This window comes from Rhodobacter capsulatus (assembly GCF_003254295.1).
GTDB classification, from domain to species: domain Bacteria; phylum Pseudomonadota; class Alphaproteobacteria; order Rhodobacterales; family Rhodobacteraceae; genus Rhodobacter; species Rhodobacter capsulatus.
Genome location: NZ_QKZO01000009.1, coordinates 48,383 through 103,702, shown reverse-complemented (window position 1 = coordinate 103,702; position 55,320 = coordinate 48,383). Strand labels below are relative to the sequence as shown.

General features: G+C 66.2%; 54 protein-coding genes and 2 pseudogenes (1 of these 56 running past the window's edge). 25 read left to right on the top strand and 31 right to left on the bottom strand.

All coding sequences use genetic code 11. The annotated features are described in order from the left end of the window. Together rlmN and LY44_RS13695 are read right to left on the bottom strand one after the other, a co-directional pair. Positions 1-772, bottom strand: partial view of a 23S rRNA (adenine(2503)-C(2))-methyltransferase RlmN gene (gene rlmN / locus LY44_RS13700; protein ID WP_055209092.1) — the 5' portion only. 410 nt of this gene lie to the left of the window's left edge; 772 of the gene's 1,182 nt are visible here — the first part of the coding sequence; its start codon is at positions 770-772; the stop codon falls past the left edge of the window. A 111-nt stretch (positions 773-883) separates the two neighbouring features. Further along, a complete protein-coding gene (locus LY44_RS13695) occupies positions 884-1,408 on the bottom strand; it encodes an invasion associated locus B family protein (protein WP_055209091.1) in 525 nt (174 codons plus the stop codon). Between the two features lie 162 nt (positions 1,409-1,570). On the opposite strand from LY44_RS13695, the gene LY44_RS13690 reads away from it, so the two are divergent. After that, entirely contained in the window at positions 1,571-2,560 is a 990-nt protein-coding gene (locus LY44_RS13690; RefSeq protein WP_055256500.1) for an asparaginase, read from the top strand. 238 nt (positions 2,561-2,798) lie between these two features. Here the strand turns inward: LY44_RS13690 and LY44_RS13685 are convergent, their stop codons facing one another. After that, positions 2,799-3,557 carry a TSUP family transporter gene (locus tag LY44_RS13685; protein ID WP_055209089.1) on the bottom strand — a complete coding sequence of 253 codons (759 nt, stop codon included), beginning with the start codon at positions 3,555-3,557 and terminating at the stop codon, positions 2,799-2,801. A gap of 144 nt (positions 3,558-3,701) precedes the next feature. Between LY44_RS13685 and LY44_RS13680 the strand changes: the two genes are divergently transcribed. The 4 genes from LY44_RS13680 (at position 3,702) to LY44_RS13665 (ending at position 8,051) form a co-directional block, all read left to right on the top strand. Then, on the top strand, positions 3,702-4,580 hold the full coding sequence (locus LY44_RS13680; protein ID WP_055209088.1) for a CPBP family intramembrane glutamic endopeptidase: 879 nt from the start codon (positions 3,702-3,704) through the stop codon (positions 4,578-4,580). A gap of 75 nt (positions 4,581-4,655) precedes the next feature. Then, positions 4,656-5,588 (top strand): acetyl-CoA carboxylase, carboxyltransferase subunit beta, encoded by a 933-nt coding sequence (gene accD / locus LY44_RS13675; protein ID WP_055209087.1) that lies wholly within the window; start codon positions 4,656-4,658, stop codon positions 5,586-5,588. 72 nt (positions 5,589-5,660) lie between these two features. Then, positions 5,661-6,935, top strand: a complete 1,275-nt coding sequence (locus tag LY44_RS13670; RefSeq protein WP_055209086.1) for a bifunctional folylpolyglutamate synthase/dihydrofolate synthase — start codon at positions 5,661-5,663, stop codon at positions 6,933-6,935. 96 nt (positions 6,936-7,031) lie between these two features. Then, positions 7,032-8,051, top strand: coding sequence for an LLM class flavin-dependent oxidoreductase (locus tag LY44_RS13665; protein WP_055209085.1), 1,020 nt, complete (start codon positions 7,032-7,034; stop codon positions 8,049-8,051). A 235-nt stretch (positions 8,052-8,286) separates the two neighbouring features. On the opposite strand, the gene zapE is transcribed toward LY44_RS13665, so the two are convergent. Then, entirely contained in the window at positions 8,287-9,369 is a 1,083-nt protein-coding gene (zapE, locus tag LY44_RS13660) for a cell division protein ZapE (RefSeq protein ID WP_055209084.1), read from the bottom strand. A gap of 153 nt (positions 9,370-9,522) precedes the next feature. Between zapE and LY44_RS13655 the strand changes: the two genes are divergently transcribed. The 3 genes from LY44_RS13655 to lpxK are packed head-to-tail and all read left to right on the top strand — an operon-like array spanning position 9,523 to position 11,991. Beyond that, the gene (locus LY44_RS13655; RefSeq protein ID WP_013065978.1) at positions 9,523-9,780 is read left to right on the top strand and encodes a DUF4170 domain-containing protein; all 258 of its coding nucleotides are present in this window, start codon (positions 9,523-9,525) and stop codon (positions 9,778-9,780) included. Positions 9,781-9,793: 13 nt separating this feature from the next. Continuing rightward, positions 9,794-11,002 carry a 3-deoxy-D-manno-octulosonic acid transferase gene (locus LY44_RS13650; RefSeq protein ID WP_055209083.1) on the top strand — a complete coding sequence of 403 codons (1,209 nt, stop codon included), beginning with the start codon at positions 9,794-9,796 and terminating at the stop codon, positions 11,000-11,002. Then, positions 11,002-11,991: a tetraacyldisaccharide 4'-kinase gene (lpxK, locus tag LY44_RS13645; protein WP_055209082.1), complete on the top strand. Its 990-nt coding sequence runs from the start codon at positions 11,002-11,004 to the stop codon at positions 11,989-11,991. The genes LY44_RS13650 and lpxK overlap by 1 nt, the downstream gene beginning before the upstream one ends. Here the strand turns inward: lpxK and LY44_RS13640 are convergent. Further along, the gene (locus LY44_RS13640; RefSeq protein WP_055209081.1) at positions 11,988-12,650 is read right to left on the bottom strand and encodes a DsbA family protein; all 663 of its coding nucleotides are present in this window, start codon (positions 12,648-12,650) and stop codon (positions 11,988-11,990) included. The two genes, lpxK and LY44_RS13640, sit on opposite strands and share 4 nt — an antisense overlap. Next, entirely contained in the window at positions 12,647-13,162 is a 516-nt protein-coding gene (locus LY44_RS13635; RefSeq protein WP_055209139.1) for a DUF721 domain-containing protein, read from the bottom strand. The genes LY44_RS13640 and LY44_RS13635 overlap by 4 nt, the downstream gene beginning before the upstream one ends. 147 nt (positions 13,163-13,309) lie before the next feature. Here LY44_RS13635 and mutY point away from each other — a divergent pair, with 147 nt between their 5' ends. Next, complete coding sequence (mutY, locus tag LY44_RS13630; RefSeq protein ID WP_055209080.1) at positions 13,310-14,374, top strand: A/G-specific adenine glycosylase; 1,065 nt, start codon at positions 13,310-13,312, stop codon at positions 14,372-14,374. 52 nt (positions 14,375-14,426) lie between these two features. On the opposite strand, the gene LY44_RS13625 is transcribed toward mutY, so the two are convergent. After that, positions 14,427-15,062, bottom strand: a complete 636-nt coding sequence (locus tag LY44_RS13625) for an alpha-ketoglutarate-dependent dioxygenase AlkB family protein (RefSeq protein WP_055209079.1) — start codon at positions 15,060-15,062, stop codon at positions 14,427-14,429. A gap of 169 nt (positions 15,063-15,231) precedes the next feature. On the opposite strand from LY44_RS13625, the gene dnaK reads away from it, so the two are divergent. The 3 genes from dnaK to radC all read left to right on the top strand — a co-directional run bounded on the left by dnaK (position 15,232) and on the right by radC (position 19,240). Further along, the gene (dnaK, locus tag LY44_RS13620; RefSeq protein ID WP_055209078.1) at positions 15,232-17,148 is read left to right on the top strand and encodes a molecular chaperone DnaK; all 1,917 of its coding nucleotides are present in this window, start codon (positions 15,232-15,234) and stop codon (positions 17,146-17,148) included. A 68-nt stretch (positions 17,149-17,216) separates the two neighbouring features. Continuing rightward, the gene (gene dnaJ / locus LY44_RS13615; protein ID WP_055209077.1) at positions 17,217-18,371 is read left to right on the top strand and encodes a molecular chaperone DnaJ; all 1,155 of its coding nucleotides are present in this window, start codon (positions 17,217-17,219) and stop codon (positions 18,369-18,371) included. A 104-nt stretch (positions 18,372-18,475) separates the two neighbouring features. Beyond that, positions 18,476-19,240, top strand: coding sequence for a RadC family protein (gene radC / locus LY44_RS13610; RefSeq protein ID WP_055209076.1), 765 nt, complete (start codon positions 18,476-18,478; stop codon positions 19,238-19,240). On the opposite strand, the gene LY44_RS13605 is transcribed toward radC, so the two are convergent. Both LY44_RS13605 and secA read right to left on the bottom strand, forming a co-directional pair. Beyond that, positions 19,237-20,163, bottom strand: coding sequence for a hypothetical protein (locus LY44_RS13605; protein ID WP_055209075.1), 927 nt, complete (start codon positions 20,161-20,163; stop codon positions 19,237-19,239). The two genes, radC and LY44_RS13605, sit on opposite strands and share 4 nt — an antisense overlap. Positions 20,164-20,359: 196 nt before the next feature. Next, complete coding sequence (secA, locus tag LY44_RS13600; RefSeq protein WP_055209074.1) at positions 20,360-23,074, bottom strand: preprotein translocase subunit SecA; 2,715 nt, start codon at positions 23,072-23,074, stop codon at positions 20,360-20,362. A gap of 183 nt (positions 23,075-23,257) precedes the next feature. On the opposite strand from secA, the gene LY44_RS13595 reads away from it, so the two are divergent. From LY44_RS13595 to LY44_RS18030, 4 genes are all read left to right on the top strand, one after another. Further along, complete coding sequence (locus LY44_RS13595; protein ID WP_055209073.1) at positions 23,258-24,127, top strand: peptidylprolyl isomerase; 870 nt, start codon at positions 23,258-23,260, stop codon at positions 24,125-24,127. Positions 24,128-24,154: 27 nt separating this feature from the next. After that, a complete protein-coding gene (gene argJ / locus LY44_RS13590) occupies positions 24,155-25,621 on the top strand; it encodes a bifunctional glutamate N-acetyltransferase/amino-acid acetyltransferase ArgJ (protein WP_223230720.1) in 1,467 nt (488 codons plus the stop codon). After that, positions 25,618-26,055, top strand: a complete 438-nt coding sequence (locus LY44_RS13585) for a (deoxy)nucleoside triphosphate pyrophosphohydrolase (RefSeq protein WP_055211124.1) — start codon at positions 25,618-25,620, stop codon at positions 26,053-26,055. Before argJ ends, LY44_RS13585 begins: the two co-directional genes overlap by 4 nt. A 172-nt stretch (positions 26,056-26,227) precedes the next feature. Next, on the top strand, positions 26,228-26,365 hold the full coding sequence (locus tag LY44_RS18030) for a hypothetical protein (RefSeq protein ID WP_013065963.1): 138 nt from the start codon (positions 26,228-26,230) through the stop codon (positions 26,363-26,365). An 81-nt stretch (positions 26,366-26,446) separates the two neighbouring features. Here the strand turns inward: LY44_RS18030 and infB are convergent, their stop codons facing one another. The 5 genes and pseudogenes from infB to pip form a co-directional block, all read right to left on the bottom strand. Then, positions 26,447-28,972, bottom strand: a complete 2,526-nt coding sequence (infB, locus tag LY44_RS13580; protein WP_055211126.1) for a translation initiation factor IF-2 — start codon at positions 28,970-28,972, stop codon at positions 26,447-26,449. Next, positions 28,969-29,598, bottom strand: coding sequence for an RNA-binding protein (locus LY44_RS13575; protein WP_055211128.1), 630 nt, complete (start codon positions 29,596-29,598; stop codon positions 28,969-28,971). The genes infB and LY44_RS13575 overlap by 4 nt, the downstream gene beginning before the upstream one ends. A gap of 1 nt (position 29,599) precedes the next feature. Next, positions 29,600-31,210, bottom strand: a pseudogene (gene nusA, locus LY44_RS13570) (transcription termination factor NusA). A gap of 3 nt (positions 31,211-31,213) precedes the next feature. Next, positions 31,214-31,813: a ribosome maturation factor RimP gene (rimP, locus tag LY44_RS13565; RefSeq protein ID WP_055211130.1), complete on the bottom strand. Its 600-nt coding sequence runs from the start codon at positions 31,811-31,813 to the stop codon at positions 31,214-31,216. Between the two features lie 136 nt (positions 31,814-31,949). Next, positions 31,950-32,921, bottom strand: coding sequence for a prolyl aminopeptidase (gene pip, locus LY44_RS13560; RefSeq protein WP_055211132.1), 972 nt, complete (start codon positions 32,919-32,921; stop codon positions 31,950-31,952). A gap of 69 nt (positions 32,922-32,990) precedes the next feature. Here pip and ubiG point away from each other — a divergent pair, with 69 nt between their 5' ends. Beyond that, the gene (gene ubiG / locus LY44_RS13555; protein WP_055211134.1) at positions 32,991-33,734 is read left to right on the top strand and encodes a bifunctional 2-polyprenyl-6-hydroxyphenol methylase/3-demethylubiquinol 3-O-methyltransferase UbiG; all 744 of its coding nucleotides are present in this window, start codon (positions 32,991-32,993) and stop codon (positions 33,732-33,734) included. 121 nt (positions 33,735-33,855) lie between these two features. Here the strand turns inward: ubiG and mog are convergent, their stop codons facing one another. The 6 genes from mog to LY44_RS13525 all read right to left on the bottom strand — a co-directional run bounded on the left by mog (position 33,856) and on the right by LY44_RS13525 (position 39,158). Then, on the bottom strand, positions 33,856-34,383 hold the full coding sequence (gene mog / locus LY44_RS13550) for a molybdopterin adenylyltransferase (RefSeq protein ID WP_055211135.1): 528 nt from the start codon (positions 34,381-34,383) through the stop codon (positions 33,856-33,858). Then, positions 34,380-35,609 carry an argininosuccinate synthase gene (locus LY44_RS13545; protein WP_055211137.1) on the bottom strand — a complete coding sequence of 410 codons (1,230 nt, stop codon included), beginning with the start codon at positions 35,607-35,609 and terminating at the stop codon, positions 34,380-34,382. The genes mog and LY44_RS13545 overlap by 4 nt, the downstream gene beginning before the upstream one ends. Before the next feature lie 128 nt (positions 35,610-35,737). Then, a complete protein-coding gene (locus LY44_RS13540; RefSeq protein ID WP_055211139.1) occupies positions 35,738-36,973 on the bottom strand; it encodes a saccharopine dehydrogenase family protein in 1,236 nt (411 codons plus the stop codon). 46 nt (positions 36,974-37,019) lie between these two features. Next, positions 37,020-38,114, bottom strand: coding sequence for a carboxynorspermidine decarboxylase (locus LY44_RS13535; protein ID WP_055211142.1), 1,095 nt, complete (start codon positions 38,112-38,114; stop codon positions 37,020-37,022). A gap of 86 nt (positions 38,115-38,200) precedes the next feature. Next, positions 38,201-38,899, bottom strand: a complete 699-nt coding sequence (locus LY44_RS13530) for a hypothetical protein (RefSeq protein WP_055211144.1) — start codon at positions 38,897-38,899, stop codon at positions 38,201-38,203. Then, positions 38,877-39,158: a hypothetical protein gene (locus tag LY44_RS13525; protein ID WP_111396033.1), complete on the bottom strand. Its 282-nt coding sequence runs from the start codon at positions 39,156-39,158 to the stop codon at positions 38,877-38,879. Before LY44_RS13525 ends, LY44_RS13530 begins: the two co-directional genes overlap by 23 nt. A gap of 172 nt (positions 39,159-39,330) precedes the next feature. Between LY44_RS13525 and LY44_RS13520 the strand changes: the two genes are divergently transcribed. The 3 genes from LY44_RS13520 to LY44_RS13510 all read left to right on the top strand — a co-directional run bounded on the left by LY44_RS13520 (position 39,331) and on the right by LY44_RS13510 (position 41,646). After that, positions 39,331-39,720, top strand: coding sequence for a hypothetical protein (locus LY44_RS13520; protein ID WP_055211146.1), 390 nt, complete (start codon positions 39,331-39,333; stop codon positions 39,718-39,720). Positions 39,721-39,797: 77 nt separating this feature from the next. Continuing rightward, positions 39,798-40,433 carry a ribonuclease HII gene (locus tag LY44_RS13515; RefSeq protein WP_055211148.1) on the top strand — a complete coding sequence of 212 codons (636 nt, stop codon included), beginning with the start codon at positions 39,798-39,800 and terminating at the stop codon, positions 40,431-40,433. A 109-nt stretch (positions 40,434-40,542) separates the two neighbouring features. Next, positions 40,543-41,646: a site-specific DNA-methyltransferase gene (locus tag LY44_RS13510; protein ID WP_055211150.1), complete on the top strand. Its 1,104-nt coding sequence runs from the start codon at positions 40,543-40,545 to the stop codon at positions 41,644-41,646. A 196-nt stretch (positions 41,647-41,842) separates the two neighbouring features. Here LY44_RS13510 and LY44_RS13505 read toward each other — a convergent pair whose 3' ends face one another. Genes LY44_RS13505 through LY44_RS13490 form a run of 4 tightly spaced genes read right to left on the bottom strand, consistent with a single transcriptional unit; the run spans position 41,843 to position 44,136 of the window. Beyond that, complete coding sequence (locus tag LY44_RS13505; RefSeq protein ID WP_013065947.1) at positions 41,843-42,283, bottom strand: MarR family winged helix-turn-helix transcriptional regulator; 441 nt, start codon at positions 42,281-42,283, stop codon at positions 41,843-41,845. Then, the gene (locus LY44_RS13500; protein WP_055211152.1) at positions 42,280-43,110 is read right to left on the bottom strand and encodes a carbon-nitrogen hydrolase family protein; all 831 of its coding nucleotides are present in this window, start codon (positions 43,108-43,110) and stop codon (positions 42,280-42,282) included. Before LY44_RS13500 ends, LY44_RS13505 begins: the two co-directional genes overlap by 4 nt. Further along, on the bottom strand, positions 43,110-43,367 hold the full coding sequence (gene grxC / locus LY44_RS13495) for a glutaredoxin 3 (protein WP_055211154.1): 258 nt from the start codon (positions 43,365-43,367) through the stop codon (positions 43,110-43,112). The genes LY44_RS13500 and grxC overlap by 1 nt, the downstream gene beginning before the upstream one ends. 31 nt (positions 43,368-43,398) lie before the next feature. Next, the gene (locus LY44_RS13490) at positions 43,399-44,136 is read right to left on the bottom strand and encodes a ComF family protein (protein WP_055211156.1); all 738 of its coding nucleotides are present in this window, start codon (positions 44,134-44,136) and stop codon (positions 43,399-43,401) included. Between the two features lie 34 nt (positions 44,137-44,170). On the opposite strand from LY44_RS13490, the gene LY44_RS13485 reads away from it, so the two are divergent. Together LY44_RS13485 and hemH are read left to right on the top strand one after the other, a co-directional pair. Continuing rightward, positions 44,171-44,986, top strand: a complete 816-nt coding sequence (locus LY44_RS13485) for a methyltransferase domain-containing protein (RefSeq protein ID WP_055211158.1) — start codon at positions 44,171-44,173, stop codon at positions 44,984-44,986. 97 nt (positions 44,987-45,083) lie between these two features. Then, positions 45,084-46,139: a ferrochelatase gene (gene hemH / locus LY44_RS13480; protein ID WP_055211159.1), complete on the top strand. Its 1,056-nt coding sequence runs from the start codon at positions 45,084-45,086 to the stop codon at positions 46,137-46,139. 70 nt (positions 46,140-46,209) lie between these two features. Here hemH and LY44_RS13475 read toward each other — a convergent pair whose 3' ends face one another. Continuing rightward, positions 46,210-46,821: a L,D-transpeptidase gene (locus tag LY44_RS13475; RefSeq protein WP_055211161.1), complete on the bottom strand. Its 612-nt coding sequence runs from the start codon at positions 46,819-46,821 to the stop codon at positions 46,210-46,212. Between the two features lie 160 nt (positions 46,822-46,981). Between LY44_RS13475 and LY44_RS13470 the strand changes: the two genes are divergently transcribed. Then, positions 46,982-47,491, top strand: a complete 510-nt coding sequence (locus LY44_RS13470) for a CAP domain-containing protein (RefSeq protein ID WP_055211163.1) — start codon at positions 46,982-46,984, stop codon at positions 47,489-47,491. Between the two features lie 63 nt (positions 47,492-47,554). On the opposite strand, the gene LY44_RS13465 is transcribed toward LY44_RS13470, so the two are convergent. From LY44_RS13465 to hslO, 6 genes are all read right to left on the bottom strand, one after another. Continuing rightward, on the bottom strand, positions 47,555-48,058 hold the full coding sequence (locus tag LY44_RS13465; RefSeq protein WP_055211165.1) for a L,D-transpeptidase family protein: 504 nt from the start codon (positions 48,056-48,058) through the stop codon (positions 47,555-47,557). A gap of 79 nt (positions 48,059-48,137) precedes the next feature. Then, entirely contained in the window at positions 48,138-49,361 is a 1,224-nt protein-coding gene (locus LY44_RS13460; protein ID WP_055211167.1) for a class I SAM-dependent RNA methyltransferase, read from the bottom strand. Between the two features lie 50 nt (positions 49,362-49,411). Continuing rightward, positions 49,412-51,262, bottom strand: coding sequence for an ABC transporter ATP-binding protein (locus LY44_RS13455; protein ID WP_055211169.1), 1,851 nt, complete (start codon positions 51,260-51,262; stop codon positions 49,412-49,414). Between the two features lie 50 nt (positions 51,263-51,312). Continuing rightward, positions 51,313-52,467, bottom strand: a complete 1,155-nt coding sequence (locus LY44_RS13450) for a CCA tRNA nucleotidyltransferase (protein ID WP_055211171.1) — start codon at positions 52,465-52,467, stop codon at positions 51,313-51,315. Further along, entirely contained in the window at positions 52,464-53,057 is a 594-nt protein-coding gene (locus tag LY44_RS13445; RefSeq protein WP_055211173.1) for an NUDIX hydrolase, read from the bottom strand. Before LY44_RS13445 ends, LY44_RS13450 begins: the two co-directional genes overlap by 4 nt. Continuing rightward, complete coding sequence (gene hslO, locus LY44_RS13440) at positions 53,050-54,063, bottom strand: Hsp33 family molecular chaperone HslO (protein WP_055211175.1); 1,014 nt, start codon at positions 54,061-54,063, stop codon at positions 53,050-53,052. The genes LY44_RS13445 and hslO overlap by 8 nt, the downstream gene beginning before the upstream one ends. A 93-nt stretch (positions 54,064-54,156) precedes the next feature. Between hslO and LY44_RS13435 the strand changes: the two genes are divergently transcribed. After that, on the top strand, positions 54,157-54,600 hold the full coding sequence (locus LY44_RS13435) for an NUDIX domain-containing protein (RefSeq protein WP_013065933.1): 444 nt from the start codon (positions 54,157-54,159) through the stop codon (positions 54,598-54,600). 157 nt (positions 54,601-54,757) lie between these two features. Beyond that, positions 54,758-55,320 (top strand): annotated as a pseudogene (locus tag LY44_RS18025) (hypothetical protein); the annotation flags it as partial.

Below are 55,320 nucleotides of genomic sequence, written 5' to 3'. Positions count from 1 at the left end.
CGGCATCGGTGGTGGCGTGGAAGGAAATGGCGAGAAGGCAGCCGATCTCCTCGGCGGTGCGGGCAATCTCCGGCACGACGCCCGAGGTGGAGAGCGTGATCCGGCGGCGGCTCAGCGTCAGCCCCTCGTTGTCCATCACCACGGCCATCGCGTCGCGGACGTTTTCGAAATTGTAAAGCGGCTCGCCCATGCCCATCAGCACGACGTTGGAAATCAGCCGGGTTTCATCCTTCGGTTCGCCCGGTTTCGGCCATTCGCCCAGATCGTCGCGCGCCACCATCACCTGGCCGACGATCTCCCCGGCCGTCAGGTTGCGCACCAGTTTCTGCGTGCCAGTATGGCAGAAGGAACAGGTCAGCGTGCAACCGACCTGGCTTGAAATGCACAGGGTGCCGCGGTTTTCCTCGGGGATGTAAACGGCCTCGACCTCGTGCCCGCCGGCGATGCGCAACAGATATTTCCGCGTGCCGTCCATCGAGACCTGACAGGTCACCACCTCGGGCAGGGCGATTTCGAAATGGCGGTCGAGCAGCGCGCGGTAGTCTTTCGCCAGATTGGTCATCGCCGCGAAATCGCGCACGCCCCAGTGATAGATCCACTGCCAGACCTGACCGACCCGCATCTTCGCCTGTTTCTCGGGCGTGCCCGCGGCGATCAGCGCATCGCGCAGCTGGTCGCGGGTCAGGCCGACCAGATTGACCTTGCCCGCCTCGGGCAGCTTGCGCGGCAGGGTCAGCACGTCTTGGGTGATCGGAGAAGTCGGCTCGGTCATGGCAGGTCCAGCGTTGGGCAAGCCGTGCATATAAGGGATTCGGCCCGCCAACGGTAGCCCGAAACGCAAAAGCCCCGGACAATGCCGGGGCCGTCGCCTGTGTCGATGCGCTTACTTGCAGCGCTTGGCCGCTTCTTCCATCGCCGCGGTGAAGCCCATCAGCGAGAAGGTGTCCTCGGTCTTGGTGCCACGCCCCGACCGGCCCGAGATCGTCACCTCGGCGCCCGATTTCAGCGCCGCGATCAGCTTGGCGTCTTCCTCGGGCGAGCCCGCCCAGGCGCCTTCGCCATTGGTGAACAGGGTGAAGCTGGCGCCGGTGTTCACCTTCAGATCGGCGGTGGAGCCGTCGGCAAAGGGATAGCCCGCCATGAACATCACCTCTCCGGCCTTGCCCGGGCGGAAGGTGACGAAGAGCAGGATTTCCGACCGGCGCGCCTGCACCGGCTTGCCGTCCTTGCTGGCGGCCGATTTTTTCGGCGGCGACACGCCCCAGCATTCTTTCGGGCTGTCTTCGACGAAGACACTCCAGTCGGTCTTCGCGGCAACGCGGTTGGAGCTTTCCTGCGCCTGAACGACAGGAGAAAATGCCAGCGACGCGGCAACTACCGCTGCGACGCTCGTAAAGATCGTCTTCATGGAACAGCCTCCAGCTGTCTGTGCCTCTGGTCCGCCCGTGGGCTGACGGCCCTTCTTGACTGTGGCAGACCTGATTTCAACTCGATATTCCAGTGATAACGCAAAAGTGGCGTTTTGGGAAAGCCCCCCCGGCGGGTTTTCGCGCATGAAAGGACGGATTGGATGGCAGCGGCGGCACTGATCGAGATCTGGCGCGGCGATTTGCCGGAGAGCCTGCACAGCGGCCATGCGGTCGTTTACGGGCCGCAAGGCGTGGAAAGGGTGTGGGGGGATGCGGGCGCGGTGGTGTTTCCGCGCTCGTCTTGCAAGATGGTGCAGGCGCTGCCACTGATCGAAAGCGGCGCCGCGGCGGCCGCCGGGCTGGGGCTGCGGCAGCTGGCGCTGTCTTGTGCCAGCCATTCCGGGGCGGCGCTGCATGTGGGGGCGGTGGGTGACTGGCTGACGGGTCTGGGCATGGGCGAGGCCGATCTGCGCTGCGGGTCGCACCTGCCCTTTGACAAGCCCGAGGCGACGCGGCTGAACGGTTCGGGGGAAAGCCCCTGTCAGCTGCACAACAATTGTTCGGGCAAGCATGCCGGGTTCCTGACGCTGAACCGGCATCTGAAGGGCGGGCCGGACTATGTCGAAATCGACCATCCGGTGCAGCTTGCGGTCCGTGCGGCCTTCGAGGAGGTGACGGGAGAGACCGCGGCGGGCTGGGGCATCGACGGCTGTTCGGCGCCGAATTTCGCCTGCACGCTGGAGGCTCTGGCAAGGGCGATGCAGTTTTTCGCCGCCGCCCGGCCCGGGGGCGGCCTGCGCGCGGGCGCGGCGGCGCGGCTGGTGGAGGCGATGACGGCGTTTCCGGAACTGGTGGCGGGGGAAAACCGCGCCTGCACGAAGCTGATGCGGGCGACGGGCGGCAAGGTCGCGGTGAAGACCGGCGCCGAGGGGGTTTTCGTCGCGATCCTGCCCGAGCAGAGCCGCGGCGTGGCGCTGAAGATCACCGACGGCGCCACCCGCGCCTCGGAGGCGGCGATCACCGCGCTTCTGGTGCATCTGGGCGCGCTGGCACCGGATCATCCGGTGGTGGCCGAGCTGGTGCCGCCGGTCAGCCGGAACTGGCGCGGGTTTGCCACGGGTGGCATGCGGCTTGCCCCGGGGTTTTGCTGAGCGGTTCCCCGCCCGGGATGACCGAGGCCATCGCTGAGGTCACGCGGGCCATTGGCCCCCTGCCCGCCGAGGGCCCAAAGGCCCTCGGCCAGCGCCCGCCCCGCCCATGGCTGGCGCTTCTCGCCCGCCGGGGCAGGCGCCGGCCTCTGTCAGGCTTGGGGAGACGGTCTTGTCAACTCCGTGGGCTTCACGGGCGGGGAAACGCGCTGCGTTTCCCTCTCCGCCCGAAACGGCCCGCTCAGATCATCTGCCAGATCAGTCGCACCGCCAGCGCGGTCGAGGTCACGACCAGAAGCGGCTTGATCAGCCGCGCCCCCTTCTTCATCGCCAGCCTTGCGCCAAGGCTGGCCCCCGCCACCTGCGCCAGACCCATCGCGATCCCGATCCCCCACCAGGGCGCCCCGATCACCGCAAAGGCCGCAAGCCCGCCCAGATTCGAGGCGAAATTCAAAAGCTTCGTATGCGCCGTGGCCCGCAGCACGCCATAGCCCGCCAGCATCACGAAGCCGATCATGTAGAACGCCCCCGCGCCCGGCCCGATCAGCCCGTCGTAAAAGCCGATCAGCGGCACGACAAAGGCCGTGAAGGCCGCGGGCGTGATCCGCTCGGCGCGGTCGGTGTCATCGAGCCCCTTGCGCAAGGCGAAAAAGGCGGCGATCGCGATCAGCACGAAGGGCAGCACCCGGCGCAACGCCTCGGTCGGCAGAGCCGAGACCAGAAACGCCCCCGCCAGCCCGGACAGGAACGCCAAAGACGCCGCGCCCAGCTGCGCGCGCAGATTGACCTGCCCCTTGGCCGCATAGGTCAGCGCCGCCGTGGCCGCGCCGAAAGCCCCCTGCACCTTGTTCGTCGAAAACGCCTGCAACGGCGTCGCCCCGGCCAGCAGCAGCACCGGCAGGGTGATCAGCCCGCCGCCCCCCGCGATGGCATCGACAAACCCGGCCACAAAGGCCGCGCCGATCAGCGACAGGGCCAGATCAAGGGAAACTTCGAACATGCATCCTCCGCGCCAGACCCCCTGTCTCGGCCAGCGCCGATGCAAAGTAAAGCGCGCAAACAAAGCCGCTTGTCCCGCCCGGATGGCGCCGCTAGGGTCACCCGCCAGACCGACGGGCGCCGCTGCCCGCAGCCGGAGACCGCCATGCCCTACGCCCGCCTTGCCGCCTATCTGGCCCCTGCCCGCGCCCGTGCCGAATGGCTGCGCAGCCTGATCGGCCTTGTGCTGATCGCGGCCTTTTACTGGGCGGCGGTGATCGGGGGGCTGGCGCTGGTGCAGGCGCTGGCGGGCAATGTCGTGCTGGGCGCGGTGATGCTGGAACTGGAGCGCGGCGGCACCGCGCTCGGGCTGGTGCTGGTGCTGACGACCTTCCTGCCGCTGGTGGTGGGCGTGCTGCTGGTGACGCGGCTTTTGCATCGGCGCGGCCTTGCCAGCCTGCTCGGCCCCGGTGCGGGACGCGATTTCCTGCGGGTGTTCCCGCCGCTGCTGGCGCTGGTGGCGCTGGTCGCCGCGACCTCGGCCTTCGATCCGAACCTTGGGCAATCGACGCCGCTGTCGGTCCTGCTGCGCTGGCTGCCGATCGCGCTGCCGCTGCTTTTCGTGCAGATCGCGGCCGAGGAACTGCTGTTTCGCGGCTATCTGCTGCAGCAGATCGGCGCGCGGATCCGCCATCCGCTGGCCTGGATGGTGCTGCCCGCGGCGCTGTTCGGCGCGCTGCATTACGCCCCCGGCCAGAACGGCACGACGGCGATCTTCTTCGCGCTCTGGGCGATGCTGTTTGGCTGTCTCGCCGCCGATCTGACCGCAAGGGCGGGCAACCTCGGCCCGGCGCTGGCGCTGCATTTCGCCAACAACATCTCGGCGGTGCTGCTGATCGGGCTTTACGGCCAGCTGGACGGGCTGGCGCTTTACACGCTGGTGCTGAACACCCGCGACCTTGCCACGATGGCGCCCTATCTGGCGCTGGATGCGCTGGCGATCGTGGCGTTCTGGCTCGCGGCGCGCCTGCGGCTGCGGCGCTGATTGCATTTGCCCGCGCGCGGGCTTATCTGAGCGCAAGCTTGCAAAGCGACGTCGCGGAAACCAAGGGGCCCCCCGATGAACTGGATCTCGAACTACGTCCGACCGAAGATCAACTCGCTGTTCTCGCGCCGCGAGATGCCCGAGAACCTGTGGACGAAATGCCCCGAATGCGGAACCATGCTGTTCCACCGCGAGGTGACGGACAATCTGAACGTCTGCACCAACTGCGATCACCACATGGCGATCACGCCGCGCGACCGCTTCGAGGCGCTTTTCGACCTTGGCGCCTTCACCGAGGTGAAAGTCCCCGAGCCGATCGCCGATCCGCTGCATTTCCGCGACCAGAAGAAATATCCCGACCGGATGCGCGCGGCGCAAAAGACCACCGGCGAGAAAGAGGCGATGCTGGTCGTCGAGGGCGAGCTGGGCAAGACCCGGATCGTCGCCGTCGGGCAGGATTTCTCCTTCATGGGCGGCTCGATGGGGATGTATGTCGGCAATGCGATCCTCGCCGCCGCCCAGCGCGCGATCGAGCTGCATTGCCCGATGGTGCTGTTCTCGGCCGCAGGCGGCGCGCGGATGCAGGAGGGCATCCTGAGCCTGATGCAGATGCCGCGCTCGACCGTGGCGGTGCAGATGCTGAAAGATGCGGGGCTTCCTTACGTGGTGGTGCTGACCCATCCGACGACGGGCGGCGTGACCGCGTCTTATGCGATGCTGGGCGATGTGCAGATCGCTGAGCCGAATTCGCTGATCTGCTTTGCGGGCCCGCGCGTGATCGAACAGACGATCCGCGAGACCCTGCCCGAGGGCTTCCAGCGCGCCGAATATCTGCTCGACCACGGCATGCTTGACCGCGTCACGCATCGCAAGAAGCTGCGCGAGGAGTTGATCGTGATCTTGCGCATGATGATGCGCCTGCCGCCGCCGATCTGGGGCGAGCTGCCGCCCCCCGGCCCGGCGCCGACCGAGGCGGCCCCGCCCACGGACCAGCCAGCGGCCGAATAACCTTTCATCTTGCCTGAAATACCTCGGGGGTCCGGGGGCAGCGCCCCCGGCCTTCCCCGGAAGGAGCCCACCATGCCGCAACCCTCTGATGAAATCCTGGCGCGGCTGATGCGGCTGCATCCGAAGATCATCGATCTGACGCTCGACCGGGTGCATCGGCTGCTGGCGGCGCTCGATCATCCGGAAACCCGCTTGCCGCCGGTGATCCATGTCGCGGGCACGAATGGCAAGGGCTCGACCCAGGCGATGATCCGCGCCGGGCTCGAGGCCTCGGGCAAGACGGTCCATGCCTATACATCCCCGCATCTGGCGCGGTTTCATGAACGCATACGGCTGGCGGGCGCGCTGATCTCCGAACCTGCGCTGTCGGCGCTGCTTGATGATTGCGACGCGGCGAATGGCGGCCAGCCGATCACCTTCTTCGAAATCACCACCGTTGCGGCCTTCCTTGCCTTTGCCCGCACGGCCGCGGATTTCACCCTTCTGGAAGTCGGCCTTGGCGGGCGGCTTGACGCGACGAATGTGATCGCGCAACCGGCGCTGACGATCATCACCCCCGTCTCGATCGACCATCAGCAATATCTGGGCGAGACCCTGCCCGAGATCGCGGGCGAAAAGGCCGGGATTCTCAAGCGGGCCGTGCCCTGCGTGGTCGGGCCGCAGCACCCCGACGGGCTGGCGGTGATCGAGGAACGGGCCGCGCGGCTGGGCGTGCCGCTTTTTGCGCATGGCCAGCACTGGCACGCTTTCGAAGAACGCGGGCGGCTGATCTATCAGGACGAGACCGGGCTTCTCGATCTGCCTTTGCCGACCCTGCCCGGGCCGCATCAGATCGAAAACGCGGGCGCGGCAATTGCCGCGCTGCGGGTTTTGGGTTTCGGCGATCTCGCCTGCGAGGCTGCGGTGACGAAGGCCGACTGGCCTGCGCGCATGCAGCGTCTGCGGCAAGGGCCGCTGGCGGCAAGCGCGCCCGGGGTCGAGCTGTGGCTCGATGGCGGCCACAATCCGGCGGGCGGCGCGGCAGTGGCGGCGACGCTTTCGCGGATGGCGAAGCGGCCGACGCATCTGATCTGCGGCATGCTCAACACCAAGGACATCGCGGGCTATCTGCGCCCGCTGGCCGCGCAGGCGCAAAGCCTGACCGCCGTCTCGATCCCGAACGAGGTCAACACCCTGCCCGGCGCCGCCACGGCCGAGGCCGCCCGCAAGGCCGGTTTCGCGCAGGTCACCGAGGCCGGATCGGTCGCCGAAGCCCTTGGCGCGATTGCGCAACAAGACCCGCAGGCGCGGGTGCTGATCTGCGGCTCGCTTTACCTTGCAGGGCAGGTCCTGCGCGAGAACGGCTGAGATCTGCGCATTTCTGCGGGAATTCCTGTGCGGCCTCGTGCCTAGGCGCACAGGCCCGCTTTGCCTATCTTTCCCGCAACGGAAAGGAGGCCCGCGATGGTGCTTGAATTCGGCCTTGATACTTTTGGCGACATCACCGCGGATGCGACCGGGCCCCGCCCGGGCGCGCAAGTGATCCGCGACACGCTGGCCGAGGCGGTTCTGGCCGATCAGGTCGGGCTGGATTACATCGGTCTGGGCGAACACCACCGCCCGGATTTCGCGATCTCGGCGATGGAGCCGCTTTTGGGGGCGATCCTGGCCCGCACGGAAAAGATCCATGCCGGGACCTCGGTCACGGTTCTGTCCTCAGATGATCCGATCCGGGTGTTTCAGCGCCTTGCGACGCTCGATGCGCTGGCGCCGGGGCGGGCGGAGCTGACGATCGGGCGGGGGTCGTTCACCGAGAGCTTCCCGCTCTTCGGCTTTGATCTGAACGATTACGAGACCTTGTTCACCGAAAAAGCGCAGCTTTTGCACAGCCTTGTCAGCCAGGAGAAGATCAGCTTTCAGGGCAGCCACCGTCCGGCCCTGAAAGGCGTCACCGTCTATCCGCGCCCCGAACGGCCCTTGCAGGTCTGGCGCGGCGTGGGCGGCAGCCCCGACTCGGTGCTGGAGGCGGCGGCGATGGACATGCCGCTGGTCATGGCGATCATCGGCGGCAATCCGGCGCGGTTCGGCCCGCTCGCCGATCTGTACCGCTATACCCGCGAGCGGATGGGGGCGACACCGCTGCCGCTGTCGGTGCATTCGCCGGGCCATATCGCGGCAAGCGATGACGAGGCGAAGGCGCGCTATTTCCCGGCTTACGCGGCGATGCACGATCTGATCGGGCGCTCGCGCGGCTGGCCGCGGTTCACCAGGGCGGCCTTCGAGGCGGAGATCGCCCATGGCTCGCTTTATGTCGGCAGCCCCGAGACGGTGGCGAAGAAGATCGCGACGACGGTCAAGGCGCTGGGGCTTTCGCGCTTCACGCTGAAATATTCGGCCGGTCCGCAAGACCCGGCGCATCTGCGCGATGCGATCGCGCTTTACGGCACCAAGGTCGCGCCGATGGTGCGCGACATGCTGGGGTGACGTCGCCCGCATTGGCCGAGGCCATCGCCGAGGCCACGCGCAGCATCGACCCCGTGACCGCCGGGGGCCCAAAGGCCCTCGGCCAGCGCCCGCCCCGCCCTCGGCGGGCGCTTCTCGCCCACCGGGGCAGGCGCTGGCCTCTGTTGCGCCCGGGGGAAACGGTCGTGCCGCAGCGGGGTCTTGCCGGGCGGGGAAACGCGGATCGCGTTTCCTGTTCCGCCCGAAAGACGCGCCGTCAGCGGTTTTCCTGCGACCAGTCGGCCGATTGCATTTCCCGCAGCCGGGACGCCGTGCGGGCGAATTCGAAACTGCCCTCGCCCTCGTTGTAAAGCCGCTCGGGCACATCGGCGGCGGAACAGATCAGCCGCACCTTGCCCTCATACAAAGCGTCGATCAGCGTCACGAAGCGCTTCGCCTCGTTGAAGTTCGAGGCCGAGAGATGCGGGATGTCGTCGATCATCAGAACCCGCAGCGCCCCGGCGATCGCCAGATAATCGGCCGGGCCCAGCATCGCGCCGCACAGATCCCAGAACCGCGCCCGCCCGACACCGTTGTGATATTGCGGGATCACCACCGAGCGCCCCTTGACCTCGATGCGCAGTTGCGTCGTGCCGTCATGCCCGGTCAGCTCGTTCCAGAGCGCATCCATCTTCTTGTGCGCCGCCGTCCCGGCGGGCGCAAAATAAACCTCCGCCCCCGCCAGCCGATGCAGCCGGTAATCGGTTTCCGAGACGATCTCGTGCACCTCAAGACGCGAGGACAGGATCTCGATGAAGGGCAGGAACAGCTGCCGGTTCAAGCCGTTCTTGTAAAGATCGACGGGCGGCCGGTTCGAGGTCGTCACCACTGTCACGCCGCGCTTGAACATCTCGTCAAAAAGCCGCCCCACGATCATCGCATCGGCGATGTCGGTGATCTGCATCTCGTCGAAGCACAAAAGCCGGACCGCGGCCGCGATCTCGGCCGCGACGGGCTGGATCGGGTCTTCCTCCCGGGCGCGGCGGTGACCGTCGATCTTGCCCTGCACCTCCTGCATGAAGGCGTGGAAATGCACCCGGCGTTTCGGCACCGCCACCGCCTCGCCGAAAAGATCCATCAGCATCGACTTGCCGCGCCCGACCCCGCCCCAGAGGTAAAGCCCCTTCACCGGCTCGGGCGGCTTGGCGAACAGACCGAACAGGCCGGGCTTCTTCACCGGCGCCTCCAGCTCGGCCCGCACCCGGTCCAGCAGCGGCAGCACCGCACGCTGGGCCGCATCGGCGCGCAAGGTTCCCGCCGCGACGCGGCCATCGTAGATCTGGGTCAAGCTTCTGTGCATGGCCGCCTGATTAACGGGTGAAAACGCAAACAACCATAGGGGTCGGCGATGACGAAAGCGTTACCCGCGGGGCTTGCGCCTTCGGATCGCCGCTTGAGAGGCGGCGGGGCTTCGCATAGTCTTGGCGGCACAACTTCTCCGACAGGATGGCCCATGAGCAAACCTTCCCCCCAACGCCTGCATCTCGTTTTCGGCGGCGAACTTGTGTCCGCCTCGCGCAGCGAATTCAAGGATGTGAACGCCATCCATATCGTCGGCATCTATCCGAACTATGCCACGGCCTATTCCGCCTGGAAGGCCGAGGCGCAGCGCACCGTGGATGATGCCCACATGCGCTATTTCATCGCCCATCTGCACCGGCTGCGCGACGAGGAAACCCCGGCCTCGGCGACCGAGGAACTGGGCAGCTGAGATCCTGACCCCGATGCTGGGATCGCTTGCCCGCTGGTGGCGCGCAGAGAAGACCGAGACCGCGGCAGACCCGCTGTCCGAGGACCGGCGGCCGCTGATCTGGATGCAGGTCGGCCCCGAGGCCGCCAGCGCAGGCCTTGAGGGCGTGCGGCAGGTTCTGGCGCGGCTCGATCGGCTGCGCCCGGAGATGCGGGTGATGCTGGCGCTGCCGCCGGGACCGGAGGTGACGCTGCCCGAAACCGTCGAAGCCGCGACCCCGCCCGAAGACAGCCTAGCCGCGGCGCGGGATCTGCTGGAACGGGTCAGGCCGGGGCTGATGGTGCTTTTCGGCAATGACCTGCCGGGCGGGCTAATCACCGCGGCCGACCGGGCGGGGATTGCGGTGATGATGGTGGATGTCTGCCTGCCGCCGCCTGCCCGCCGTCTGGGCCGGTTCGGGCAACGCGGGCTGTTGCGGCGGATCCGCCGGATCGTCGTGCGCGATCAGGCCTCTTTCGCGCTCCTCGAACGCCAGGGGCTTGACCCGGCGCAGATCGATGTCGGCGGCGTCCTCGGCCTGCCGCCGAAGCCTTTGCGCTGTTCCGAGGCGGAACGGGCCTCGATGGCGAGCCTGACCCATACCCGGCCGGTCTGGCTGGCCGCCGCGGTGCCGCCCGCGGAGATCGAGGCCGTGCTGGCGGCGCAGGCGCATGCGCAGCATCACGCGCATCGGATGCTGCTGATCCTGGCGCCGGATCAGCCCGACGACGCGCTGGAGCTGGGCGACCGGCTGACCGATGCGGGCTGGGCGGTGGCCAGCCGCTCGCTGGAGGGCGAACCCGATGCCGAGACGGAAATCTTTCTGGCCGATGATCCGGCCGAATACGGGCTTTGGTATCGCATCGCCCCGGTCAGCTACATGGGCGGCACGCTGATCGGCGCGGCGGGTCAGGGGCGGTCGCCCTTTGAACCGGCCTCGCTTGGCTCGGCGGTGGTGCACGGGCCGCAGACCGCCCCTTTCGCCGCCGATTATGCAAGGCTCGACGAGGCACGGGCGGCGCGGTCGATCCATGACGACACCTCGCTTGGCGAGGCCATCGCCGATCTGATGTCACCCGACCGCGCCGCGGTTCTGGCGCATAACGCCTGGGCCGTGACCTCGGGCGGGGCGGCGGCGGCCGAGGCCATCGTGCGGGCGATCTTGCGGGAATTCGACGCCGCCCGCGCAGAAAGGACAATGTGATGCAGGCCCCCGGCTTCTGGTTCACCGATCCCGCCCGCCCGGCGCTGCAGGCGCGGCTGCTTGGCCCGCTGGGGCGGATCTATGCCGCGGCCACCTGGCTGCGGGTGGCGAAAGACGGGCTGCGGCTGCCGGTGCCGGTGATTTCGGTGGGCAACATCAACGCGGGCGGCACCGGCAAGACGCCCACGGTGATCGCGCTGGCGCAGCTTCTGGCCGCGCGCGGGCTGGAGGCGCATGTGGTCAGCCGCGGCCATGGCGGCAGCCTGACCGGCCCGCTCCGCGTCGACGAAAGGCGCCACCGCGCCGCCGAGGTCGGTGACGAGCCGCTGCTGCTTTCGGCCTTCACGCCGACCTGGATCGCGCGTGATCGGGCGGCGGGCGCGCGGGCGGCGGTTGCCGCCGGGGCGAAGCTGATCCTGCTCGATGACGGGCATCAGAACCCGGCGCTGCAAAAGGATCTCTCGATCGTCGTGGTCGATGCGGCCAAGGGCTTCGGCAATGGCCTGTGCCTGCCCGCGGGGCCGCTGCGCGAGCCGGTGGCCGAGGGCCTGGCCCGGGCCGATCTGGCGCTCTCGATCGGGCCGGTCCCGGCGCAGGAAAGCTTCGCCGCGCGCTGGGGCGGGCAGATCCCGGTGCCGCATCTGCGCGGGCAGCTGGTGCCCCTGCCCACCGGCATGGACTGGGAGGGCCAGCGGGTGCTGGCCTTCGCGGGCATCGGCCATCCGGAGAAATTCTTCGCCACCCTGCGCGGCCTGGGCGCCGAGGTGGTGCGGGCCGAGGCGCTTGACGATCATCAGCCGTTCTCGGCGCAGCTGCTGACGCGGCTGGAAACCGAGGCGCTCTTTCTGGATGCGCAGCTGGTGACAACGGAAAAGGACGCCGCCCGGCTGCCGATGTCGTTCCGGCCGAAGGTGCTGGCGCTGCCGGTGCGGCTGGTCTTCGAAGACGCCGCACCGCTTCTCAAAGCCTTGGAAAGCCTCGGACTTTAACCGCCCAGCTTGGCGTCAAGGATCTTCTTCAGCTCGGCATAGCCCATGTTGTCGAACTTCTCGCCGTTGATCACCAGCGTCGGCGTGCCCTCGATCGCATCGGCCGAGGCGTTCTTCTGATAGGTCCTCACCATCGCTTCGGCGCGGGCGGTGTCGTTCAGACAGGTCTCGATCTGGTCCTTGGTCAGACCGGCCTTGATGCCGATCTTGCGCAGGTTTTCGGCGATCACCGGCTCGGTTCCGTCGCCGATCCAGGATTTCTGCTCGGCAAACAGCATCCCGGCGATGCCGTAATATTTCAGATCGCCGCCGCATTGCGCGATCTGCCCGGCCCAAAGCCCGAACTTGTCGAAATAGACCTCGCGCAGGATGAAGCGGAGCTTGCCGGTGTCGATGTAATCGCGCTTGAGCGACGGGAAGACGGTTTCATGGAACCGCGCGCAATGCGAACAGGTATAGGAGGCATATTCGATCAGCGTCACCGGCGCATCCGCCCTGCCCAGCGCGATATCGGGCAGGACGGCGCCGCCCGAGGCCGCCTCGGCCGGGGTGGCGATCAGCGTCTCGGCCGGGGCCTGCCGCAGCACGACATAGCCGCCGCCTGCCGCCGCCACCACGGCGCCACCGGCGAGGCCAAGCAAAAGGGAACGTCGGTTCATGGATCAGCCTTTCTCAGCTCTTCCCGCCGTCTGGCGGGTTTCATCAGGATGTTTCGGGCAAGGTCTTCCAGCGCCGCCCGCAGCCCGGCATCGGCCAGACCCTCGGTCGCCGCCTGCGCGCGGGCGCAGACCTCGGGGGTGGGTTTCGGGGGCGCCTTTTTCGGTGCCGGGGCGAAGGCCGCCTGCCCCTCGGCAAAGCCGGTGGCGGCGGTCTGGGTGATCAGGATGCGGGAAATCGCGTTGTAGCCGTAGCAGGCATTGACCTTGGCGCGGATCTTCTCGCGGCTCATGTCGATCATCGGCGCCATCGGCCCCTCGACCAGAAGCGTCAGGCTGGCGCCGATCCCCTCGCGGCCGTAGCCGATCTTCACCGGGCGGGCATGGGCGGCGATCTCGGCGCCGACGACCTCGGCCCAATGCGTGACCAGCCGGGCGATGGCGAAGCCGCGCGATTCGCCCGCGGCGCGGATGCGCTCCTTCACCAGACCGGCAGCCGGCTCGAAGCCGCGCATCCGGCGCAGCCTCGCGGGCGCCGCGGGGCGCTCGTTCGGCTCGTGGTGGTGGTGTTCGTCGCCCATCCCTGTCCTTTCCGGAACTTGGTCCTATTCTAGGCAGGCCACGGGGCAAAGCCAGAGGAATGGGGCGGGGGGCCATAAAGATTGCGTGACGGAAACGAGGCGGCGGCGGGGGCGGCGCTGCTTGGCTGGTATGATGCCCAGGCGCGGGTGATGCCCTGGCGGGTGGGCCCGGCCGATCGCGCGGCGGGGGTGCGGCCCGATCCCTATCACGTCTGGCTCTCCGAGGTGATGCTGCAGCAAACGACCGTGGCCGCGGTGCGCGACTATTTCCGCCGTTTCACCGCGCGCTGGCCCGGCGTGGCGGATCTGGCCGCGGCCGAGGATGGCGCGGTGATGGCCGAATGGGCCGGGCTTGGCTATTACGCCCGCGCCCGGAACCTTTTGAAATGCGCCCGGGCCGTGGCAGCGGCGGGCGGGCGGTTTCCGGAAACCTCCGAGGGGTTGCGCGCCCTGCCCGGCATCGGCCCCTATACGGCGGCGGCGGTGGCGGCGATCGCCTTTGACGAACCGGCCGTGGTGGTCGATGGCAATGTCGAACGGGTGGTGGCGCGGCTCTGGGCGGTTGAAACCCCGATGCCCGCGGCAAAACCGGATCTGATCGAACGGGCCGGGCGGCTGACGCCCGAGCGGCGCCCGGGCGATCATGCGCAGGCGATGATGGATCTGGGCGCCACGATCTGCACCCCGCGCAACCCGGCGTGCGCGCTGTGCCCGGTCAGCGATTTCTGCGCCGCCAAGGCGCAGGGCATCGCCGCCGAGCTGCCGCGCAAATCCCCCAAGCCCGAGAAACCGACCCGCTTCGGGCTGGCCTATGTCGCGCTCGACCGCGACGGCGGGGTGCTGCTGGAACGTCGCCCGGACAAGGGGCTTCTGGGCGGGATGCTCGGCTTTCCCGGCTCGGACTGGGCCGAGACCGAACCCGCCCCCTGCCCGCCGCTGACCGCCGACTGGACCCTGCTTTCGCATGAGGTCCGCCACACCTTCACCCATTTCCACCTGCGGCTGCGGGTCTTCGTCGCCCATGCCGAGGGCAAGGGCTTCACGCCGAAAACGGAATTTTCCCCCGCCGCCCTGCCCACGGTGATGCGCAAGGTCTGGGATATGGCGCAAGCGGGGGCGCTGCCCCCGCACCCCCGAGGTATTTGAGGCAAGATGAAGGGATGCGGGTTTCTTCTTGGCGCAAATACGCCCTTTCCGCCTATGTCACCACGCGCAGCGTCAGATTGATCCGCCCGCCCTGCGGCAGCAGCGTCGAGGTGCCGGGCGCGATCCGGTCGATGCCGTGATACAGCAGCCGCGCGGAGTCGCCCATCACCAGCACATCGCCCGAACGCAGCCAGAGGCTTTGCGTCGCCCCGCCCCGCGTTTCATTGCCGATGCGGAAAAGCCCGTCATCGCCAAGGCTGATCGACACCACGGGCTGCGAAAAATCCGCCTCGTCGCGGTCCTGATGCAGGCCCATCCGCGCCCCTTCGGCGTAGAAATTCATCAGACAGCACTCGGGGCTGCGATCAGACCCCGACACCGCCCGCCAGATGTCCAGAACAGCCTCGGGAATGGCAGGCCAGGCCCCGCCCGCGGGGTGCGTTTCGCTGTAGCGATAGCCGCGCCGGTCGGCCACCCAGCCGAACCGCCCGGCCGAGGTCATCCGCACCGACATCGGCCGCCCATAGGGCGTCATCGGCGAGAAGAGGGGCGCCGCGGCGACCACCGCGCGCAGGTCCTCGACCAGCGCCGCCTGTTCGCCGGGCACCAGCCAGCCGGGGTAATGGCGAAAGCCGCGGATTTCCTGCGGAGCCGGGCGTTTTTGCACCGGTCGGGCGGATTGTGGCATTTGTCGCAAACTCCCGCGCGTCAGTTCTTGCAGGGCTATTTTCCCCTCCTTATATACGCCGGGAAGCCGGAGCAGGCCACCTGCGCCGGACCGTCTGGAAACCTTGGGATAGGGGCCGGGGGCCTGATGGGACCCGCCCCCACCTGTCGCCGAAAGAAGAGGTATTGAAATGGCCAAAGTCATCGGGATCGACCTTGGGACGACCAACTCCTGCGTCGCCATCATGGACGGCTCGCAACCCCGCGTGATCGAGAATTCGGAAGGGGCGCGCACCACCCCCTCGATCGTCGCCTACACCGACAACGAGCGTCTGGTCGGCCAGCCCGCCAAGCGGCAAGCCGTCACCAACCCCACGAACACCGTCTTTGCGGTCAAGCGCCTGATCGGCCGCCGCACCACCGATGCCGAGGTGGAAAAGGACAAGAAACTGGTGCCCTACAACATCGTCGACGGCGGCAACGGCGACGCCTGGGTGGAAGTGCGCGGCGAGAAATTCTCTCCGGCGCAGGTTTCGGCCGTGATCCTGCAGAAGATGAAGGAAACCGCCGAGAGCTATCTGGGCGAGACCGTGACGCAGGCGGTTATCACCGTTCCGGCCTATTTCAACGACGCCCAGCGTCAGGCCACCAAGGACGCGGGCAAGATCGCGGGCCTTGAAGTGCTGCGCATCATCAACGAACCGACGGCGGCGGCGCTGGCTTACGGCCTTGACAAGAAGGACAGCAAGACGATTGCCGTCTATGACCTTGGCGGCGGCACCTTCGACATCACGATCCTCGAGATCGACGACGGCCTGTTCGAGGTGAAATCGACCAACGGGGACACGTTCCTTGGCGGGGAAGACTTCGACATGCGGATCGTCAACTATCTTGCCGACGAGTTCCGCAAGGAACACGGCGTCGATCTGACCAAGGACAAGATGGCGCTGCAGCGGCTGAAGGAAGCGGCGGAAAAGGCGAAGATCGAACTGTCCTCGGCCAGCCAGACCGAAATCAACCAGCCGTTCATCTCGATGAACGCGGCGACCGGCGTGCCGCTGCACATGGTGATGAAGCTGACCCGCGCGAAACTTGAAAGCCTGGTCGATGACCTGATCAAGGCCTCGCTGAAGCCCTGCGCCGCGGCGCTGAAGGATGCGGGCGTCAGCAAGGATGAGATCGACGAGGTCGTGCTGGTCGGCGGGATGACCCGGATGCCGCGCGTGGTCGAGGAAGTGACGAAGTTCTTCGGCAAGGAACCGCACAAGGGCGTGAACCCGGATGAAGTCGTGGCCCTTGGCGCCGCGATTCAGGCGGGCGTGCTGCAGGGCGACGTGAAGGATGTCGTGCTGCTCGACGTGACCCCCCTCAGCCTCGGCATCGAGACGCTGGGCGGTGTCTTCACCCGTCTGATCGACCGCAACACCACGATCCCGACGAAGAAGAGCCAGATCTTCTCGACCGCCGAGGACAATCAGAACGCGGTGACGATCCGCGTCTTCCAGGGCGAGCGGGAAATGGCCGCCGACAACAAGATGCTGGGCATGTTCAACCTCGAGAACATCCCCCCGGCGCCGCGCGGCGTGCCGCAGATCGAAGTCACCTTCGACATCGACGCGAACGGCATCGTTTCGGTCAAGGCCAAGGACAAGGGCACCGGCAAGGAACAGCAGATCACCATCCAGGCCTCGGGCGGTCTGTCGGACGATGACATCGAAAAGATGATCAAGGACGCCGAAGCCAATGCCGAAGCCGACAAGAAGCGCAAGGAACTGGTCGAGGCGAAGAACACCGGCGAAAGCCTGCTGCACTCGACCCGCAAGTCGCTGGAAGAACATGGCGACAAGGTCGATGGCTCGACCGTCGAGATGATCGAGCTGGCCTGCAACGCGCTGGAAGACTCGCTGAAGTCGGAAGACCCGGGCAAGATCAAGGGCGCGGTGCAGAACCTGACCGATGCCGCGATGAAGCTCGGCGAGGCGATCTACAAGGCGCAGGCCTCGACCGAGGGGGGCGCCGCGTCGGATGACGGAGACGGCCCGCGGTCGGTCGATGATGACATCGTCGATGCCGACTTCGAGGACATGGGTGAAAACAAGCGCAAGTAAGCGCCGGAACCTGAGGAGCGGGCCCCGTCTTGGGGCTCGCTTCCGTGTTCTCGCAGTGGGGCTTTCCAATGGCGAAGCGTGATTTCTACGAGGTTCTGGGGGTGTCCAGGGGCGCCTCGGCCGAGGAGATCAAGAAGGCCTATCGCAGCAAGGCGAAGGAACTGCACCCCGACCGCAATCAGGACAATCCGCAGGCCGAGGCCCAGTTCAAGGAAGTGAACGAAGCCTATGACGTGCTGAAGGATGGCGACAAGAAGGCCGCCTATGACCGCTATGGTCACGCGGCTTTCGAGGGCGGCATGGGCGGCGGCGGTCCGCGCGGGCCTTATGGTCAGGGCGCGGATTTCTCCTCGGCTTTCTCGGATGTGTTCGAGGATCTGTTCGGCGATTTCATGGGCGGGCGCGGCGGCCCGGGCGGCGGTGGCCGGTCGCGGGCGACGCGCGGCTCGGACCTGCGCTACAACATGCGGGTGACGCTGGAAGAGGCGTTCAAGGGCGCGCAGAAGACGATCACCGTTCCGGGCTCGGCCGCTTGCGGATCTTGCAACGGCACGGGGGCCGAGGGCGGCGCGGAACCGCAAACCTGTCCGACCTGTTCGGGTCTGGGCAAGGTGCGGGCGCAGAACGGCTTTTTCACCGTCGAACGCACCTGCCCCACCTGTGGCGGGCAGGGTCAGGTGGTGAAGAACCCCTGCCGCGTCTGCCACGGTTCGGGCCGGATCGAGAAGGAACGGACGCTGTCCGTGAACATCCCCGCGGGGGTGGAAACCGGCACGCGGATCCGTCTGGCGGGCGAGGGCGAGGCCGGGATGCGCGGCGGCCCCTCGGGCGACCTTTATATCTTCATCGAGGTGCGCGAGCATGCGATCTTCCAGCGCGACGGGGTGAACCTGTTCTGCCGGGTGCCGGTCAGCATGGTCTCGGCGGCGCTGGGCGGCGAGGTCGAGGTGCCGACGATCGATGGCGGACGATCGAAGGTCAAGGTGCCGGTGGGCAGCCAATCCGGTCGGCAGATGCGTCTGCGCGGCAAGGGCATGCCCGCCCTGCGCGGCGGCGGCATCGGCGACATGGTGATCGAACTGGCCGTGGAAACGCCGGTGAACCTGACCGCGCGGCAAAAGGAGCTGCTGGATGAGTTCCAGCGCATCCAGGCCGAGAACAACCCCGAGGGGGCGTCCTTCTTTCAGAAGGTGAAGAGCTTCTGGGACGGGATGAAGGGCTGATTGCCTGAAAAGGGGATAAGGGGGCGCCTGCGGGCGCCCTTTTGCGTATTTGGATCAGGAAAAGCGTTAACACTTTATTTACCATGACGGCGCAAGCTGGGGGCATGAAGACCCGAACCTCCAGCTTTGCCGAAGGGCCGACGCTTTTCGGAGATCTTGACGAGGCGCAGCCGGTTGTCGTCTCTTCCGACCGGCTGCCCTCTTACATCACCGATCACCGCAAGCGGTTGCGGGAACGCTTCATGACGGGCGGCGCCGAGGCCATGCCCGATTACGAGCTTCTGGAGCTGATCCTGTTTCGCGCCCTGCCGCGGCAGGATGTGAAGCCCTTGGCGCGGCGGCTGCTCGAGGTCTTCGGCAGTTTCGGCCATGTGCTGGCGGCGCCGCCCGCGCGGCTGACCGAGGTCACCGGCGTAGGTGACGCCGTGGTGCAGGAGCTGAAGATCGTCGAGGCGGCGGCGCAACGGCTGGCGCGCTCGCGGGTGCTGCAACGGCCGGTGCTGTCGTCCTGGCAGGCGCTGCTTGATTACTGCCACACCGCGATGGCGCATCGGTCGACGGAACAATTCCGGGTGCTGTTCCTCGACCGCAAGAACCTGCTGATCGCCGACGAGGAACAGGCGCGCGGCACGGTCGATCATGTGCCGGTCTATCCGCGCGAGGTGGTGAAACGGGCGCTGGAACTGGACGCCTCGGCGCTGATTCTGGTGCACAATCACCCCTCGGGCGATCCGACGCCGTCGCAGGCGGACATCGCGATGACCGACCAGATCCGTCACGCCGCCGAGGCCTTGGGGCTGGTGCTGCATGACCATCTGGTGATCGGCAAGGGCCGCGAACTCAGCTTTCGTGCCGAGGGGCTGCTTTAATTCGCCGCCACGGCCAGCGGGAAGCCGGGCAGCGGCATCATCACCGCGCCGTCGCCATCACCGCAATCGGGCATCGCCAGCGACAGCTGCGCCTGATCGGTCGCCTTGCCAAGCTGGCGCAGCACCGTCCCCTGCAGATCCTTGCCGCAGCTTTCGGGCGTCACCGGCGCTTCCAGCACCAGCCGAAGATCCGACATCGCGGCCGGGGCGGAATAGATCTGCACCGCCTGCGCGGCACCGGGCGGGTTGAAGCTGCTGACCCAACCGCCAAGACGCGTTTCGGCCACGCGCGGCGTCGCCGCCGAGACATCGCCGATCGAACCGGGCGCGGCGCGATAGTCATAGCCGTGCAGCTGCGCCCCGCTCTCGGACGCCAGGCTCACCGCAATGCGCTGCACCGTCGGCAGCGTCGGCACGGCAAGCGCCACCTGCGGCGCGGTCCCGCCCCCCGGCAGGCCCAGTTGAAACACCGCCTGTTCCGCAAAGGCCGGAACCGGACCGCTCCAGCCGCCCTGATCCGAGAGCCGGATCGGCAGGCGCAGCCCCGCGTGGCGGATCTCGGTCAGCGCGCCGGGGTGACAGGGCGCAAGGACGGTCAGCCGGACCGAGGCCCCGGCGGCAAGCTCGGCCTGCAGCTGCGGCGCGGCACATCCGGCCGGCGCGGCCCCGGTGTCCTGCGGCAGCGGGCCAAGGGCGGGTTCCATCGCCGGACGGCGCATCGTGGGCACCGCCAGCCGCGGCGGGGACAGCGCGGGCGCAGGCGCAGCCAGATGTCCCCGGGCACCCGGCATCACCGCGGCCGTCACCGGCTGCGAGAGTTCAGCGCGCATCCCCTCTGGCGCCGCCGTCTGCATGACATGCCCGGTGGCCGCCGCCAGAACGAAAGTGGTGCAGACCATGGCAATCTTGTGAATCGGTTTCATGCCCGGATCCTCCTGCTTCCTGCCAAAAGGTTAACGCGAGATCTCGGCAAAGCTTGGGCCGGACTGCGGCACGGTTTCCAAAAGGGAAACGTGCCCCCGACAGGCAATTTTCACAAAAACACAAACAGATCAACAGGATAATGAAAACGGCGGCGCGGAAAGCCCCGCGCCGCCGCCTTATTTCAGCGCCTTTGTTTCAGGCCAGACGGCCGTGGCAATGTTTGAACTTCTCGCCCGAGCCGCAGGGGCAGGGGTCATTGCGCGAGGGCTCGCCCCAGGTCGAGGGATCCGATTCGACAAATCCCGGCGCGGCGGCAAGCGCCACCTGAGCCGCCGGTTGCGGCGCCGGGGCCTCGGCCGGATCGGCAGCCCCCTCGGCCGCGGCAAGGGCGGCGGCCTGCTGGCGCAGCATCTCGGCGCGTTCCTCGTCGCTCATCGGACGGATCTGGCCCAGACGCTTCGTCACCTCGTAGCGCAGGCTGTCGAGCATGCTCTCGAACAGCTGGAACGACTCGGTCTTGTATTCCGACAGCGGATCGCGCTGCGCATAGCCGCGAAAGCCCACGACCGAGCGCAGATGTTCGAGCGTCACCAGATGCTCGCGCCATTTCGCGTCGATCGTCTGCAACAGGATCTGCTTTTCGATCACCCGCATCGTCTCGGCGCCGAAAGCCTCGGTCTTTTGCGCCATCACCGCATCAAGCGCCGCCGTCACCCGTTCGCGCAGCACGTCCTGATCGACGCCCTCTTCGGCCGCCCAGTCCGCCAGCGGCAGATCAACCCCGGCATGGTCGATGAACGCCGCCCGCATCCCCTCGATATCCCATTGATCGACGTAGCTTTTCGGCGGCGCGAAATCGTCGATCAGATCGTCGATCACCTGCTGGCGCATGTCGGCGACGATCTCGGAAATCTCGTCGGTTTCCATGATCTCACGGCGCTGGCCAAAGACCGCCTTGCGCTGGTCGTTCATCACGTCGTCGAATTTCAGCAGTTGCTTGCGCCAGTCGAAGTTGCGCCCCTCGACCTTGGCCTGCGCCCGTTCCAGCGACTTGTTCACCCAGGGGTGGATGATCGCCTCGCCTTCCTTCATGCCCAGTTTCGACAACACGCCTTCCAGCCGGTCCGAGCCGAAGATCCGCATCAGATCGTCTTCGAGCGACAGGAAGAACAAGGACCGCCCCGGGTCGCCCTGACGGCCCGAGCGGCCGCGCAGCTGGTTGTCGATCCGGCGGCTTTCATGGCGTTCGGTGGCCAGAACGAAAAGACCCCCGGCCTCGATCACCTTCTGCTTTTCGGCGGCATGTTCCGCCTCGATCCGGGCGCGGATCTCTTCGGGGGCGGCCTCGGGATTGGCGGCGATCTCTTCTTGCACCTTCATCTCGACATTGCCGCCGAGCTGAATGTCGGTGCCGCGCCCGGCCATGTTCGTCGCAATGGTGATCGCGCCCAGACGCCCCGCATCGGCGACGATCTGCGCCTCCTGCTCGTGCTGCCGCGCGTTGAGCACGTTATGCGGCAGCCCCTCGGCCTTGAGCATCTCCGAGAGCATCTCGGATTTCTCGATCGAGGTGGTGCCAACCAGCGTCGGCTGGCCCTTTTCATGCGCGGTCTTGATCGCCTCGATCACCGCGGCATATTTTTCCTTGGCGGTGCGATAGACGCGGTCGTGTTCGTCTTTCCGCGCCACCGGGCGGTTCGTCGGCACTTCGACCACGCCCAGCTTGTAGATGTCGCCGAATTCCTCGGCCTCGGTCACCGCGGTGCCGGTCATCCCCGCCAGTTTCTCGTAAAGCCGGAAGTAGTTCTGGAAGGTCACCGAGGCCAGCGTGACGTTTTCGGGCTGGATCGTCACCCGTTCCTTCGCCTCGATCGCCTGATGCAGACCGTCGGACAGACGGCGGCCCTTCATCATCCGGCCGGTGAATTCGTCGATCAAGACGATCTCGTCATCGGTGACGACATAGTTCTGATCCTTGAAGAACAGCTTGTGCGCCCGCAAAGCCTGGCCGATGTGATGCACGATCGTCGTGCTTTCCGGGTCGTAAAGCGACTGGCCCTCGGGCAGGAGGCCATCGGCCTGAAGCTTCTGTTCCAGAAACTCGTTGCCTTCCTCGGTGAAGGTGGCGTTGCGCTGTTTCTCGTCGAGCTTGTAATGCTCTTCGGTCAGGAACGGGATATAGGCATCGAGCGTGCGATACATGTCGGACCGGTCCTGCGACGGGCCCGAGATGATCAGCGGCGTGCGCGCCTCGTCGATCAGGATGCTGTCCACCTCGTCGACGATGGCGAAGAAGTGATCGCGCTGATACATTTCCGCGACCGAGGATTTCATGTTGTCGCGCAGATAATCGAAGCCCAGCTCGTTGTTCGTCGCATAGGTGATGTCGGCACCATAGGCAGCGCGTTTTTCATCATCGGGCTGGAACGGATAGACGACGCCGCAGGTCAGACCCAGATGGCGATAGACCTTGCCCATCCATTCCGAGTCGCGCCGGGCCAGATAATCGTTCACCGTGACGATATGCACGCCCTTGCCCGCCAGCGCGTTCAGATAGGCCGGAAAGGTGGCGACAAGGGTCTTGCCCTCGCCGGTCTTCATTTCCGCAATGTTGCCCTGATGCAGGAAGATCCCGCCCATCAGCTGGGTGTCGAAGGCGCGCAGGCCAAGCGCCCGGCGCGCGGCCTCGCGGCAATTGGCAAAGGCCTCGACCAGCAGCGCATCGAGGCTTTCGCCCGCTTGCGCGCGGTGTTGCAGCTCGCGGGTTTTCGCCACGATCTCGGCATCGGAGAGCTTTTCGAAGGCCGGTTCCAGCGCGTTGATCTTCGCCACCAGCGGACGCGTGCGCTTGACCTTGCGGTCGTTGGGCGTGCCGAAGAGCTTTCTTCCAATGTAACCGAGGCCCAGCATTTTTTCTCCGCGGGTTCGTCTGACCAAATCGTGTGAAATGCGGTCTTGTCGCACCCGCCGCGCACCCGTAGAACGGCAAGCGGATAAGGGCGAAACGGCCTTCACAGGACCCTTGGCGATGTAAGGGGCTGCCGTCCGAGTGTCAACGCCGCGGGGTGCCGCGGCCCTGCGGGAGAGGCTTTGATGCCGATTTTCACACGCGTTCTGGGATCTGTCGCCGTGATGGCGCTTCTGGCCGGTCCGGCGCTGGCCCAGGATGCCGCCAAAGGGGGCAAGACCCCCGGCCCGGAAACCGTCGTCGCCATCGTCGACGGCACCGAGATCACGCTGGGCATGATGGTGTCCGTCCGCAACAGCCTGCCCGCGGAATATCAGCAGCTGCCCGACGAGGTGCTGTTCAACGGCGTGCTCGATCAGCTGATCCAGCAGACCGCGCTTTCGAAAGTGGGCGAAGGCATGATGACCCGCCGCGACGAGATCGCGCTGGAGGTCGAACGCCGTGCCTATCTGGCGGGGATGCTGCTCGATTACACCGCCGAGCGCGCGGTGACGCCCGACAAGCTGAAAGCGGCCTATGACACGAAATTCGCCAAGGCCGAACCCAGCCGCGAATATCACGCCGCCCATATCATCGTGGCCTCCGAAGCCGAGGCCAAGGCGATCAAGGCCGAAATCGACGGCGGCGCCGATTTCGCCGAAGTCGCCAAGGCGAAGTCGCAAGACGGCGCGGCGGCGAATGGCGGCGATCTGGGCTGGTTCGATCTGACCGCGATGGTGCCGCCCTTTGCCGAGGCCGTGGCCGCGATGAAGGCGGGCGAGATCAAGGGCCCGGTGCAGACCGAATATGGCTGGCATGTGATCAAGCTGATGGAAACCCGTCTGGGCGCCGCGCCGACGCTGGAGGAGGCGACCGAGGAGCTTTCGGGCGATCTGCGGCAGCAGGCGGTGCAGGACCGGGTGAATGACACCGTGGCCAAGGCCAAGGTCGAAAAGCGTGTCGAAGGGATCGATCCCGCGGTGCTGAAGACGCCGAATTTCTTCGGCGCCAAGTAAGGTCCGCGGATGGAGGGGGAGAAGACGATGGCGAAGAAACGCGAACTCGAAGACAAGATCGCCAAGCTGAAGTCGAAGGTGAAGGATCTGCGCTCGCAGCTGGGCGAGATCACCGAGGATGCGGTGGCGATGCTGCGCGAGGAAGTGACCGAGGTCGCCTCGGCGCTGCGCGAGGGCGTGGCCGAAGCCGCGACGGCGGCCGCCACGGCCGCGGCCACCGCCGCAGCCGAGACCGCCGCCGCGGCAAAGCCCGCGGCGCCGGTCTCGCCGCTGGCCCCCGCCGCCTTCCCCGCCCTGCCGGTGATCGCGGGCGTGTCCTTTGCCGCCGCCGCCGCGGGGGTGCGCTATGCGGGCCGCACCGATGTGATGCTGGCGCAGATCGCGCCGGGCACGACGATCGCGGGCGTCTTCACCACCTCCACCACCCGGGCCGCCTGCGTGCTCGATTGCCAGGCGAAACTGGCGGGCGCGGTCGATGAAAGCACCGGTGCCGCGATCGTGGTGAACTCGGGCAATGCCAATGCCTTCACCGGCGCTGCCGGGCAGGCCTCGGTCGATGCGGTGACCGGCGCCGTGGCCGAGGCGCTGGATCTGCCGATCAACCGGGTCTTCTCGTCGTCCACCGGGGTGATCGGCGAGCCCCTGCCGCATGAGCGCATCGTTGCCGCCGTGCCCGGCCTTGTCGCCGCGCTGGACCCGGCCGGGATGGAAGCCGCCGCGCGGGCGATCATGACCACCGACACCTTCCCCAAGGGCGCCTGCGCCGAGGTGCAGGGCGACGGCGGGCTGATCCGCATCGCGGGCATCGCCAAGGGCTCGGGGATGATCGCGCCGAACATGGCGACGATGCTGGTCTATCTGTTCACCGATGCGAAGATCCCCTCGAAACTGCTGCAGAAAATGCTGTCGCGGCATGTCGATGACACGTTCAACGCGATCACCGTGGACAGCGACACCTCGACCTCGGATGCGCTGATCCTGGCCGCCACCGGGCGCTCGGCCGCGGCCGAGATCACCGATCTGCGCTCGCGCGCCGCCAAGGATTTCGAGGCGGCGCTGCGCGGCGTGATGCTGGATCTGGCGCAGCAGGTGGTGCGCGATGGCGAGGGCGCGACGAAATTCGTCGAGATCCGGGTCAGCGGGGCGGCCAGCGCCGATGACGCGCACAGGGTCGCGATGGCGGTGGCGAATTCGCCGCTGGTCAAGACCGCGATCGCCGGCGAAGACGCGAACTGGGGCCGTGTCGTGGCCGCCGTCGGCAAGTCGGGCGCCAAGGCCGATCGCGACAAGCTGCGGATTTCCTTCGGCGACATGGTTCTGGCCGAGAATGGCTGGCGCGTGCCGGATTATTCCGAGGAAGCGGCCTCCGCCTACATGAAGGGGCAGGAGCTGGTGATCGGCATCGATCTGGGGCTGGGCAAGGCGGCGAAATCCGTCTTCACCTGCGACCTGACGCATCGCTACATCGACATCAACGCGGATTACCGCTCGTGACCTCGCCCTGCGGTCCCTCGCCCGCGCCGACGACGGCGCGGGTGGTTCTGGTCAGTGCGGTGGCGCTGATCGATCCCGATGGCCGGGTGCTGCTGGCGCAGCGCCCCGAGGGCAAGTCGCTGGCCGGGCTTTGGGAATTCCCGGGCGGCAAGGTCGAGCCCGGGGAAACCCCCGAGGCCGCGCTGATCCGCGAATTGCACGAGGAGCTGGGCATCGACACCTGGGGCAGCTGTCTGGCGCCGCTGACCTTTGCCAGCCACAGCTACGACAGCTTCCATCTGCTGATGCCGCTTTTCGCCTGCCGCCGCTGGTCCGGTACGCCGCAGCCGCGCGAGGGGCAGAAACTGGCCTGGGTCAGCCCGGCAAGGCTGCGCGACTACCCGATGCCGCCCGCCGACGAGCCGCTGATCCCGGTGTTGCAGGACTGGCTCTGACCGCGCAGGCGCAGCGAAAATTCCGCGATGCGGCAATTTTCCTGCGTCACGCCACCACATGCCGCAACAAAACTATCCAAAAGACACCTCTGGCGCACTTTTTCGTTTGCACTTTGTTAAGCAATCGTGACTAAGCTGAAGCTGTAATCGAGATTTCTAGGGAGGATGTCTCATGCTTCGCACCATCGTCGTCGGCAGCTGCGTCTCCGTGCAGGGAACGTTCGAGTCGCAGCTCGAAAACGGAAAAATCGTTGTCCGGGTTGGGGATCGGCTGTTCGCGGGCAAGCCCGTGATGCGCAACAACGCCTGATCCACCGGGCCAGACCACTCACGGCATGCAAAAGGGGGGCTTTCGCCCCCCTTTTCACTGTTCACGCCGCGGCGACAAAGGTCAGAGCTTGCGCTCGACCTCCTCGCGCTCGAAGATCTCGATGACATCGCCCGCGCGGACGTCGTCGTAGTTTTCGAAGGCCATGCCGCATTCCTGACCGGATTGCACTTCCTTGACCTCGTCCTTGAAGCGCTTGAGCGTCTTCAGCGTGCCTTCGTGGATCACCACGTTGTCGCGCAGCAGGCGCACGCCAGCCGAGCGGCGGGCCACGCCTTCGGTGACAAGGCAGCCAGCGACCTTGCCGACGCCGGAGACCTTGAAGACCTCCTTGATCGCGGCATAGCCGATGAAATTCTCGCGCACTTCGTTTTTCAGCAGGCCCGAGGCGGCGGCTTTGATGTCGTCCACCAGATCATAGATGATCGAGTAATAGCGGATCTCGACGCCCTTCTGGTTCGCGCTCGCACGGGCGGGCGCATTGGCCCGGACGTTGAAGCCGATCACTGGCGCCCCCGAAGCCTCGGCCAGACCGACGTCGCTTTCGGTGATCGCGCCGACGCCCGAATGCAGCACCCGCACGCGGACCTCGTCGTTGCCGATCTTCTCCAGCGCCTGGGCGATGGCCTCGGCCGAGCCCTGCACGTCGGCCTTCACCAGCACCGGCAGTTCCGAGACGTTCTCGTCCGCCTTGGCTTTGGCCATCAGCTGTTCCAGCGTCGTCGCGGCCCCGGCGGCGGCGCGCTTGTCCTTGGCGGCTTTCTCGCGGTAATCCGCGATCTCGCGCGCCTGCGCCTCGGTCTCGACCACGTTCAGCACATCGCCCGCTTCCGGGGTGCCGCTCAGGCCCAGAACCTCGACCGGAACCGAGGGACCGGCCTCGTCGACGCGCTCGCCCTTGTCATTGACCAGCGCCCGCACCTTGCCCCACTGCTCGCCGACAACAAAGATGTCGCCGCGTTTCAGCGTGCCATGCTGCACCAGAACCGTCGCCACCGGACCGCGGCCGACGTCAAGTTTCGCTTCGATCACCGCGCCTTGCGCCGCACGGCCGGGGTTGGCCTGAAGCTCGAGGATTTCCGCCTGCAGCGCGATCGCTTCCAGCAGCTTGTCGAGCCCGAAGCCGGTCTTGGCCGACACTTCGACCGTCTGCACCTCGCCGCCCATCTCTTCGACGACGACTTCGTGCTGCAGCAGGTCGGTCCGCACCTTTTGCGGATTGGCCGAATGCTTGTCGATCTTGTTGATCGCGACGATCATCGGCACCTTGGCGGCCTTGGCGTGGTTGATCGCCTCGATCGTCTGCGGCATCACCGCGTCATCGGCGGCCACCACCAGCACGACGATATCCGTCACCTGCGCGCCGCGGGCGCGCATCGAGGTGAAGGCGGCGTGGCCGGGCGTGTCGAGGAAGGTCAGAACCGCCCCGGTCTCCGTCGTCACCTGATAGGCGCCGATGTGCTGGGTGATCCCGCCGGCTTCGCCCGACACCACATTGGCGTGGCGGATAGCGTCCAGAAGCGAGGTCTTGCCGTGATCGACATGGCCCATGATCGTGATGATCGGCGGGCGCGATTGCAGGTCTTCGGCCTTGTCCTCGACGGTGTCGATCACCTGTTCGACGTCCGCATCCGAGACGCGCACGGCACGGTGGCCGAATTCCTCGATGATCAGCTCCGCGGTGTCGGCGTCGATCGCCTGGTTCGCGGTGACCATCATGCCCATCTTCATCAGCGCCTTGATCACGTCGGCCACGCGTTCGGCCATCCGGATCGCCAGTTCCGAGACCACGATGGTTTCCGGCAACTGCACGTCGCGGACCATCTTTTCGGCTTTCTGGCCGAAGCCCATCGCCTTTTGCCGGGCCTTTTCCTGCTTGCGCTTCATCGCGGCAAGCGAGCGCTGACGCCCGCCTTCGCCCTCGATGTCCGACAGGCTCAGCTTGCCGGACCGACGGCCCTCGTCGCCGCCCTTGGCCGCCTTGCTGTTGCGGTCGGGGGTGGCATTGCGGTCGTCGCGGTCGCGGTCGGTCTTGCCCGGGCCGGTGTTCGAAACACCCTTGGTCGCGGCGCGTGCGGCGGCAGCCTCGGCCGCGGCCGGATCGGCCGGCGTGGGCTTGGCGGCCGGTTTCGCCCGGACCTCTTCCTTTTTCTGCGCCCGCAGCTCGGCCTCGCGGGCCTTGCGCGCTTCTTCCTCGGCCTTCAGCCGCAGGGCCTCTTCGCGTTCGCGCTCTTCGCGTTCCTTGGCCTCGGCCTCGGCGCGGCGGCGTTCGCGTTCTTCCTCGCGGGCCTTTTCATCGGCGACACGTTGCGCGGCCTCTTCGACCTCGCGGACCCGGGCGGCCTGCAGCGCCCGCAGACGGCGCTCCATCTCGGCGTCCGAGATGCCCGCAGGACGCCGCGAGGGATCGCCCAGCGCGGGCGAACCGGCCGGTTTGGCAGGGGCCGAACCGGGTTTCGGCACCACCACCTTCTTGCGCTTGGTTTCGACCACCACATTTTTCGTGCGTCCGTGGCTGAAGCTCTGCTTCACCGAACCGGGGCGGGCGCCGCCAAGACCGAGGGGTTTTTTGCCGTCCGTATCGCTCATGCCGTCTTCGTATCCTTCATGGCGGTATCGCCGCCGTCCTGCTTGCGCAAACCTGCAAGCCTTGCCGCTTCTCTGATTACACGCGGGGTGAGTCCCCCAGCCGCAAGCGCGCCGTGTATGGCATGGTCGCGGCCAAAAGCCAAACCCATTTCCGAGGCCGTCAGGCAGCCGAACCAGCGCCCGCCGGGCGGTGTCCAGAGCTTGCCCTTGCCGCGTTCCGATCCGTCCGAGGCCTGAAACAGCACCCTCGCCTTGCCATCCGCCAGCCAGCCCTTGACCTTTTCGAAGCCGCAGACCGCATGTCCGGTCTTCCGGCTCAAGGATAGCAGCTCGACCACCCGCTGCGCCAGCCCGTCTTCAACCAGCTGACACAGGTCTTCGGGCAGCTTCACCTGCGACCTTGCGGCGCGGGCAAAGAGCCCCTTCGCGACCGCCTTTTCCAGCACGGCGCGGTCCGAAGTCACCCAGATGCCCCGGCCGGGAAGCTTTTCGGCCAGATCCGGGTAGATCATGCCGTCGGGGCCAAGGACGAACCGCACAAGGCCAACCTTCGGCCCGACATCGCCGGTGACGATGCAGCGCCGTTCGGGGTCTTCGCTGTCCTTGTCCTTGCCGCCGCGGCTCATCTCATTCCTCGGTTTCGTCTTCGTCGGTGTCGGTCGCGTCTTCGGCTTCAAGTTCCGAAATATCGACCCAGCCCAGCTGGATCCGCGCCGTCATGATCAGCTTTTGCGCATCTTCGAGGCTCATGCCGAATTACTCGAGAATGCCTTCGTCCTTGACGCGGGCGCCGTTCACCGTGGTCCAGCCGCCAGCCAGTTCCCAGTCGGCGCAGGTGGCGAAATCTTCCAGCGTCTTGACGTCGTCCTTGGCCAGCGCCTCGATCATCTGCGGCGTCAGGCCTTCGAAATTGAACAGCGAGTCCTCGACGCCCAGTTCCTTGGCCGCGGCGATCGCCTTGGCGTTCTGCGCCTCGATATAGTCGCGGGCGCGGGCCTGCAATTCCTCGGCGGTGCCGTCATCGACACCTTCGATCGACAGCAGCTCATCCAGATCGACATAGGCGACTTCTTCCAGATTGGTGAAGCCCTCGGCGACCAGCAGCTGGGCAAAGAATTCGTCCAGATCCAGCGCATCAACAAAGAGCTTGGTCCGCTCGGCGAATTCGGCCTGACGACGCGACGATTCCTCGGCCTCGGTCAGGATGTCGATATCAAGACCGGTGAGCTGGCTGGCCAGCCGCACGTTCTGCCCGCGACGGCCGATGGCCAGCGACAGCTGCTCATCGGGCACCACCACTTCGATCTTGCCCGCTTCCTCGTCGATCACCACCTTGGCGACTTCGGCCGGTTGCAGCGCGTTCACAAGGAAAGTGGCCGCATCGGCGTTCCACGGAATGATGTCGATCTTTTCGCCCTGCAGCTCGCCCACCACGGCCTGCACGCGGCTCCCGCGCATACCGACACAGGCGCCGACCGGGTCGATCGAATTGTCGTTCGAGATCACCGCGATCTTCGCGCGCGACCCCGGGTCACGGGCCACGGCCTTGATCTCGATGATGCCGTCATAAATCTCCGGCACTTCCATCTTGAACAGTTCCGCCATGAACTGCGGATCGGTGCGGCTCAGGAAGACCTGCGGGCCCCGGGTCTCGCGGCGGACGTCCTTGACATAGGCGCGGATGCGGTCGTTCGGGCGATAGCTTTCACGGCCGATCTTTTCGTTGCGGCGCAGGATGGCCTCGCCGCGACCGATGTCGACGATGATGTTGCCGTATTCCTCGCGCTTGACGACGCCGTTGAGGATCGTGCCCTTGCGATCCTTGAATTCGTCATATTGACGATCGCGCTCGGCCTCGCGGACCTTCTGCAAGATCACCTGTTTCGCCGATTGCGCCGCGATCCGGCCCAGATCGACCGGGGGAACCTCGTCGACGATCTCGTCGCCGAGCTGCGGATTGGTCTTGTATTGCTTCGCCTGCGCAACGGTCAGCTGCGCCTGGTAATTCTCGACGGCCTCATCTTCGACGACGGTGCGGACCCGGGTGAAGCTGGCGCGACCGGTCTTGCGGTCGATCTTCACGCGGATGTCCATTTCCGAGCCATAGCGCGACTTCGCCGCCCGGGCGAGACTGTCTTCCATCGCCTGGATCACCAGATCGGGGTCGATCATCTTCTCGCGGGCCACCGCCTCGGCGGTCTGCAAAAGCTCGAGCTGGTTGGCAGAGGTGATTGCCATCTGTCAGGTCTCCTCGTCGGGGGAAGTCTGGTCGTCGTCTTCGGTTTGGATCTCGTCGAACTGGTCTTCGTCAATGATGCCCGCCGCTTTGCGCTGGCGCAGCATCTCGGCGATCAGCTCGTCGGTCAGGATCAGCTTCGCATCGGCAAGCCAGTCGAATTTCAGGCCGATGGTGACCTGTTCGCCCTGGTTTTCGATCTCGATCAGCACTTCATCGGCTTCGGTGCCGCGCAGGATGCCCTTGAAACGCTTGCGCCCGTCGATCTGTTCGTCGGTCTCGATCCGGGCCTCGTAGCCCTCCCAGACGTCGAAATCCTTCATCCGGGTCAGCGGACGGTCGATCCCGGGCGAAGACACTTCCAGCGTGTATTTTTCCTCGATCGGGTCTTCGACGTCGAGCACGGCGGAAACCGCGGTCGAGATCGCGCCGCAATCGTCGACGTCGATCCCGCCCTCGGGCCGGTCGGCCATGATCTGCAACAGCGGATGCCGTCCGCCCTGCATGCGGATGCGGACCAGCTCGAAGCCGAGGCCTTCGATGGTGGGGCCGACGATGTCGGCGATACGCCGGTCGATACCGGTCTTGGCGATGAGGTCGGTCATTCCGATCCCTGAAAACAAAAAACGGGCCCGAGCGGCCCGTGACATGGATCCGGTGGGCTTCAGGTTTGGACCCTGAAACGCCGCTGTTGCATTGCGTATAGGCGAATCGCCCTCATGTTGCAAGCTTTCTCTGGGCTCAGCCCCGCATCCGGTCCATCACCGCGACAAGGCCGGCGGTGATCCCGGGCTCGCTGAGCGCATGGCCCGCGGCGGGCACGAGGCGCAGCTCGCATGTCTTCCAGCCATGCGCCAGCCGCCAGGCCGAGATCGGCGGGCAGATCATGTCCATCCGCCCCTGCACGATCACCGTCGGGATATGTTCGATCAGCGGACGGTCGCGCAGGATCTGGCCATCAACCTCAAGGAAGGCGCGGTTCAGGAAGAAGTGGTTTTCCAGCCGCGCGAAGGCATGGGCGTAATCGGGCGGCGATTCGCCCGGGAAGCCGTCGTAATCGACCGAGGCGAGCGCATTTTCCCACATCGCCCAATGTCGGGCAAAGCGGGCCTCCTGCAGGTAATCGCCGGAAAACAGCCGCTTGTGATAGGCGGCGATCAGATCGCCGCGCTCGCCCTCGGGGATGGGGGCGATGAACTGCGTCCACAGATCCGGGAAGAACTGCCCGGCGCCGCCGCCATAGAACCAATCAAGCTCCGATTTCAGCGCCAGGAACACGCCGCGCAGCACCAGCGCCTCGACCCGGTCGGGATAGGTCTGGGCGTAAAGCAGCGACAGCGTCGCCCCCCAGCTGCCGCCAAAGACGATCCAGGAGGAAATGCCCAGCTCGGTGCGGATCCGCTCCATGTCGGCGATCAGATCCCAGGTGGTGTTGTGGCCCACCGAGGCATGCGGCTTCGACAGCCCGCAGCCGCGCTGGTCAAACAGCACGATGCGGTAATGCCGCGGGTCGAAATAGCGCCGCATCGCCGGGCTGCAGCCGCCCCCCGGGCCGCCGTGACAGACCACGACCGGCCGCCCGCGCGGATTGCCCGATTGCTCGACATAGATCTGATGGCCGAAACCGACGTCGATCATCCGCTGATCGAAAGGCTCGACCGGCGGATAGAGAAAGGCGCTTGCCGTGCGCTTTTGCCCTGCGTTCTTGTCCATGACTGCACTATATAACGGCTCGACCGCCCCCGCCATGGGGCGCAACCCAAAAGTTGACCGGAGGATGGCATGGAAACCGCAAGGAAGACAATCGACCCCGCCGAGGTGGCGAAATTCGAGGCGATGGCGGCCGAGTGGTGGGACCCGAACGGCAAGTTCAAGCCGCTGCACATGCTGAACCCCTGCCGTCTGGACTATATCACCACCCAGATTGCGGCGCAGTTCGGCCGCGATCTGCGCGCGCCCAAGCCCTTCGAGGGGCTGCGGCTTCTGGATATCGGCTGCGGCGGCGGGCTTCTGGCGGAACCGATGGCGCGGCTGGGCGCGACCGTGGTCGGCGCCGATGCCGCGCCCAAGAACATTCCGGTGGCGAAACTCCATGCCGAGCAATCCGGCCTGACGATCGATTACCGCAACTGCGCCGCCGAGGATCTGGCGGCGGCGGGCGAGCGCTTCGACATCGTGCTGGCGATGGAGATCATCGAACATGTCGCCGATACGCAAGGCTTCACCGACACCTGCGCGGCTTTGCTCAAATCGGGCGGGCTGATGATCATGTCGACGCTGAACCGCAACCCGAAAAGCTATGTCATGGCGATCTTCGGCGCCGAGCGGGTGATGCGCTGGCTGCCGGTGGGCACGCATGACTGGTCGAAATTCGTGACGCCGGACGAGCTTTACGAGCTGATGCGCAAGGCGGGGCTTGATCCGATCGACCGCAAGGGAATGGTGTTCAATCCCTTGGGCTGGAGCTGGTCACTGTCGTCGCGTGACCTCAGCGTGAACTACGCCGCCGCCTGCGTGAAACGCTAAGGCTGGGGGCGCTGCCCCCAGACCCCCGGGATATTTGAGGCAAGATGAAAGAGGCTTGTTTCATCTTGCCTCAAATATCCCGGGGGTGAATGGCGAAGCCAGAGGGGGCAGCGCCCCCTTCTTACGTCATCTTCGGGCGAAAGGCCGCGATCTTTGCCGGATCGGTGTCGATATGCCCCGCCCCGATCAGATCAAGGCAATAGGGCACCGCGGCAAAGACCGCATTCAGACAGGTCGCAATCGCGCGCGGGTTGCCCGGGAGCGTGAGGATCAGGCTCTTGCCCGCAATCCCCGCCGTCTGCCGCGACAGGATCGCCGTCGGCACCTCGAGCAGGCTTGCCCGGCGCATCTCCTCGCCGAAACCGGCCAGCTCCTTTTCGATCACCTGCGCCGCGCCTTCGGGCGTCTCGTCGCGCGGCGCGGGGCCGGTGCCGCCGGTGACCAGGATCAGATCGACGCCCTCGGTCACGAAGCCGCGCAGGCAATCGGCGACGCTGTCGCGGCCGTCCGGGATGATCACCCGGGAAATGGAAAGGGGTGTCGTGACGACACCCCTCAGCCAGTCCTCGCAGCCCGGCCCGCCCCTGTCCTCATACTCCCCGCGCGAGGCGCGGTCAGAGACGGTGACGATGGCAACCCGTGCGGTCATTTCTTCGCCACGCGCGCGTTGCGGGTGGCAATCAGGCGCAGCCGCAGCGCGTTCAGACGAATGAAGCCCGCCGCGTCCTTTTGATCGTAGGCGCCCGCGTCTTCCTCGAAGGTGACGTGCTTTTCGCTGTAAAGGCTGTGATCCGACCAGCGCGCGACGGTCGAGGCCTTGCCCTTGTAAAGCTTGACCCGCACCGTGCCCGAGACATGCTCCTGCGTCTTGTCGATCAGCGCCTGCAGCGCCTCGCGTTCGGGGCTGAACCAGAAGCCGTTGTAGATCAGCTCCGCATAGCGCGGCATGATGCTGTCCTTGAGGTGACCGGCGCCCGCATCCAGCGTGATCTGCTCGATGCCGCGGTGGGCCTCCAGCAGGATCGTGCCGCCGGGGGTTTCATAGACACCGCGCGATTTCATGCCGACGAAGCGGTTTTCCACCAGATCCAGCACGCCGACGCCATGCTTGCCGCCCAGATCATTCAGCTTCGCCAGGATCGTCGCGGGCGACATCGCCTCGCCGTTGATCGCGACGGCATCGCCGCGCTCGAAGGTGATTTCCACCATCTCGGCCTGATCCGGGGCCTCTTCGACCGGCACGACGCGCTGCAGCACGTAGTTCGGGAATTCCTGCGCCGGGTCTTCCAGCACGCGGCCTTCCGACGAAGTGTGCAACAGGTTCGCATCGACCGAGAAGGGCGCCTCGCCGCGCTTGTCCTTGGCGATCGGGATCTGGTTCGCTTCGGCGAATTCCAGAAGCTTCGTGCGCGAGGTCAGATCCCACAGCCGCCAGGGCGCGATCACCCGGATCGACGGGTCGAGCGCCGCCGCCGACAGTTCGAAGCGCACCTGATCGTTGCCCTTGCCGGTCGCGCCATGCGCCACCGCATCGGCGCCGTGCTTTTGCGCGATCTCGACCAGATGTTTCGAGATCAGCGGCCGCGCGATCGAGGTGCCGAGCAGATAAAGCCCCTCATACAGCGCATTGGCCCGGAACATCGGGAAGACGAAGTCGCGCACGAATTCCTCGCGCACGTCGACGATGTGGATGTTTTCCTTTTTGATCCCCATCAGCTCGGCCTTGGCGCGGGCCGGTTCCAGCTCTTCGCCCTGCCCCAGATCGGCGGTGAAGGTGATGACCTCGCAGCCGTATTCGGTCTGCAGCCATTTCAGGATGATCGAGGTGTCGAGGCCGCCCGAATAGGCAAGCACGACTTTCTTGGGAGCAGACATGAGGAGCCTCCGGAACTGCGGTTTCGCGCGGGTCTAGTGCGTTTTCGCCCGTATCTCAAGGGGCCAAGGGGGGAAAGCAAAACCCCGGACCGATGCGGCCCGGGGTGTCTTCGATCTGGTCGGGGGGCTCAGATAGGCCGGTCTTGCCCGCTGGCGTCGATGACCCGGTTCGGCAGGCCCATCTCGCCCAGAAGTTCGAGGAAGGGCCGCGGCGGCAGCTCTTCGACATTGGCCATCTGGCCGACGTCCCAGATGCCCTTGGCGATCAGGATCGCGGCGGCGACCGGCGGCACGCCCGCGGTGTAGGAAATGCCTTGGCTCCCCACCTCTTCGAAGGCTTCCTTGTGGTCGGCGACGTTGTAGATGAAGACCTCGGCCGGTTTGCCGTCTTTCGTGCCGCGGATCACGTCGCCGATGCAGGTCTTGCCCACATAATCGGGCGCAAGGCTGGCCGGATCGGGCAGCACGGCTTTCACCACCTTGAGCGGGATCACCTCCTGCCCCTCGGCGGTTTTCACCGGCTTTTCCGAGAGCAGGCCCAGATTCTTCAGCACGGTGAAGACGTTGATGTAATGATCGCCAAAGCCCATCCAGAAGCGCACATCCGCCTGCGGATACCGGGCCGAGAGCGAATGCACCTCGTCATGGCCGGTGAGATAGGCTTTCTGCGTGCCCACCACCGGCAGATCCCATTCCTTGCCCACTTCGAACATGGTGTTCGTCTGCCAGGCGCCCTTTTGCCAGGAATAGACCGTGCCGGTGAATTCGCGGAAGTTGATCTCGGGGTCGAAGTTGGTCGCGAACCAGCGCCCGTGCGATCCGGCGTTGATATCGACGATGTCGATGCTCTCGATCGTGTCGAGGAACTCTTCCTCGGCCAGACGGGCATAGGCATTCACCACGCCCGGATCGAAGCCGACGCCCAGAATGGCGGTGACACCGGCGGCCTTGCAGGCCTCGCGGCGGCGCCATTCGTAGTTGCCATACCACGGCGGGGTTTCGCAGATCTTCTTCGGGTCTTCGTGGATCGCCGTGTCCATATAGGCGACGCCGGTTTCGATGCAGGCCTGCAAGACCGTCATGTTGACGAAGGAGGAGCCGACGTTGATGACGATCTGCGCACCGGTTTCGCGGATCAGATCCGCCACCGCCGCCGTGTCCATCGCATCGACGGCATGGGCCTTGAACGTGCCTTGCACCTTCATCGCGTTCTTCGCATGCACCGAGGCGATGATGGCGTCGCATTTCGCGGCTGTGCGCGATGCGATGTGCAGGTCACCCAGAATGTCGTTGTGTTGCGCGCATTTGTGGGCAACCACCTGCGCGACGCCACCGGCACCGATGATAAGCACGTTCTTCTTCACTTCTTCTGGCTCCTTTCACGAGACAGGGAAGGGGGCGATCAGCCCCTCAGGACAGGGATGAGAGGTAATCCTCATAGGTGAACTCGCGGATCAGATCGATCTGGCCCGAAGCGCGCTTGATCGCGATCGAGGGCATGTTGACGCCGTTGAACCAGTTCTTCTTCACCATGGTGTAGCCCGCGGCATCGGCCACGGAAATGCGGTCGCCCACTTTCAAGGGCGCAGGGAAGCGTGCCTCGCCGAAAATGTCGCCCGCAAGGCAGGATTTGCCGCAGATCTGATAGGCGTGGTCGCCCTCCTGCGGCAGCTTCGCGCTTTCGCGATAGATCAGCAGATCGAGCATATGGGCTTCGATCGAGCTGTCGACGATGGCCAGTTGCTTGCCGTTGTCGAGCAGATCGAGAACCGTGACCTCAAGCGTCGTCGATTTGGTGATCGAGGCTTCCCCGGGTTCCAGATAGACCTGCACCCCGAACCGATCCGAGAAGGCTTTCAGCCGCTGCGCCAATTCTTCCAGCGGATAGCCCTCGCCGGTGAAATGGATGCCGCCGCCCAGTGAAACCCAGTCCAGCTTTTCCAGCAGCGGCGCAAATTCCCGCTCGATCCGGCCCAGCTGCTCATCGAACAGCGCGAAATCGCGGTTCTCGCAGTTGTAATGGATCATCACACCGGAGATCAGATCGGCAACGCCCAAAAGCTTCGTCACGTCCCATTCGCCCAGCCGCGAGAACGGCCGCGCCGGATCGGCCAGGTCGAAACCCGAGGTCGAGAAGCGCGGGTTCAGCCGCACCCCGCGCTGGATGTCCTGCGAGGGTTCGGCAAAGCGGGTCAGCTGGCCGACCGAATTGAAGATGATCTTGTCGGCATAAGAACAGGCCGCGTCGATCTCGCGATCCGACCAGGCTACCGAATAGGCATGGGTTTCCTTGCCGAATTTCTCGCGCCCCAGCCGCAGCTCGTAAAGCGACGACGACGTCGTGCCATCCAGATGCGGGCGCATGATGTCGAAGGCCGACCAGGTGGCGAAACATTTCAGCGCCAAAAGCGCCTTGGCCCCCGAGGCTTCGCGCAACAGGTCGATCTTTTGCAGGTTCTGCAAAAGCGCCGTCTCGTCGATCAGGTAGAAGGGTGTCGGAATCATGGGCGCCCCCCCGCGCGAAAGTGAAGCCGGGATATAGGACCCCCTCCCCCCCCGCGCAACAGAATTCGCCGAACGGGGGCAAGGGGTCAGTCCACCCGCAGCCGCTCCTTCGCTACGCCGAGCGTGTAACCCTTGCGTGAAACATTGCGCACCAGCAGTTCCGACACCAGCGCATTGCCCAGGGCATCGCGCAGCCGCTTGATCCGGGTGGCCCCGGCGGCTTCCTCGCAATCGCCCTCGGGGCGGCCCGAGATCACCGATTCGATCCGTGCGCCGGTCAGCCATTCGTCATCCATCCGCGCTTCGGCCAGAACGGCGAGCGTCTCGATCGCCGCGGGCGTCAGGGTGAAGACCATGTCGTTCAGCATCACCGCATTTTCGGCGCGCAGGATGCGCAAGGACTGCACCTCGATGCCCGTGCGCTGAATCGCGCTCATCCGCCGGTTCAGACCAAGGATCACTACCAAAAGCACCAGCGCCGCCACCATCAGCACCATCGCAAAGACCAGCAGGATGAAGATGATCACCCGATAGGAATGCAGCATGTCGGCGAAGGTGTTCGAGGACGACGCCAGCACCTCCAGCAGCCGCAGCTGCGTCGGGTTGGTCAGCACGTCGTTTTGCACGAAGATCTGCTCGACCCGCGCATCGAAGGCATTGCTGTCGGGCAGCGACAGGAACAGGAAGGCCGCCGCCGCCGCAAGGGCCAGGCCGATCGCCACCACCCCCCAGATCAGCGCCCGCGAGCCGGTCTTCAGCCCCTCAGTAACGGAGGAAGAATGCACCGGAACTGACCTTTCTTTGTTCGAGCCCCTCGGGGCCGAAAACCGAAACCACCGTCAGCAGCGTCCAGCCGCCCGCCGCCAGCCGCGGCGCCAGCTCCGCCTTGGCGGCCTTTTTCGAACAGGCGGCATCGGGCACTTCGGAGACGCCATAGATCAGCCGCAGGGGCGCATCCTGCTTCGCCTTCCACGAGGCGAAACATTGCGCCTGCGCCGGGGCGGCGGCCAGAAGCAGGAGGGAGAGGAGCAGGGTCTTCATCATCGCCGCAGGCTGCCCGGGCGGGCCGTGACATGCAAGAACCAAAGGGATTTTCGCGGCGGATATCCGATAACAAGCGGCTGATATTGCGCTGCGGCGGGGGCGGCCCCCATGGTCGCCACAGGCAAACCGCGGGCCCTTGCCGAACCCGGCCCGCCTTTAAAGGATCCCTGCCATGACCGCCTTCGCCTTCCCGCGCCTGACCGCCGCCGTGCTTGCCGGTGCCGTCGCGCTGACGGGGATTTCGGCCACGCCCGCCAATGCGATGAACGACCGCGACCGGGCCGCGCTGGGCCTGATCGTCGGTCTGGGCGTGCTGGCCGCCATCGCCGATGGCAACGACTCCCGCCGCGACCACCGCCCGCCGCCGCAACCGCCGCGGCCGCGCGGCTACCCCGATCATCGCCGCGCCGACGATTGCCGGGTCGAGGTCTGGTACGACCGCCATGGCCGCCGGATCGAGGAACATTCCCCCGGCTGCAACGACCGCCGCGGGCATCGCCGCGATCGCCGTCCGCCGCCGCAGGCCTGGGGCCCGGACGATTGGCGCTATTACAACCGCTAGGCCGGGGCGCCGTGGCGCGGGGGAAACCTCGCGCCTTTTTCGTTGCCATCCGCGGCATCAGGCGCCACACCGACGCCATGAGCACCGCACCCGACAGCAGTTTCGAACAGGCCGCGCTTGCCCGCGGCTTCACCCGCATCGCAGGCGTCGACGAGGTCGGCCGCGGCCCGCTCTGCGGCCCGGTCACCGCCGCCGCCGTGGTGCTTGATCTCTCCCGCCTCCCCGACGGCCTGAATGATTCGAAGAAGCTCTCCGCGAAGCGCCGCGCCGCGCTGGTGGCGCAGATCACCGCCACGGCAGAGGTGTCCGTCGCCCATGCCTCGGTCGCGGAAATCGACGCGCTCAACATCCTGCAGGCCAGCCATCTGGCGATGATCCGCGCCATCGAGGGGCTGAAAACCCCGCCCGATCACGTGCTGATCGACGGCAACCGGCTGCCGAAGGCGCTGACGATCTCCGCCGAGGCGATCGTGAAGGGCGATGCAAGGTCGGTCTCGATCGCCGCCGCCTCGATTCTGGCCAAGGAAGTGCGCGATGCGCTGATGGTGGATTTGGCGCAACAATACCCGGGCTACGGCTGGGAGAGGAACGCGGGCTACCCGACCAGGGACCATCTGCAGGCGCTTCTAGATTTTGGGGTCACCCCCGTTCATAGGCGTTCCTTCAAGCCCGTGCACAACATCTTGTGCCAAGACATTTCTGTAACCCGTTGATTCAAAAAAGAAATTGACGACGATTCATCTTTGACTCATTTTTGCACGCACAGACCGGCACAAGCTGGCGACCCATGGGCAAGACCCGAACGGGCAGAATGAGGCAGACATGAGCAAATCCGAGACGCGGAAGCCGCAGGCGGCGCTTCCGCTCAATGAAATACTTGCGGGCGACTGCATCGAGATGATGAACAGCTTGCCCGAGGCAAGCGTCGATCTGATCTTTGCCGACCCGCCCTACAACCTGCAACTGCGCGGCGATCTGCACCGGCCGGACAATTCCAAGGTCGATGCGGTGGATGACGCCTGGGACCAGTTCGGCAGCTTCGATCACTACGACACCTTCACCCGCGACTGGCTGGCGGCGGCGAAACGCATCCTCAAGCCCAATGGCGCGATCTGGGTGATCGGGTCTTACCACAACGTCTTCCGTCTGGGCGCCGAGCTGCAGAACCAGGGCTTCTGGATCCTGAATGATGTCGTGTGGCGCAAGTCGAACCCGATGCCGAATTTCCGCGGCAAGCGGCTGACCAATGCGCATGAGACGCTGATCTGGGCCAGCAAATCCGAAGGCGCGAAATACACCTTCAACTACGAGGCGCTGAAGGCGCTGAACGAGGGCATCCAGATGCGCTCGGACTGGGTGCTGCCGATCTGCACCGGCAACGAACGGCTCAAGGACGACGCGGGCGACAAGGCGCATCCGACGCAAAAACCCGAAAGCCTGCTGCACCGGATCATTCTGGGCACGACGAATGCGGGCGATGTGGTGCTTGATCCGTTCTTCGGCACCGGCACGACGGGCGCGGTGGCGAAGATGCTCGGCCGCGACTTCATCGGCATCGAGCGTGAGGAAGCCTATCGCGAGGCCGCCCGCAAGCGCATCGACAAGGTGCGCAAATTCGACCGCGAGGCGCTGGAGATCACCGGCTCGAAACGCGCCGAGCCGCGCGTGCCCTTTGGCCAGCTGGTCGAACGCGGCATGCTGCGCCCGGGCGAGGAGCTGTATTCGATCGGCAATCGCTTCAAGGCGAAGGTCCGCGCCGATGGCACGCTGGTCGGCAATGACGTGAAGGGCTCGATCCATCAGGTCGGCGCCCATCTGGAAGGTGCGCCCAGCTGCAACGGCTGGACCTACTGGCACTTCAAGCGCGACGGCAAGATGGTGCCGATCGACCTTTTGCGCCAGCAGATCCGCGCCGAGATGAACTGAAAGATCAAACGGTTACCGCCGGTGTCTGGACGATGCGTCCAAGGCACGACCTTGCCCCGCCGTTCGCCGGCGGGGCCTTTTTGGTTTTGAGTTTGCGTATTTGGACCAAGAAAAAACCGCCTCGCTTTTTCTTGGTCCAAATATGTTCGATGAGTCCGGGCGGGGGGGCGGGGGGCGGAAAGCCCCCCGTCCGACCTCAGCTTTCCTCGAGCCGCAGCCGCAATTCGCGCAGCACGGGCAAGGCGGCGCGGACTTTGTCGGCGCCGATGTCGCGCACCACATCGGCGATCACCGGCATGAAGGAGGCCAGCGCCGCATCGCGCGCCTGCCGCCCCGCGGGCGAGATCGCCACGAACTTGCGCCGCGCGTCGTCCCAGTCGGGGCGGATATGCACATGGCCCGCCCAGACCAGTTTCGACAGCGTGTTGGTCATCGCGCCACGGGTGACATGGAAGGTCGCGGCCAATTGCGCAGGCGTGCGTTCCTCGGCGATATGGGCCAGATGGTTGAGCACCGAGAAATGCGAGATTTCCATCCCCTTCGGCAGCGCCCGGCTGACCACGTTGCGCGCCAGCTGATCGGCCATGAAGACCTCGGCGAAAAGCGCAGCGGCAAGCGGGTCGGTCGGATCGCTCATGGCCCGTCAAACCCGCGGTCATGGGTGATCGAGGGCACGCGGGCGCGGGCCTCGGCCACCCGGGTCAGGTCCAGATCGACCAGAGTCACCCCCGGTTCCGTGCCGCCATCGGCCAGCACCTCGCCCCAGGGCGCGACGGCCAGGCTGTGGCCATGGGTGCGGCGCGGTTTTCCGGCATGGGCCGCATGGGTGCCGCATTGCGCCGGGGCCAGCACGAAACAGGTGTTTTCAATCGCCCGCGCCCGGATCAGGCTTTCCCAATGCGCCGCCCCCGTGGTGTCGTTGAAGGCGGCGGGCAGGGTCAGCACATCCGCCCCCGCCTGCGCGAGCCTGCGGAAGAGCTGCGGAAACCGCAGGTCGTAGCAGATCGCCATGCCGATCCGCGCGAAACCGGCCTCGGCCAGCACGGCGCGGGTGCCCGGCCGGTAGGCCTCGGATTCGCGATACCGTTCGGTCGGGCTGACATCGACGTCGAACATGTGGATCTTGTCATAGCGCGCGACGATCTGCCCCGAAGGCCCGATCAGGAACGAGCGGTTAGCAAAGCGGCCGTCCGGGTCATGAGTCTTCAGCCCCAGCGAGCCGATCAGCAGCCAGATGCCCAGACGCTCGGCTTCGGCGCGCAGGGCGGACAGCGTCGCATCCTCGTCTTCATGCGCCAGCACCGCGCGCTGATGCGCCCGGTCCGAGGACAGAAGATTGGTGCATTCCGGCGTCAGCACAAACCCCGCGCCCGCGGCCGCGGCTTGGCGGATGAAATCGACCGTCACCGGCAGGTTCGCCGCCGGATCATCGGTCACCGACAATTGGACCAGAGCGGCGCGCATCAATCCGCCAGCATCGGGTCAAGCTTGCCCGCGGCGTCCAGCGCATGCAGGTCGTCGCAGCCGCCGACATGCACACCGCCAATGAAGATCTGCGGCACGGTATGGCGGCCGTTCGCGCGATCCCGCATCGCGGCCCGCAAGGCCGGATCGGCGCCGACATCGGTTTCCTCGAAGGCTGCGCCCTTGGCGGTCAGCAGCTCCTTGGCGGCCAGGCAATAGGGGCAGGTGCGGGTGGTGTAGATTTCGACGCGTTTCATGGGGGCTCCTTCTGCCCCCAAGGTAAGGGCTTCAGCCGTCGCGCGCAACGCGGGCCAGAGCCGCGACCGAAACCCTGGCCGCGCCTGCGGCCAGCGCCGCCTCGGCCGTGGCTTCCAGCGTCGCCCCCGAGGTCAGCACGTCGTCGATCAGCAGAAGATGCTTGCCGCGGATCCGGTCCAGATGTTTTGGGGTGACCGCAATCGCGCCGTCCAGATTGGCCCGGCGTTCGGCGCGGGTCATCCCCTCCATCGCCGCGGTGGGCCGGGTGCGCAGGAACAGGTCGGGCAGACAGACCAGCCCGCAGTCCCGCGCCAGCGCCTGCGCCAGCAGCGCCGACTGGTTGAACTTGCGCCGCAACAGCCGCAGCCGGTGCAGCGGCACCGGCGCCACCAGCATCTTCGGCCGCAGGATCGGCACGACCGCCCGCGCCAGCATCCCGGCGAGCGGCGGCACCAGATCCAGCCGGTCGGCGTGCTTCAGCTGCAGCACCAGTTTCCGCCCGGTGCCCGCATAAAGAAAGGCCGCCCGCCCCCGCGCCCAGGGCCGCGGTTGCGCAAGACAATCGTCGCAGAGCACCGGCCCCGCATCCTCGCCCGGCAGCGGCGTGCCGCAGCAATCGCAGACCGTGCCCGAGATGAAACTGGTCTCGCGCCAGCACGGACCGCACAGGCCCGCATCGCTGCCGACCGCGGCACCGCAACAGAGGCAGCGCGGCGGAAACACCGTGTGCAAGGCGAGCCGCAAGGCCGACCGCACGGCATCTGGCATCTGCGGACGAACCGCCCTATCTTTCGCGCTGACCATGACCCAATCCCCTCGCCTGACCGACCGCACCGCCCTTTTGCGCCATCGTGCCCGCGCCCGAAGCCTCGGGCCCGAGCTGTTCCTGCACGACGACGCCGCCGTCGACCTGCAGGAGAGACTGAACGAGGTTAACAGAACCTTTACATCTGCGGCTGTGGTGACACCTTTTTTGCAACCTTGGGCAGAAATTCTGCCCGGCGCGAAGATCGTCGCCGACGAGGAGGTGCTCGATCTCGCCCCCGAGGCGCATGATCTGGTGGTGCATGCGATGTGCCTGCATTGGGCCGAAGATCCGGTGGGCCAGATCGTGCAATGCGCCCGGGCGCTGCGGCCCGACGGGCTGTTCATCGCCGTGCTGTTCGGTGGCCAGACCCTGTCCGAGCTGCGCGCGGTTCTGGCCGAGGCCGAGGTGGAGGTGACCGGCGGTCTCTCGCCGCGCGTCTTGCCGATGGGCGAGATCCGCGATCTGGGGGCGCTGTTGCAACGCGCCGGTCTGGCGCTGCCGGTGGCCGACAGCCTGCTGCGCCGGGTCAGCTATGGCGATCCGCTGCGGCTTTTGCACGACCTGCGCGCGATGGGCGAGACGAATGCGCTGGGCGCGCGGCGGCGGCAATTCACCCCGCGCGCGGTGCTGCTGCAGGCGCTCGCCCGTTACGCGCAGCATTTCTCCGACGCCGAGGGGCGGGTGCGGGCCAGTTTCGACATGGTCTGGCTGACCGGCTGGAAACCGCATGAAAGCCAGCAAAAACCGCTGCGCCCGGGCTCGGCCGCCTGTTCCCTGACCGAAGTTCTGGGCAAAACGTCGCAGGGGTAAGGTCGCGCAATCCTTGCACAAGGATATTGTTCAGCTTTTCATTGACCCCAAATGAAAAAGCTATACCTCCGGGACCGGACAGCCATCAGGACAAGTCATGACGATTGCCAACCGCATCCTTTCGCACGCCCCCGCCGACCATCCGCCGGTGCCGGTGCCGCGTGTCGGCGTGCTTTTGGCCAATCTCGGCACGCCCGACGCCACCGACTACTGGTCGATGCGGCGCTATCTGAACGAATTCCTGTCCGACCGGCGGGTGATCGACTATCCGATCTGGAAATGGCAGCCGCTTCTGCAGCTGATCATCCTGTCGAAGCGGCCCTTCACCTCGGGCAACAACTATCGCTCGATCTGGAACGAGGAACGTGACGAAAGCCCCCTGATGACGATCACCCGCGATCAGGTGCACAAGCTGCGCGCCGCGGTCGAGACGCGCTATGGCGCGGGCAATGTGGTGGTCGATTTCTGCATGCGTTACGGCAACCCTTCGACGCGTGACGTGCTGGATGACATGCTGGCGCAGGGCTGCGAACGCATCCTGTTCCTGCCGCTTTACCCGCAATATGCGGGCGCCACCTCGGCCACGGCGAATGATCAGTTCTTCCGCGCGCTGATGCAGGTCAAGCGCCAGCCCGCCGCCCGCACCGTGCCGGAATATTTCGCAAGGCCCAGCTATATCGAGGCGCTGGCCAGTTCGGTCGAACGGGTCTATGCGACGCTCGACACCCGTCCCGATGTGCTGGTGGCCTCCTATCACGGGATGCCCAAGCGCTATCACCGCGAGGGCGACCCCTATCATTGCCAATGCCAGAAGACCTCGCGGCTGTTGCGCGAACGGCTGGGCTGGGGGCCGGATTCGATCGACACCACCTTTCAGTCCGTCTTCGGCACCGAGGAATGGCTGCGCCCCTATACGGTTGAACATGTGGTGCAGCTGGCGGAAGCGGGCAAGAAGAACATCGCGGTGATTTCCCCCGCCTTTTCCGCCGATTGCATCGAGACGCTGGAAGAAATCAACGGCGAGATCCGCGAGGCCTTCGAGCATGCGGGCGGCGAAAGCTTCACCTATGTGCCCTGTCTGAATGATGACGATCTGCACATCGCCGCGCTGCTGGAAGTGGTCGAGGAAAATCTGGCGGGCTGGATCGACTGATCCGCCCGGCCGCAACCGGACATGAAAAAGGGGGCCGCGGGCCCCCTTTGCCTTGCCGATGACCCGGGTCTCAGATCAGCACGACCTGGGTGCCGACCTGCGCCAGTTCGAACAGTTCCTCGACATGCTGGTTGAACAGGCCGATGCAGCCGTTCGACGACTTGCGGCCGATCTTGCGGGTGTCATGGGTGCCGTGGATGCGGTAATACTGCCAGCTGAGGTAAAGCGCGCGCGTGCCCAGCGGATTGTCGGGACCGGCTTCGACGAAATCAGGCCATTCCGGGTTGCGCTGCTTCATCGAGGGCGTCGGCGACCAGGTCGGGTTCTTCACCTTGCGGATGATCTCGGTGCGGCCACGGCGGGTCAGCTCTTCGGACACCGGCACCGAGGTCGGGTAAAGCTTGTAGACAGACTCGTCCTCGGACCAGAAATGCAGCGCCCGCGAGATCGTGTCGACCAGGATGATGCCGTTCTTCGTGTTCGAGAAATAGGGCTTCCAGTCCAGCTCGCGGAAGCTCGAGATGTTGCGCCGCATGTTGGTGTTCGCGCTTTCCTCGCGCTGCTCGAGACCGGTATCCGGCAGAGCCTGGGCGAGCACCGCAGGCGCGGCAAGCGAGGCCCCGGCAAATGCGGCGGTGCCGAGGAAGGAACGGCGATCGAGCATCTTGCGCGCATCCGACATGGGTGAACTCCGTAGGGCGTGAACGATTCAGGGCGCCTCCATAAGACGGCTGCGCCGCAGGTGCAAATCAAACCGGCGTCATTGTGGGGTTTCACGCAACTGTGGGTTTGCGCCGCCCTGCGCGGCGGTGTAAGGCACCGCTCAAATCCGAGGGGAACCCATGATCCGCGCTACCGTCCTGCTTGTTTCGGCCAGCCTTGCCTTGGCAGCCTGCACCACTTCCGGCGAACAGATCGGCCCCGATGGCAAGCCGCTGCCGAAGATGTATCGCATCTCCAAGGGCGATGCGAAGGAAATCCCGGTGCGGGTTGTCGAGGCCATGAACACGCTGCGCGCCGCCCGCGGCACCGCGCCGGTGGCGTTGAACCCGGCGCTGACCGCGGCCGCCGAACGGCATTCCCGCGACATGGCCGACCAGAACCGGCCCTGGCACTGGGGCTCGGACGGGTCCTCGCCGCTGCAGCGCGTGCAGCGCGCGGGCTTCATGGGCCAGTTCCTCGGCGAGAACATCTCCGAGACCTACGAGACCGAGACCGAGACGCTCTCGGCCTGGATGGGTCTGGCCGACACCCGCGACGTGATCCTGAACCCGGCGGCGACGCAGATGGGCTTTTCCTGGTATCAGGAGCCCTCGGGCAAGATCTGGTGGACGATGGTCACCGGCCAGTAAGTCCGGCGGCGCCAAAGACGAAAAAGGCCCCCGCGGGGGCCTTTTGCCTGTCCGGGGATCGGATCAGGGGAAGATGAAGATCGGCGTGCCATTCGGCACCATCGCGAAGATTTCCTCGATCTCGTCATCGGTCACCGCGATGCAGCCTGCCGTCCAGTCATCGCGGCGGCCGCGGTATTTCCGCCCCTGGCCGTGAATCATGATGTCGCCGCCCGGCTTGCGGCCGCGTTCCTCGGCATAGGCCACATCCTGGGCATTGGGATAAGAGACCCGCAGCGACAGGTGATAGGCCGAATTCGGATTGTGCATCGAGATGTGGTAAAGCCCCTCGGGGGTCTTGCCGTCGCCCTCGAAGCGCTTCGTGCCAACCGGCCGGTTCCCGAGAGAAATCCTGTATTTCCGCACCACATCGTCGCCGATGAAGAGGAACATCTTCCGCTTTTTCTTGAAGACCTGGATCTGGGTGACCTTGGGCCCGGAATAGTTGCGGAATTTCGCGGAATCGCCGCCGCAAGCGGCCAGAAGGGTGAGGCTGGAAAGCCCCAGAAGAAGCGTGCGACGGTGCATGACGTGCCTGTGTGCTGCCGGTAGTTTGGTGTTATCGTTGCGCCCAGCCTAACAAGAAATCAGGCCGGGCGCGATGGCCTTACGTGCGCCGGAAGCTTGCTGCAAGCTCGATATGCGCCGAGTGGCGGAACTGATCGACCACGATCACGTCCGCCAGCGCAAAGCCCGCCTGCACCAGCTTTTCGGCATCGCGGGCAAAGGTCACCGGGTTGCAGGACACATAGGTCAGGTTGCGCAGCTTTGACGCGGCGATCTCGGCCACCTGCGCCTCGGCGCCCGCCCGCGGCGGATCGATCACCACGGCGTCGAAGCGGTCGATCTCGTCAGGAAGCAGCGGGCGACGGAACAGATCGCGGGCCTCGTGGGTCAGCAGCTTGAGGCCCTGCGCCCCGCGCCAGCCCTTGTCGAGCGCCATCAGCATCGCGGCCTCGCTTTCGACCGCATGAACCTCGGCCGCGGCCGCCAGCGGCAGGGCAAAGGTGCCGCAACCGGCGAAAAGATCGGCAATCTTCAAGGCCCCCCGGGTGCTTTCACGGACAAAGGCGACCAAGGCCGCCTCGCCCGCGGCGGTGGCCTGCAAGAACGCCCCGGGCGGCGGATTGACCCGGGCGGCGCCAAAGCTCTGCAGCGCCGGACGGCGGGCGGCGACGGTCTCGGCCTCCCAGCTCAGCAGGGCGAAATCCTGCTGTTCGGCCAGGCCCGCAAGGGTCTGAAACAGCGTGGGCTCCATCTCCTTGCCGCCCTTGGCCGCCACTTCCAGCCCGGCCTCCGACAGCGTCACCGCAAAGGAAATCTCGCCCTTGCGCGAGGCCCCCGCCGCCGTCATCGCGTTCAGCGCGGGCAGCACGGCCAGCAGTTCCGGCCGCAGGATCCGGCACTGCGGCACCTCCACCACCGTATCCGAAGCGCGGGCGTGAAAGCCGACCAAGGTGCCTTTCTTCGTGCGCCGCCCGGAAAAGGTGGCGCGACGGCGCGAAAACTCGGGCGAGGTTTCGACGCGCGCGACCCGCGCCGCAATGCCCCGCCCGGCCAGCGCGGTTTCCACCACCTGCGCCTTCCAGCCCGCGACGAAGCTTTCGGACGCGTGCTGCAAAAGACAGCCGCCACAGGCGCGATAATGCGGACAGGGCGCCTTGACCCGGTCGGGGGAGGGCGTGAGGATCGACGGCGCGGCGATGCGGCCGTTTTCGACTGTGCCCTCGATCACTTCGCCGGGCAGCGCCATCGCCACATGCACGGTGCCATCAAGCCCGTGGGCGACGCCATCGGCAAGCAGGGACAGACGGTCGATGGTGAGGGACATGGGCGGGCTCCTTTGGCCCCGCTTAGCCGATGGGCCCCGCCCCGCCAAGCCTATTGCGCGGCCTCGATGCCCGAAAGCGGCTCTTCGGCCTCTTCCTCCTCGGTGCCAAGGAAGCCGCCCGATTGCCGGTTCCAGTAGCGGGCATAAAGCCCGTTCTGCGCCAGAAGCTCGGCATGGCTGCCTTCTTCGACGATCCGGCCCTGATCCAGCACGACGATCCGGTCCATTTCCGCGATGGTGGACAGCCGGTGCGCGATCGCCAGCACGGTCTTGCCCTCCATCACCCGTCCGAGCGCCTGCTGAATCGCCGCCTCGACCTCGCTGTCCAAGGCCGAGGTCGCCTCGTCGAGCACCAGAATGGGGGCGTTCTTCAAAAACGCCCGCGCCAGCGCGATGCGCTGCCGCTGCCCGCCCGACAGCTTCACGCCCCGCTCGCCCAAGGCCGCGTCATAGCCGGTCTTGCCGGTGTGATCGACAAGGCCTTCGATGAACTCATGCGCCTCGGCGGCCTTTGCCGCGGCGATCATCTCGGCATCCGTGGCATCGGGACGACCGTACAGAATGTTTTCCCGCGCCGAGCGGTTGAACATCGCAGTTTCCTGCGTGACCATGCCGATATTGCGGCGCAGGCTTTCCTGCGTGACATCGCGCAGATCGATCCCGTCGATCATCACCCGGCCCTTTTCGGTGTCATAGAGCCGCAAAAGCAGCGCGACCAGCGTCGATTTCCCCGCCCCCGAGGCGCCGACGATGCCGATCCGTTCCCCCGGTTTGATCGTCAGATCGACGCCGTCGATACCGCCCTTTTCGCGGCCATAGGCGAAGCTGACCTGATCGAAGCGGACCTCGCCCCGCACCCGGCCCAGCGCCTGCGCGCCTTCGGCATCGGTGATCGCATGGGCGGGGGTGAGGGTGCGCATGCCGTCCTCGACCTCGCCGATGTTCGACCACAGCGCCATCAGCGATTGCGACACCCAGCCCGACATCTGCGCGATCCGCATCGCCACGGCGCCCGCCGCGGCAATGTCGCCCGGCGTCGCGGCGCCCTTGCGCCACATCAGCATCGCACCGCCGACCAGAAGGATCGGCAACAGGCCGGAAAAGGTGATCTGGCTCAGCCGATACCAGGTGGAGGTGACGCCGAACCGCCGTGTGGCGGTGCGAAACCCCTCCATCGCGCCCAGCGCCACCTGGTCCTCGTGATCGGCATGGGCGAAAAGCTTCACCGTCTTGATGTTGGTGATCGTATCGACGACCTGCCCCGTCACCATCGCCCGCGCCGAAGCGCGGGCCTTGGACCGGCCCCGCACATGCGGCAGGAAGGCCCGGATCAGGAGCAGGTAGAACACCAGCCAAAGCGCCAGCGCCAGCGCCCCCCAGGTGTCTATTCCGGCCAAAAGCACCACCGACCCGATGATCGAGGCGAGCGCGAAAAAGACCGTGCCGATGACTTCCGAGACGACATCGGTGACGGCGCGGGCGGTCTGCATCTGCTTTTGCGCGATGCGCCCGGCAAAGTCGTTGTCGAAGAAGGTGACCGAATGGCCCATCGTCCAGCGGTGCAATCGCGACAGAACCTGCGGCATCACATTCGGCGCCACCAGCATGTTCGTCGTCCAGGTCGAAAGCCCAAAGGCCGCTGGCCGGATCACCAGATAGAAGATGACGAAGGCGAAAAGCAGCCACAGATGCTGCCCGGCATAGCCCGCCGGATCGGCGCCGACGACAGAATCGATGACCAGCCCCAGAAGCCAGGCCGCCCCCACCTCCATCGAGCCCGCCAAAGCCGAAGCCGCCCCGGCCATCCAGACGGCAGGCCAGGCGCCCTTCAGGCACCAGCGCAGAAACGGGGTCAAACGCGAGGGCGGCGGGCCCTCGGCAGGCAGGAAGGCGTCGATCATCGGAATTCCTTTCGTCTTCGAATATAGCGGGCGAAGAGGAAAGGGAAAGCTCAGCCGTCCGCGGCAAGCAGCGCCTCACGCGAAAGCGAGAAGCCCGAGGCGATCCAGCGGGTTTCCAGCGCTTTCAGCCGCGCGCCAAGGGCCGGTCCGGCAAGCGCGGGCATCAGATCGGCAGCCGTCACCGGGAAGCGCTGCGCGGCGCCGAATGCGACCCTGTTCCGGCTGAAATCGGAGATGTCCTGCCCCAGCGCGGCGGCGCGGATCAGCAGCGCATCGCGGCCCGTCTCGGCGCCGTAACGATAGCCCAGTTCGGCCTCCGAACCCGGATCGCCCAAAGCCGCGCGCAGCTGCTCCAGCCGGCGGGCCTCGGTTTTCGAGAGCCGCAGCCGCTCGGCGGGGTCTTCGCCGCCAAGACAGGCCAGCCGCCGCAGCGGATCAGGCGGAACAGAGCCTTCCAGATGCACGAGCGGCGCCAGAAACCGGGCCTCGGCCCCGGGCAGCACCTGCGCCAGCACGCCGCTTGCCGCCATCGCCGCCACGGCGGGGGCGGGATCGGGGGCAGACAGCAGCTTGCGCATCTCATGGCCGATGCGTTCGCGCGAAAGCGTCTCTATTCCGGCGGAAAACGCGGCGCAGGCGGCCAGACCCTCGGCATCCATCCCCTGATCGGGGTCGCCATACCAGGCGGTGAACCGGAAGAAGCGCAGGATGCGCAGATAATCCTCGGTGATCCGTTGCGCGGGGTCGCCGACAAAGCGCAGCCGTCGCGCGGCCAGATCGGCCAGCCCCGCGCCCAAGGGATCCAGCACCGTGCCATCGGCCGTCGCATAAAGCGCGTTCATGGTGAAATCGCGCCGCGCCGCGTCTTCGCGCAGATCGGTCGAAAAAGCCACGGTGGCATGGCGGCCGAAGGTCTCGACATCACGGCGAAAGGTGGTGACCTCGTGGCCGATGTGATCGGCAACGACCGTCACCGTGCCATGGTCAATGCCCGTCGGCACCGGCTTCAGCCCGGCGTTCCTTGCCAGCGCGATCACCCGCTCGGGCGGGGCGTCGGTGGCGATGTCGATATCGGCAACCGGCTGGAGCAGAGCCGCATTGCGCACGCAGCCGCCGACCAGCAGCGCCTGATGCCCGCCGCCCGACAGCATCGCCAGCACCTTTTGCACATGACCCGCCGTCAGCCAGTCGCCCGCGATCTTCATCGGCCCATCCGGTCGATCAGCGCCCGCAGCATCCGCGCGGTGGCGCCCCAGATGTAATGCGGCCCGAAGGGCGCCACATAATACTGCCGCATCCCGCCGCGCCAGTGGCGGCTTTCGACCCTGAACCGGCCGGAAACCAGATGCGAGAAGGGAATGGTGAACACCGCCTCGACCTCGGACGGGTCGGGGCGCGGGGTGAAGGGGGCGGTCAGCCGCGCCAGAACCGGGGTGACCAGAAAGCCGGTCACCGTCTCATGCGGGTCGAGCGTGCCGAGGATCTCGACCGCGTGGCGCGGCAGGCCGATTTCCTCCTCGGCTTCGCGCAGCGCCGCTGCCACCGGGCCCGCATCGCCCGGCTCGACCTTGCCGCCCGGAAAGGCGATCTGCCCCGGGTGGTGGCGCAGATGCGAGGCGCGTTTGGTCAGATAAAGCCGCAGCCCCGCAGGCGTCTCTTCGAAGACCAGCAGAACCCCCGCGGGCCACAACACACGGCCCTCGGGCAGCGCGGTCCCGGGGTTCAGGTCGAAATCCGACGACGGCCGCCCCGGCCTTGCCAGAGCGGCAAGGAGGGGCGCGAAGCCGTCAGCCATCCGCCGCCTCTTTCGGGCTGCCATCGGGGTTCTTCACCGCCTCGAAGCCCAGCGTCAACGGATCGAACACGTAATGCGCGCCGCAGAACTGGCAATCGGCGGTCACCGTGCCCTCGGCGGTGGTCATGTGGCGCAGATCGCGGGCGGAATAGATCGACAGGCTGGTGCGGACCCGATCGGCCGAACAAGTGCAGCCGAAGCGCACCGGCACCGGATCATAGACCCGCGGCACTTCCTCGTTGAAGAGCCGCACCAGCAGGTTCGTCAGCCCGACCGAGGGGCCGATCAGCTCCATCGTCTCGACCGTATCCAGCAGCACATTGGCGCGGGTCCAGTTCTCGTCCTCGGCCCCGGCCAGGATGTCGGCATGGCGCAGAAGACCGCCCTCGCCCGAGCCGTCGCGCGCGGCAACAGGCGAGGAGGGCATCATCTGCAGCATCACGCCACCGGCCCGCCAGCGTTCGGCCTGACCGACCTCGGTCGAACGGCCATAAGCCAGCTGGAACCGGGTCGGCAGCTGTTCGGACTGGGCGAAATAGGTCTCGGCACAGGCCGAAAGCGAGCCCCCGGCCAAGGGGGTCATGCCCTGATAGGGCAGCGTGCCCTCGCCCTGGTCGATCATCACCGCCAGATAACCCTCGCCGATCTGGCTGAAGGGATCGGCGTCCTCCTCCAGCCGGGCCGGGTCGAAACTGGCCCAGGCGCGGATGCGGGCCGGGCCGCCCTCGGTCTCGGGGGCGTAATAATCGGTGGCCAGAATCCGGATCGGCCCCTTGCCGCGCACCTGCAGCGAGAGCTTCCAGCGCAGTTTCATCGTCTGCCCGATCAGCGCCGTGAGCAGGGCGATTTCCGCCACCAGCCCTTCGACGATGGCGGGGTAGTCGTGCTGGCGCAGCACGTCTTCCAGCACGCCATCGAGGCGGGCGATGCGGCCGCGCACATCCGAGCGGTCAAGTTGGAACGGCAGGACGGTATCGTCCCAAGCGATTTGCGAAAGCGGTGTCATCTGGTTCCCGGGGGTTTTCGAGCAGCCCTTGGGCTGGCATATCGTGCCTATATAGGCGGGGCAACCGGTTCCCCCAACAGAGGATGTGCGAAAATGCGGCGGTTTGGCGAACAGGTGGTGGCGGGGCAGCGCTACAGGCTGCGGCCGGGGGCCTATGCGGTGCTGATGCGGGGCGACCGCTTCCTGCTGACGCATCAGGCCGAGCCGAAGCCGGAATTCCAGCTGCCCGGCGGCGGCATCGATCCGGGCGAGGGCGCGCTGACGGCGCTGAACCGCGAAGTGTTCGAGGAGACCGGCTGGTCGATCACCGGGCATCGGCGGCTGGGGGCCTATCGGCGCTTCACCTACATGCCGGAATACGACCGCTGGGCCGAGAAGGTCTGCCACATCTATCTGGCGCGTCCGGCGCTGCGCCGCGGCCCGCCGAGCGAACCGGGCCATACCGCCTTTTGGATGTCGGGCGCCGAGGCGCTGGCCGCGCTGAGCAATTCCGGGGACCGGCACTTCATGGCGAAAGTTCTGCGAAATCTGGGCTGAGTGTTGCGAAAACACTGCAATGACCGGCTTTTGCAACCCAAACCCGCCGAAGCGTTCACAGTTATCGCTAGTCATTGTGTCAATTTTGAGGTATTCGAAATATAGCAGTTAGAAGCCGGCCAAAAGAGCCGGGTCATGTTCGAGGCGGAGCAGTATAATGGTGAAGTCTGTCGACTTTGCCGTCCGTGATACTATGGGCGGTATTTCCCGTGGCTTTGTCGCCGGTGAGGGCGCAAGCGATTTCGTTCAGGTGGGGGTTGGCGACGAGATTTCGCTGAACCTGAGCAAGACCAGTATCCTGAAATACATGCGGGACGGCGACGACCTCCAGATCATTCTGGTCGACGGGCGCACCATCACCCTCTCCGGCTTCTATCCCGCGCGGGGCGAGCTTTACATCTCTTCGGACGGGGAACTGACCGCGGTGGCGCTTGAAGAGGGCGGCAACGGGGTGATCTATGCCGATTACGGCACCCCCGAAGTGATGGGGAAATGGAGCCCGAACGAACAGCTGGCCTTCCTTGACGGCGATGACATCCTGGGCCCGGCCGGGGATGATGTCACCGGCATGGCGAACTTTGCCCCGGCCGCGCTGGCTCTGGGGCCGCTTGGCTGGGCTGCGGCCGGTCTGGCCGGCCTCGGCCTTGCCGGCGGCGGCGACAGCGGTTCGACCGACCCCACCAGCCCGACCGATCCCACGGATCCGACCGATCCCACGGA

Bases quoted from the DNA above. Each gene is read 5' to 3' on its own strand.
- LY44_RS13695 (WP_055209091.1), bottom strand. From the start codon at position 1,408: ATGAAGACGATCTTTACGAGCGTCGCAGCGGTAGTTGCCGCGTCGCTG.
- LY44_RS13690 (WP_055256500.1), top strand. From the start codon at position 1,571: ATGGCAGCGGCGGCACTGATCGAGATCTGGCGCGGCGATTTGCCGGAG.
- LY44_RS13685 (WP_055209089.1), bottom strand. From the start codon at position 3,557: ATGTTCGAAGTTTCCCTTGATCTGGCCCTGTCGCTGATCGGCGCGGCC.
- LY44_RS13680 (WP_055209088.1), top strand. From the start codon at position 3,702: ATGCCCTACGCCCGCCTTGCCGCCTATCTGGCCCCTGCCCGCGCCCGT.
- accD (WP_055209087.1), top strand. From the start codon at position 4,656: ATGAACTGGATCTCGAACTACGTCCGACCGAAGATCAACTCGCTGTTC.
- LY44_RS13670 (WP_055209086.1), top strand. From the start codon at position 5,661: ATGCCGCAACCCTCTGATGAAATCCTGGCGCGGCTGATGCGGCTGCAT.
- LY44_RS13665 (WP_055209085.1), top strand. From the start codon at position 7,032: ATGGTGCTTGAATTCGGCCTTGATACTTTTGGCGACATCACCGCGGAT.
- zapE (WP_055209084.1), bottom strand. From the start codon at position 9,369: ATGCACAGAAGCTTGACCCAGATCTACGATGGCCGCGTCGCGGCGGGA.
- LY44_RS13655 (WP_013065978.1), top strand. From the start codon at position 9,523: ATGAGCAAACCTTCCCCCCAACGCCTGCATCTCGTTTTCGGCGGCGAA.
- LY44_RS13650 (WP_055209083.1), top strand. From the start codon at position 9,794: ATGCTGGGATCGCTTGCCCGCTGGTGGCGCGCAGAGAAGACCGAGACC.
- lpxK (WP_055209082.1), top strand. From the start codon at position 11,002: ATGCAGGCCCCCGGCTTCTGGTTCACCGATCCCGCCCGCCCGGCGCTG.
- LY44_RS13640 (WP_055209081.1), bottom strand. From the start codon at position 12,650: ATGAACCGACGTTCCCTTTTGCTTGGCCTCGCCGGTGGCGCCGTGGTG.
- LY44_RS13635 (WP_055209139.1), bottom strand. From the start codon at position 13,162: ATGCGCGGCTTCGAGCCGGCTGCCGGTCTGGTGAAGGAGCGCATCCGC.
- LY44_RS13625 (WP_055209079.1), bottom strand. From the start codon at position 15,062: ATGCCACAATCCGCCCGACCGGTGCAAAAACGCCCGGCTCCGCAGGAA.
- dnaK (WP_055209078.1), top strand. From the start codon at position 15,232: ATGGCCAAAGTCATCGGGATCGACCTTGGGACGACCAACTCCTGCGTC.
- dnaJ (WP_055209077.1), top strand. From the start codon at position 17,217: ATGGCGAAGCGTGATTTCTACGAGGTTCTGGGGGTGTCCAGGGGCGCC.
- radC (WP_055209076.1), top strand. From the start codon at position 18,476: ATGAAGACCCGAACCTCCAGCTTTGCCGAAGGGCCGACGCTTTTCGGA.
- LY44_RS13605 (WP_055209075.1), bottom strand. From the start codon at position 20,163: ATGAAACCGATTCACAAGATTGCCATGGTCTGCACCACTTTCGTTCTG.
- secA (WP_055209074.1), bottom strand. From the start codon at position 23,074: ATGCTGGGCCTCGGTTACATTGGAAGAAAGCTCTTCGGCACGCCCAAC.
- LY44_RS13595 (WP_055209073.1), top strand. From the start codon at position 23,258: ATGCCGATTTTCACACGCGTTCTGGGATCTGTCGCCGTGATGGCGCTT.
- argJ (WP_223230720.1), top strand. From the start codon at position 24,155: ATGGCGAAGAAACGCGAACTCGAAGACAAGATCGCCAAGCTGAAGTCG.
- LY44_RS18030 (WP_013065963.1), top strand. From the start codon at position 26,228: ATGCTTCGCACCATCGTCGTCGGCAGCTGCGTCTCCGTGCAGGGAACG.
- infB (WP_055211126.1), bottom strand. From the start codon at position 28,972: ATGAGCGATACGGACGGCAAAAAACCCCTCGGTCTTGGCGGCGCCCGC.
- LY44_RS13575 (WP_055211128.1), bottom strand. From the start codon at position 29,598: ATGAGCCGCGGCGGCAAGGACAAGGACAGCGAAGACCCCGAACGGCGC.
- rimP (WP_055211130.1), bottom strand. From the start codon at position 31,813: ATGACCGACCTCATCGCCAAGACCGGTATCGACCGGCGTATCGCCGAC.
- pip (WP_055211132.1), bottom strand. From the start codon at position 32,921: ATGGACAAGAACGCAGGGCAAAAGCGCACGGCAAGCGCCTTTCTCTAT.
- ubiG (WP_055211134.1), top strand. From the start codon at position 32,991: ATGGAAACCGCAAGGAAGACAATCGACCCCGCCGAGGTGGCGAAATTC.
- mog (WP_055211135.1), bottom strand. From the start codon at position 34,383: ATGACCGCACGGGTTGCCATCGTCACCGTCTCTGACCGCGCCTCGCGC.
- LY44_RS13545 (WP_055211137.1), bottom strand. From the start codon at position 35,609: ATGTCTGCTCCCAAGAAAGTCGTGCTTGCCTATTCGGGCGGCCTCGAC.
- LY44_RS13535 (WP_055211142.1), bottom strand. From the start codon at position 38,114: ATGATTCCGACACCCTTCTACCTGATCGACGAGACGGCGCTTTTGCAG.
- LY44_RS13525 (WP_111396033.1), bottom strand. From the start codon at position 39,158: ATGATGAAGACCCTGCTCCTCTCCCTCCTGCTTCTGGCCGCCGCCCCG.
- LY44_RS13520 (WP_055211146.1), top strand. From the start codon at position 39,331: ATGACCGCCTTCGCCTTCCCGCGCCTGACCGCCGCCGTGCTTGCCGGT.
- LY44_RS13515 (WP_055211148.1), top strand. From the start codon at position 39,798: ATGAGCACCGCACCCGACAGCAGTTTCGAACAGGCCGCGCTTGCCCGC.
- LY44_RS13510 (WP_055211150.1), top strand. From the start codon at position 40,543: ATGAGCAAATCCGAGACGCGGAAGCCGCAGGCGGCGCTTCCGCTCAAT.
- LY44_RS13505 (WP_013065947.1), bottom strand. From the start codon at position 42,283: ATGAGCGATCCGACCGACCCGCTTGCCGCTGCGCTTTTCGCCGAGGTC.
- LY44_RS13500 (WP_055211152.1), bottom strand. From the start codon at position 43,110: ATGCGCGCCGCTCTGGTCCAATTGTCGGTGACCGATGATCCGGCGGCG.
- grxC (WP_055211154.1), bottom strand. From the start codon at position 43,367: ATGAAACGCGTCGAAATCTACACCACCCGCACCTGCCCCTATTGCCTG.
- LY44_RS13490 (WP_055211156.1), bottom strand. From the start codon at position 44,136: ATGCCAGATGCCGTGCGGTCGGCCTTGCGGCTCGCCTTGCACACGGTG.
- LY44_RS13485 (WP_055211158.1), top strand. From the start codon at position 44,171: ATGACCCAATCCCCTCGCCTGACCGACCGCACCGCCCTTTTGCGCCAT.
- hemH (WP_055211159.1), top strand. From the start codon at position 45,084: ATGACGATTGCCAACCGCATCCTTTCGCACGCCCCCGCCGACCATCCG.
- LY44_RS13475 (WP_055211161.1), bottom strand. From the start codon at position 46,821: ATGTCGGATGCGCGCAAGATGCTCGATCGCCGTTCCTTCCTCGGCACC.
- LY44_RS13470 (WP_055211163.1), top strand. From the start codon at position 46,982: ATGATCCGCGCTACCGTCCTGCTTGTTTCGGCCAGCCTTGCCTTGGCA.
- LY44_RS13465 (WP_055211165.1), bottom strand. From the start codon at position 48,058: ATGCACCGTCGCACGCTTCTTCTGGGGCTTTCCAGCCTCACCCTTCTG.
- LY44_RS13460 (WP_055211167.1), bottom strand. From the start codon at position 49,361: ATGTCCCTCACCATCGACCGTCTGTCCCTGCTTGCCGATGGCGTCGCC.
- LY44_RS13455 (WP_055211169.1), bottom strand. From the start codon at position 51,262: ATGATCGACGCCTTCCTGCCTGCCGAGGGCCCGCCGCCCTCGCGTTTG.
- LY44_RS13450 (WP_055211171.1), bottom strand. From the start codon at position 52,467: ATGAAGATCGCGGGCGACTGGCTGACGGCGGGTCATGTGCAAAAGGTG.
- LY44_RS13445 (WP_055211173.1), bottom strand. From the start codon at position 53,057: ATGGCTGACGGCTTCGCGCCCCTCCTTGCCGCTCTGGCAAGGCCGGGG.
- hslO (WP_055211175.1), bottom strand. From the start codon at position 54,063: ATGACACCGCTTTCGCAAATCGCTTGGGACGATACCGTCCTGCCGTTC.
- LY44_RS13435 (WP_013065933.1), top strand. From the start codon at position 54,157: ATGCGGCGGTTTGGCGAACAGGTGGTGGCGGGGCAGCGCTACAGGCTG.